Raw genomic sequence first — 55,164 nt, 5'->3', positions numbered from 1 at the left:
TGGCTGCGCATTCGCCCGGGCGCCGATGGCGCGCTCGCGATGGGGGCGATCCGTCACCTCATCGTAACCGGCAGCTTCGATGCGGATTTCGTCAGCGCGTGGACCAATGGATCGCTGCTGGTCGATCGTGCCACGGGACGCTTCCTGCGCGCCGACGCGTTGTGGCCGGATGGCGCGCCGGAGGCTTTCGTTCGTCTCGATGCGTCGGGCGCGCCCGTGCCTTGCGACACGCGTTACGCGCCGGAGAGCTGTGGCCAGCTGCGTGGCGCGCTGCAGGTCCGCACACGCGACGGCGGGCTGATAGTGGCGGCTACCGCGTTCGAACTGCTCGTCGAGCGAGCCGCGCCTTACACGCCGTCGCGCGTCGCGGAGCTGACTTGGCTTCCTGTCGAGGACGTCGACGCGTTCAACACGCTGCTCGCTCGCCGGCCGCGGCTCGCCTATCATTCCTGGACCGGCGTCGGCCAGCACACCAACGCGACCGCGATCGAGCGCACGATCGCAACCTTGTATGCGCTGACCGGCGCTTGCGATCGGCTCGGTGGCAATCGCTGGCCGGTGCCGCCGCCGACCCGTGCCCTCAACGACTACAACATCCTGTCGCCGGAGCAGCAGGCAAAGGCGCTGGGCATTGCTGAGCTGCCGCTCGGCCCGCCGGCCAAGGGCTGGATCACGGCGCGCGATTTCAGCCGCGCCGTGCTCGACGGCGAGCCCTACCGGGTGCGCGCGCTGGTCGCCTTCGGCACCAACTTCGTCGTCTCGCAGGGCCACTCCGAGCGCAACCGCGCCGCGCTGAACGCGCTGGAATTCCAGGTTCATATCGACATGTTCATGAACCCGACCGCGGAGAGCGCCGATTTCGTGCTGCCGGCCAGCACGCCGTGGGAGCGCGATGCGCTCAAGATCGGATTCGAGATCACGCAGGAAGCTGTCGAGACGGTGCAGTTTCGCCCGCGCATGGTCGAGCCGGTCGGTGAGGTGAAGGCCGATTACGAGATCGCCGCCGCGCTCGCGCTCAAGCTCGGGATGGACGACTTGTTCTTCGGCGGCGACATCACGGCCGGCTGGAACTACCAGCTGGCGCCGCTCGGCATCGGTGTCGAGGATCTGCGCGACTATCCGGAAGGCCGCCGCTTCCCGCAGATCTTCCGCGACGAAAAATACGCCGCGGCGCGCGAGGACCGAACGGTTGCCGGATTCGCGACGCCGACGCGCCGCGTCGAGCTTTATTCCGAGCTGATGCTGGGACACGGGTATGATCCCTTGCCCGACCACGTCGAGCCGGTCGGCAGCCCGCTCACGGTAGCGCCGGACGCACGCTTTCCGCTCGCGCTTTCCACCGCCAAGAGCGGCTGGTTCGTTCACTCCTCTTATCGGCACGTCGCCTCGTTGCGGCGCAAGTCGCCCGATCCGGCCGTCGAGATCAGTCTGCAGCTCGCCGCGCGGCGCGGCCTTGCGGAAGGCGACTGGGCCGTGGTGGAGACGCATGGCGGTGCCGTACGCCTGAAGGTGCGCCTCAATGCGGCGCTCGACGATCGGGTCGTCGTCGCCGAATTCGGCTGGTGGGAAGACTGTCCGCCGCTCGGCCGCGAGCGTTCCGCGACGGCAGGCATCCACACTCGCAACATCAATGCCGTGCTGCATGACGATGCGCGCGATCCGGTCAGCGGCTCCGTCCCGCTGCGCGCGATCGTCTGCGACATCAGGCGCGACGGCGTTGCCAGTCGCGGCCTGTGGAGCGGTCAGCGGCGGTTCACGGTCGGCGCGCGTCGCACCGAGGCAGCTAACGTCATCGCGCTCAACCTGCTGCCGCTTGACGGCGGTCCGCTGCCCGACTTCCTGCCGGGCCAGCACGTGATGGTCTCGCTGCCCGGCGCAACGGAGGCGCGGGCCTATTCGCTGACCGGATCGGGTGATCTGCCGCATGCACTGTCGATTGCGGTGAAGGGACGCTTCTTCAATGAGGCACCGAGCGGCGACGCGCCGTTCTTCATGCCGGATCGTCTGCATCGCCTGGCCCTCGGCGACGAGGTCATGCTGGAGCCGCCGGGCGGCATCTTCACGCCGCCATTGAAGGGGCCGCGGCCGCTGATCTTCCTCGCCGCCGGCATCGGCATCACGCCGTTCATCAGCCATCTTGAAACACTGCAACGGATCGCCCCACAAGATCGCGTTGGCGAAATCCTGCTGCTCCACGGCTGCCGCAGCAGCGCGGAGCATCCGTTTGCCGAGCGGCTTGGGGAGTTGGAAGCCGGCATTCCGGGGCTGAAGCGTGTGACGTTCTATTCCGCGCCGTTCGCGCAGGACCCGATTGACTCGCATTCGTTGCGCAAGGGAAGGGTTGATCTCGGACAGGTCAAACCGCTGTTGGCGCGCCGGCCGCTGGTCTACATCTGCGGCTCGCCGGACTTCGTCGCGGCGCAGATCGAGGCTGCGGTGGCGCTCGGTATGCCGCGCTTCGACATTTTTGCCGAGAGCTTCGTGTCGCCGCCGTCGGTGCCGAGCGATCTTGCGCCGCGGACCGTCCGGCTTGCGGGCAGCAGGCAGAGTTTTTCCTGGCGGCCGGAGCAGGGGACGCTGCTTGATGCGGCCGGTGCGGCGGGCGTCGCGCTGCCGAGCGGCTGCCGTGTCGGGCAATGCGAAAGCTGCGCGGTTCAGGTCGTCGACGGCGAGTTCACCCATCTCGGCCCTGTCGATGGCAGCGAGGGACAGTGCCTCGCTTGCCAGGCCGTGCCGCTGACCGATCTCACGCTCGCGCTTTGATGACCAAACACAATTGAAGGCAGTAACCGCGTTACCGGAAGGGGATCAGATTGATGACGAATGCAACGCACGATCAAGCCGTGAGCTTACGAAAACCTGTCGCGGACAACATCATCGCGCGGTTTTCGCAAGCCCTGGTGGCGTTTGCGGAGCGCTGGTTTCCGGATGCCTACGTCTTCGTCCTGATCGCGGTGATTGCGGTCGCAATCGGCGCGATCCTGCATGGCGGTTCGCCGCTTGCAGTCAGCCGCGCCTTTGGTGACGGGTTCTGGAACCTGATTCCCTTCACGATGCAGATGGCGCTGGTCGCGATCGGCGGCTATGTCGTGGCGATGTCGCCGCCGGTGGCGGCCGTGCTGGCGCGGCTCGCCAGCGTGCCGAAGACCGGGCGCGGCGCCGTGGTTTTTGTCGGCGTGCTCAGCATCTTCCTGTCGCTGCTGAACTGGGGCCTGAGCCTGATCTTCTCGGGTCTTCTGGTGCGGGAGATCGCACGGCGAACCGACATCAGGCTCGACTACCGGGCGGCCGGCGCCGCAGGCTATCTCGGGCTCGGCTGCGGCTTCACGCTCGGTATCACCTCCTCGGCCGCGCAGCTGCAGGCCAATGCCGGCAGCATTCCGGCATCCCTCCTGCCGATCACCGGCGTGATCGGTTTCTCGGAAACCATCCTGACCTGGCAGAATATGGTCACCGTCGTGATGGTGACCGTGGTCTCTGCTGCGATCTGCTATTTCACGACGCCTGCGCCCGAGAAGGCCAGGACGGCGGAAGACCTCGGCGTTGCGCTCGGCGATGATCGCATCGAGGCCAGGAAGCCGGCGCGTCCGGGCGACTGGCTGGAGTTCAGCCCGCTGTTGACGATCCTGATCGCGCTCCTTGCCGCCGGCTGGTTGTGGCAGACGTTCCAGTCGGGCAATCCGTTGATCACGCTGTCGGGCCTCAACACCTATAATTTCGTCTTCCTCATCCTCGGCATCGTGCTGCACTGGCGTCCGCGCAGCCTCGTCGAGTCGTTCTCAAAGGCGATGCCGAGTGTCTCCGGCGTGCTGTTGCAGTTTCCGTTCTACGCCGGCATTGCGCAGATTCTGACCAAGGTCCCAAACGGCAGCGGCACCACGCTGTCGGACACGATCGCACACTGGTTCGTCGGTGCCTCCAGCAATTCCACCGTGTTCTCGTTCTTGGTCGGAATCTATTCGGCGCTACTCGGCTTCTTCGTGCCGTCGGCCGGCGGAAAGTGGATCATCGAGGCGCCCTACATCATGAAGGCGGCCAACGACATCGGCGCGCATCTCGGTTGGACGGTGATGGTCTACAACATCGCCGAGACGCTGCCGAACTTCATCAACCCGTTCTGGATGTTGCCGCTGCTCGGCATCCTCGGCCTGAAGTCGAAGGATCTGATCGGCTACACCTCGGTGCAGTTCTTCATCCATTTCCCGATCGTGATGCTGCTGGCCGCGATCCTGATGGCGACCTTCGCCTATCACCCGCCGATCCTGCCCTGAGCGACCATGGCCGGGCATCGGGATGCACGGTGCCCGGCCAATTCAGCGCTCCACGACCGTCACCACCAAAACTGTGCTGTTTTCTCGCTGGCCGCGAATGAGGCGTCGCGCCGGGCTCTTATCTTTGGTCAGCCATTTCATTGACCGCCGCGCGGTTCGGCCGGATATTGATGCGCGATATCCGTGTTGTCCAAGGTCACCGCAATGAGACACGACCACTGCAGCTTGATGTGCGACATGCGAAGCCGCATGCAGCATCGCTGCGTCTCGGCGGCGACCGGCGTCTGTTGTTGATCGCTTCAGTAAATCAAAGCACCCGACAATCAGATAGGAGCGCCGTAGTCCGGCGATCGAACACGCATGTCCCAAGCCCAAACCTCTCAAGCCTATGTCATCGAAGTATCGGATCGCACTGCCGGTATCGTCGTCAGCGACAACCGCGGCTTCTGCTTCTTCTCCTCTGACCGCGCCTTTGACGGCCTCGACGGTGGCTATTTCGGCTCCGCGCGCGCCGCGGAGCGCGCGGTGAGGGCGCACTTGCAGCGGCACCGCGAGGTCCGGGGCCGTGCGACGCGCGGTTGAGGCCGTTGCTCAGGAGGCCGCGGCGAGCGGCGGCGAGACCACCTGTGGCGCCTCGGGCGGCTGCGTGGCAGTCGTCGAGAGCTGGAAGCGGATGCCGTGCAACGAGCAGGTCAGCGGGATGCCGCGGAAATCGTCATGGAAGGCGCGGATCCGGCGCGCCAGTTCGCCGGCGCTGATGCCGGCGGGAAGCTCGCACATCTCGCGGTACATCTGTCGGGTGCTCTTGATTCCGCACCAGGCGATCTCCAATTCCGCCAGCGGCGTGGGATCGCAGGCGAGATCGCGCGACATCCGCCAGAACAGATGGGCAAGCCGCACATAGGCGATCTGTTCGAGCCCGCGCACGCTGATCTTGTCGGGAATGATGAAGGACTCGACCCCGACGATCGGGCCGGAATCGACGCGCGCGGCCATCACATGGGCCGTCGCGCCGAAGGTGCGGGCACCGTCATAGAGCGCGAAATGCGCCGGGGCCCAGCCGGGATATTGCGGCGGGCCGGGGTGGAAATTGTAGGCGCCATGGCCGAGCGTCGCCAGAATGTGCTCCGGCACGATGACGCTGGTGGTGAAGGCCAGCAGCCGGGCCTCGCGCAAGACCTCCGGCTCGATCGCCGCGAGCTCCTCGGCGGTCACCGCGCAGCGGAAGGACAGCGCCGGATTGTGCGCCTTCAACAGTTCGGTGAGCGCGAACTGCTGATTGGCGACGCCGGTAAGAAGGATGATTGTCTTCATGATGTCGATGTCCTTCCCTGGCTCTGTCTTCCCGGCGTCATCAGCCGTGCTGCCCGGCCATCACGACGACGCTGCCGGCATCGCGGGATTGGCCCACGGTGCGGAACAGGTCGGCCGGCAGCGTCTGCCACGGCGCGATCTCGATGATGCGGTTGTTCGCGCTTTTCGCGGCCGATTTCGCCGCGCGGATATCGTCCTGCCAGGGGCAGAGTGCGAGCTCGAGCCGGCCGAACCCGCCGCAATCGGCTGCGAACGCGCCGGTGACCGCCTCGATGCTGGCAGCCATTTCGCGTGCGTCGCTGGTCGCGATATCGCGCATGATCACGGTGATCGCATCATGCGAGGCCGCCTGCGACCGGATCACGATCATGGCGTCACGGCCGCTGCTGCGGCTGGCGCGCCGCGCGGCCCGCATCGCGACGCCGAATTCGGCGTCCGGTCCAAGATCGCTGCTGTCGGTGGGCAGGTTGTGAACGACTGTGGTGTGGCGGGGCGTGCCGGCGTCTTCGGCCGGAGCGTGGTATGAGCGCGGCAGCCAGACGGTGTCGAGCGCCATCTGCGACGATGTCAGGCTCCAGGCCTGGTCGAGCAAATAGCCTTCCCAGACCGCGGGATAGGCGCTCGCGATGTGATGCCAGTTGCGCAGCACCGCTTCGGCGGCGGGCGAACGGCCGAGATAGAGGGTGCGCGCCGACATTTCCCACCGGTTCCATTTGTGGAGCGCGATGTCGCAATCAAGGTATGACGGCAGCACTGGCGGCTCGCTGAGGACTGCGTCGGCCTCGATGAAGAGCAGCGGCTCGCGATGCTGTTGCCACATCCGCAGCATGAAGCCGGATTTCTCGGCTGCGCGCATCTGCGCGCCGTCTGCGGTGTCGATCGGTGCGATATCGCAGGCGATCCGGAATTCGGCCAACTTGTCGCGGAGGGCGCGGGCATGATCGTCGCCGCAAGCGTGAGGGTAGCAGGAGACCACGCGCAGCGATGCCCCGGACCTCGAGCCTTGCTCGGGCGCGATCGGGCGCCAATTGAGGCCGCCCCACCACATCTCATGCGGGCCATCGAAGCTCGGCCCGATCGTTCCGAAGTCGGTCAGCTTGGATTTCAGGAAGTCGAAGGCGGGATTCTCGCCGAAGGGGACGACGACCGCGCAGTCGGCGCGAAGCGACCGGTAAAGCATCTCGGCGGCGGGGCCGCTCGGCGGCTCGACGAGAATGATGACGCCATGGCCCCTCGCGGGCACCGAGCCGGCCTGATGGACGACCGCGGGTCCGAGCCGCTCCGACAGCCATGCGAGCCGCCGGCGCTGCGCCGCGCTCATCCGGATGCCGTTCGCCGCCAGCAATTGGTCGAAGTTCGTCTGCAAGCCGTTCGCTTGCGCCGTGTCAGCCGAAATCATGCCCGCACTTCCCCTCGTTAACCTTCTACGTGCGGGGCGGCCAGATCAGGCGGACAAATCAGCTGTCGTTGCTCGTTGCCGACATCCCTTTGGCGTTGCGCCAGGTCAGCGTGGCCGAGGGGGCGCCGTTGCCGTCGCGGTCCGCGACCGCAAGGATGCGGTCATGGTCGAAGGCTGTCAGCGCGACCGTGTAGATGGCGACGTCGTCTTCGAAGCCGTCGACAGGGATGAGCAGCATGCCGTCGTCACTGCTAGCGCGGAAGTGACGGCCGCGCCGTTCGAGGCCGGCGTCGATGAGCCGTCCCTCGGCGATCGCTGTCACGTTCGAACCCTCGGCGGCTTTCGCGGCGCTCTCGCCGTATTGGACCGTGATGCCGTGGAGCATCCCGTCGCGGGTGAGCTTGGCCAGCGGCAGTGCGATGGTCGCGATTGCCATCCGGCGCGACAGCGGGATCCGCAGGCGAAGGTCGCCGAGCCCGGTATGATAGACGCTGATCGCCTCCAGCGACGCCCGGCCGTTTCGATCGAACAGACCGACCTGCAGCGTCCCGCACAGCGCTTCGCCGAACACATTCGCGGGCAGGCGATTGGCGCCGAACAGCGTGTAGAGATAGGCGTGCGACGGCGACAGGGCGGCAAAGCTGCCCGCCAGCCACATCGGGGGCGCCGGAGCCGTGCAGGCGGTCATGAGGCCGCGGGCGATGATGCTATGATTGACGAAGTCGGCATCGAGCAATGGCGCCAGCGCCTGGGTGCCGAGATTGACGTCATGCTTGATGCCGCCGAGCAGCGCGAGCTCATCATCGTCCGGCAACAGCAGGAGGCGTCCGAGCACGGCGGCCGTCCAGCGCGCCGCGACCGCGAGGTCGGCATCGGGCTGCAATCCGTAGCGTGGTGCCAGCTCGCGGGCGCGCGAAACATAGGCCAGCGTCCCGGATTGCACCTCGGTCGCCAGCGCCAGCTGGGCGGCCGGGCGCTGATCGCCCTCGCGCAACACGTCGCCGTCGCGATAATCCCGCGCCGATCCTTCCGTAGAACAGCACAGCTGCTCCAGCAAAGCGACGTTGCGGATCAGCATGCGCTTGACGTGCGGCGTGACGACGCGATCCGAGATCAGGCCCTCCGCGGTGTCGTCATCGGCGATGTCGTCGAAGGCATCGTCAAGCGTCAGCAGATAGGCGCCGTGCAGGCGGATGCGGATGCCCTCGCGATCGAAAATTCGCCGCAGCGATTTCTGCACGCTTGCGGAATAGCCGAGGTCGGCCAGGATCAGATCGGTGCAGCCGTCGAAATCCCGGATATGCGCGCGAAGATAGGTCAGCAAACGGCCACGGACGCCGGCAGCGATATCGGTGATTTCGCGCGGCTCCATCAAATCGGGCAGGGCGTCGGCGAGTTCGCGGCCGCTCGCAATGCCGTCGGGAGACTGCGCGAAGAACTTCATCACGGCGGGCGGCCGCACCTTGACGATGTCGACAAAGGTCGCCGCGTCGATCCTGACGACCCGGCGTAGCAGTTCACACAGTGGTTCGAGCGTATCGGCGGACCCGACCAGGCTGACGCGACGATTGATCTCGATATAGGCGCCGGTCTCGCCGTGGTTTGCCTGCCAGACCCGATACGGCAGCAGGCCGTCGCGGCCGAGGAATCCGACCGCAACGCGCGCGCCCTCGCGAGCAAGCGCGGTGCGCCGCGCGGCAATGAATGCATCGAACGCCGCCATCACGGGGCCGAGCACGGTCACGCCGAGATCGAAAACGGGAGAATGCTCCTCGCTCTTCGCCGTCACCGCACGCCGCAGCGTGCGGGCGCCGCAATCGAGCCGCGACAGCTGATTGGGGCACAGCAATTCGAAGATCGATGTCTCGCGTTGAAACTTGGAGGCCAATGCCGCGCCGGCCTGCGGGTAGTAGCGCGGACGGATGCCGTGACGGCGCGCGCCCTTGATATCGGCGGCGTGGTTGTCGCCGACATGGAACGAGCTTGCCGCATCGATGCCTTGCTCGGCGAGATAGGCCTTAAACAACGCCTCGCTCTTGCTGCTGCCGTGATCGCAGGACGCATAGAGGAAATCCCAGCTCAGCCCGGGACTGCAGCAACGCAGCAGCTGCGCGAGCTGGTCGGTGCTCCAGTAGGTGTCGGAAATGAAGCCGACGCGAAAGCCGCCGCGCTTCATGTCCAGATATTGCTCGAGCATTTCGGGATTGGCGCGGCACAGTTCGAGTTCGGTCTCGAACTCGAGCTGTGCAAGATCCTGCAACGTATCGCGGCTCAGGCCGAACAGCCTGAACGGAAAGTAGTTGTAGATGTCGGCGATGCGCACTTCAGTTGAGCCGCACCGCTCCTGCGATACTTTGCGCGCCCGCGCTTCCGCCTGGATTCGATGCTGAACGAAACTGGCGGACATGTTCGGAAATTTTCCAGCAATGCAGGAACGCTGAAAAACCCTTTCAAATACGCCATCCGGCGTCGTGCAGGCGCGCAGCAGAAATGTATCGAAAACATCGAATGAACATGCAGAAACATTCTGCGCTCGACGCGTCGCGTCGACCGTCATGATCGTCATGCGCAAAATTCCCGCCAGTCCTCAAGCGTTGAACGCGCGCGTGAGACAAATCAGGCGCGACAGTTCAAAAAAGTTGACGCGGGATTCGAAAACGCGCGCTTCGCGACTGACAGATTCAAAAAATCCGATAACGTCGAAACAGTGATTCGGAAAAAATTGCCTAGTCGCAATCGTCGAATGCAAGATGGCGACCAACGGCGATGAATCACTCGCATGCTCCGCGCATGCAGGTGTTCGCGTGGCGTTAGTTGGTGTGACAACAGCGTTTTCCGACGCGACGATCTCTTCCGCGGAAATGCGAGGCGATGCTGAACGACTGCTCCAAACTCCGTCGAACTTTTCCCTGCGCCTCCGCGCAGCGGCAGCTTTTGCCGGGCGGTCGGCAAAAAACATCCAGCTAAGCATTTGAAAAATAACGAAAAAAGTTCGCCTGGTTTGCGGGCCCCCTCCGTTCAACGCTCAGAAGCCGCATGGAATGTGTGCCAGCGGCGTTGGTTGGAGAGCGGCGGATGAGTTACGCGCTTGATATGAGGGCACCGGCCGAAGTGGAGGCCACGCCAGCCGCGGTTGCGCCGGCCGAAGCGGCTGCTCCCTGGAGCAACGTCCCCACCGTTGCCGATGCGGGCCCGCTCGACACCGTGGAGATCCACGACGAAGACAAGGAGTTGCTCGACCGCCTCGCCGCCGGCGACGAGACGGCGTTTCGTGCTCTGGTCGAACGTCACGTCGATCGCGCCTACGCGATCGCGCTGCGCATCGTCGGCAACGCCGCCGATGCCGAAGACGTCGTGCAGGACACGATGCTGAAGGTGTGGACGCATCGCGGCCGCTGGCAGCATGGCCGCGCCAAGTTCTCGACCTGGCTCTATCGCGTCGTCAGCAACCGCTGCATCGATCTGCGCCGCAAGCCGCGCACCGAGAATGTCGATGTCGTGCCCGAGGTCGCCGACACCCAGCTCGATGCCTCCGCCGTGATCGAGCGCAACGAGATCGGCAATCTGCTGGAGGTCGCGATGCAGCGGCTGCCCGAGCAGCAGCGCGTCGCGGTGATCCTCTCCTATCATGAGAACATGAGCAACGGCGAGATCGCCGAGGTCATGGACACGACCGTGGCCGCGGTGGAGTCGCTGTTGAAGCGAGGACGGCAGCAGCTGCGCGAGATGCTGAAGCGGCACGAGCGCGACCTGCGCGGCGCGTTTACTGACTGCTAACCATAAATTCCGGCTTCTGAAGATTTTGCGCCTGACCACCGGCGGCCGACCCGTTTGATCGGGCGGACGGGGGCTGGATCCGCGTCACCTCTCTTCTTCACGATGCGGCATGCCATGCCCCATCAGCACAGGAGCTACTCATGCCGGCAATCTCCACCAACACCGCCGCGAACTCCGCGGTCCGCTACCTCAACATCAACTCGCAGCAGGAAACCAGCGCGCTGTCGAAGCTGTCGAGCGGCTCGCGCATCACTTCGGCCTCCGACGACGCGGCGGGCCTTGCGATCTCGACCCGTATCTCCTCCGACATCACGACGCTGCAGCAGGCCGCCACCAACGCGGCGCAGGCGACCTCCATCCTGCAGACCGCCGACGGCGGCGCCTCCAACATCTCGGACATCCTGGCCCGCATGAAGTCGCTGGCTTCCGAGTCCGCTTCGGGCACCGTGGCCGATTCCAGCCGCGCCTACATCAACTCGGAATTCACGCAGCTCAAGGGCGAAATCGACTCGATCGCCAGTGGCACCCGCTACAGCAGCCAGAGCTTGCTCGATGGCTCGAGCGTGTTCTCCTCTGGCGTCTCGGTGCTGGTCGGTTCGACCTCGGCCGACACCATCACGATCACGCTGACGAGCCTCACGGCCTCTTCGCTGTCCGTGACGTCGCTCGACGTGTCCAGCCTGTCGAGCGCCACCAGCGCGATGACGGCTCTCGACACCGCGATCGACAAGGTTTCGTCCGCACGCGCCGAGATCGGTGCTCAGGAATCCCGCTTCAACTTCAGCGCTGACTCGATCTCGACCCAGACCCAAAATCTGCAATCGGCCAACTCGGCGATCAAAGACGTTGATATCGCCTCCGAGCAGGCGACGCTGTCCTCGGCCGAAGTGAAGACCCAGGCCGCGGTCTCGGCTGAAACCGCGGCGAACCAGATGCCGCAGTACCTGCTGAAGCTGCTCGGCTAATTCGAAAGACCGATCGGGCCGGCATGATGCCGGCCCGATTCCTATTGCGGCGGAAGTGTCGACATGACGGTTAGTAGCGCCACCTCGAGCACATCAAGCACGACGTCGACCAGTTCTGCCAGCACGGTGACAACGACCGGCACGACCAATTCGACCAGCATCGATTGGGATGCCCTGATCGAGGCCGAGGTCAACGCCAAACTCGCAGCGGCGACCTCGATCACCACGACGATCACCGCGAACCAGGCCAAGATCACGGCCTATCAATCGCTGCAGACCGAGCTGTCGACGCTGGCGACCGGGTTGTCGTCGCTCAGCACCTCGATCATCAATTCGATCGCCACCAACGCGTTCGCCACCCGCGCAGCGACGATCTCGTCCACAGGTGACGTCAGCGCCTCGTCGGCGCTCAACATGAGCGTCAACAGCGGCTCGGCGACCGGCGATCACACGCTCCAGATCACCCAGCTCGCGACCGCGCAGAAGGTGATCGGCTCCTCGCAGTCGAGCAGCTCGACGGCGCTGGGCCTCTCCGGCACTTTCTCGCTCGGCCTGTCCGGCGGCACCAGCACGGCGATCTCGATCACCAGCGGCATGTCCATGCAGGATATCGTCGACACCATCAACGCCCAGACCTCGACCACTAACGTCCAGGCCTCCATCGTCCAGGTGTCGAGCGGGTCCTATGAGATGGTGCTGACGGGGACGCAGGACGCCGCTGACATCACCTATTCGTCGACGTCGGGCGACGACATCCTGAACAAGCTCGGCGTCACCGACACGTCCGGAGCGTTCACCGACGTGCTGCAGAAGTCGCAGTCCGCGGAATTCACCCTCGACGGCATCGCGCTCACGCGCAACACCAACGACATTTCCGACGTCCTGTCCGGCGTCACGTTCGACCTGCTGCAACCGACGCCGAGCGGCACTAGCCTCAACATCAGCATCGAGACCGACACCAGCCAGATCACGTCAGCGCTGCAGACCTTCGTCACCAACTACAATGCATTTCGCGACCAGGTGATCGCGCAGTCGGCGCAGAATTCCGACGGCACAGCCGCATCGAGCGCGGTGCTGTTCGGCGACAGCACGATGCGCGATATCATGACCCAGCTGCAGCAGGTGCTCAGCGGCGCGGTCGGCGGCATGACGATGGCCGATCTCGGTCTGTCCTTCAACGAGAACAACCAGCTCCAGCTCGATACCGGCACGCTGTCGACGGTGCTGACGCAAAATCTCGCCGGCGTCACCCAGCTGCTGTCGGCGCAGACTACCACTTCGTCCAGCCAGCTCAGCGTGGTCAACACCGGCACATCGCCGCAATCCTTCACGCTCGACCTCACGGTGGACTCCACCGGTATGCTGACCGGAGCCTCGGTCGGCGGCGACAGCTCCGGCTTTTCGGTGGTCGGCAACACCATCATCGGCAATTCAGGCACGATCTACGCCGGCATGGCATTCACCTATACGGGCTCGACCTCGCAGTCGATCACGGTGACATCGTCGTCGGGTTTGGCGACGCAGCTCTACCAGCTCGCGCACACCAGTTCCGGCACCAGCGGTCAACTCCAGACCATGATCACCAACTTGCAGTCGCGCGACACCGACCTACAGTCCCAGGTCAGCGACATTCAGAGCAATGCGGCGACGTTCAAGGCTCAGCTGCAGGTTCAATACGCCAATTACCAGGCGGCCATCGAAAGCGCGAACAACACGCTGGGCTACCTGAAAGCACTCCTAGACGCATCATCGAGTAACTAATGACCCAGAACGCGACCGCCTACCAGGCCAACAACGCCTATCGATCCGCCGCGGTGGCGGTGCCGCCGCTGAAGGCGGTGGTGATGCTGTGCGACGGCGCGATCACGCTGTTGCAGAAGGCGCTGGACGCGCACGAGGCGAAGCGCTTCGAGGAAGGGCACAACTATCTGACGCGGGCGACCGCGATCCTGCGCGGGCTGAGCCACAATCTCGACTTCACCCGCGGCGGCGCGATGGCCGATCGTCTCTACCGCACCTATAACGCCCTGATCATGGCGTGCCTGCGATCCTACGGCCGGCCGCAGGCCAGGGAGAATTTTCGGCGCATCATCGCGAGCCTGGCGGAACTGCGCGACGCCTGGAAGTTCGTCGAGGCGACCGCCGGCAAGGCCGCCAAGGCCAGGGCACTCGACAAGACGCTCGAATCAGCCGCCGGCCGCTGAGCCCGGAGAGGCCAGCGAATCACCCGGCGAGGGCGGTTGGCCGGCGCAACAAGGGGCCTGGGCGGGCGCCCTGGTTGGGGAAAATAGCCGCCCGGCGAGCACCATGCTGGACCTGATGCGACAGCGGCGGAAATTGATTTCCGCCGTCCCGCGAATGCTTTATGACTGCCTTGGCGACGAGGCTGGATCTGCGCGCGCGATGGACGTTGCGACATTCGAAGACCTGATCGACCGGCTGGGGGAGGATCTGTCCCGCTGGCCCGACGATCAACGTCTTGGCGCCGCCCAGCTCCTGGCATCCTCGGCCGAGGCGCGGACGCTCTTTGAGGAGGCGAGCGCGGTACGCCGCGCGCTCGCGGCGCCGCCGGTTCGCGCACCCAAGGGTCTTGCCGACCGCATCGTGACCGCGGCGGCGAACTTGCGCCAGAAGCCCGCTTCGGGGCCTGCCTCGGCTGACGATCAGCCGGACGATGCCCAAGCACCGGACCAATCCGCACAGCAAGGCAAGGTGCTGCCTGCGCTGCTGCTGGCCCTCTGCCTGTTGCCCGCATTGACGCCGCCGGCATTGATGCTCGGTGAGGCGTATCTGCCGATCAGCCTTTCGCTCTAAAACGCTCCGCATTGCCGTTGCAGCTCCCCGCGGGCTTTCGCGGCGAGATGCTTGCGCACGCCTGCGAGCCATGAACCCGCCACGGACACGGCAATTTCTGCCGATTCATCAAGTGATTCCGGGTGGATGAATCCGCGCCTGAAATCGGCGCGTCATCCGTTTTATCTGCGAACGACATCACGACCCCAATGTTCCACCGCGTTCCGTCGCGCATTCCGCGGCGAAGAGAGCCTTGTCATGACCGTTTCCTCGGCAACCTCTGCTGCAACCTCTACCACGTCGAGCGCGTCGTCGAGTGCGTCGATGGGGATGAGCTCGACCGATTTCCTCAACCTGCTCGTCAGCGAGCTGCAAAACCAGGATCCGCTGAACGCCACCAGCACGACCGACTTCATCAACCAGCTCACCTCCTACGCCAACTTCACCGAGCAGCAGTCGACCAACGCCAGCATGACGTCGCTGGCGAGCTCGTTCTCGAGCCTCGTGACGCTCAACTCGGTCAACTATATCGGCCACACCGTCGAGGCGAAGACGAACACGGCGGAGCTGACCAACGGCTCGGCGACGTTCGGCTACTCGCTAACCTCGGCCGCGTCCAACGTCGCGATCACGATCCAGGACTCCTCGGGCAACACGGTGTGGAGCGGCAAGGGGACCGGAACCGCCGGCTCCAACACCTTCACCTGGAACGGTCAGACCTCCGACGGCACCCAGCTCAAGGACGGCGGCCAGTACACGATTCAGGTGACTGCGACCGACTCCGCCGGAAACTCGCTGCTTAGCTACACCACGATGACGGGAACGGTGACCGGCATCGATGCCTCCGGCTCGACGCCCTCGCTGCTCGTGAACGGCGTCCCCGTCAGCGCCGCCAACATTATCGGCGTCACGTCCTGATTGCTTCCGGAGTAATATCATGAGTCTCACTGGTGCTCTTTCCTCGGCGATCTCGGCGCTCAATGCGCAGAGCCAGTCGCTGGCGATGATTTCTGACAACATTTCCAACGCCGACACCACGGGCTACAAGACCACGTCGGCGATGTTCCAGGATCTGGTGACCGCGTCGAACAGCGCCACCTCATACACGTCCGGCGGCGTCACGGTGTCCGGCCGCGCCAACATCACCCAGCAGGGCTTGCTGTCCGCGACCACCAACGCCACCGACGTCGCGATCCAGGGCAGCGGCTTCTTCGTCACCACCAACGCGACGTCCGGCGGCACCACCTCCTATACGCGTAACGGCGCGTTCACCACTGACAATCTGGGCTACCTCGTCAACAACGGAAATTACCTTGAGGGTTGGCGCACCGACGCCGACGGCAACATCATCGGCAATGCCTCCGCCGCGAGCCTTGGTCCGATCAACACGCAGGTGGCTTCCACCAGCGGCAGCGCCACCACCAAGACCACCGTCGCGGCGAACCTGCCGGCCGATGCCGCGGTCAACGCGACGTTCAACAGTTCGATGACGGTCTACGATTCGCTGGGTACGGCGAGCACGATCCAGATCGATTGGGAAAAGACCGGTGACAACACATGGAAGGCCAGCTTCGAGCAGCCCAAGCTCGCATCGGACTCCACGACGGCCAGCGCCGGCGCGATCACCGATACGGTGGCGATCACCTTCAATAGCGATGGTTCACTCAAATCGACGGTGCCGAGCCCGCCGACGATCTCGGTGACCGGTTGGACAGATGGCGCGGCCGACAGCTCCATTACGCTCAATCTCGGTACGGCCGGCAAGACCGATGGCCTCACGCAGTATTCGTCAGGCGAGACCACGCCGGCCGTCGACCTTACGAGCATCACGTCGGACGGTCTGCCCTATGGCAAGCTGAGCAGCATTTCGATCGGCAAGGGCGGCGTGGTCGACGCGACCTACTCCAACGGGCAGACGATCGCAATCTACAAGATCGCGGTCGCGACCTTCAGCGACCCCAACGGATTGAGCGCGGCCAGCGACGGCATGTACTCCGCGACGGCAGCGTCCGGCAACGCCACGCTGCAGACGTCGGGCAGCAACGGCGCTGGTACGATCTACGGCAGCGAACTGGAATCGAGCACCACCGACACCAGCGGTCAGTTCTCCAACATGATCTCGGCGCAGCAGGCCTATTCGGCGGCATCGCAGGTGATCACCACCGTCGATAAGATGTTCGATACGCTGATCTCGGCGGTGTCGCGATGATGACCGAGAAGTGGAATGACCGCTTGCTGGTCAAGCTTCAGCGGCTGCAGGCGAAGGCCGCCTCGGTCCGGCCGGACGACCGGGCGCAGCTCCGTGCGTTGCTCGACGATGTCGGAACGTTGCGGGACCAGCTGATGCGCGAATGCGCGCGGCTCGACCAGGAACTCAACCGGGCCGCGGTCCGGGTTACGGCAATCACCGCGTATGGACGCAGCGCACAATCGGTTCGCGCCCTGCGTCGCGGACACTAGCTTGAACGGGAGCGATGACATGACACCGGAACGCAACATCAAGATCAATCCCGCGGGCAATGACGAGCGCGCAAGGTCGTTGATCGCGCTGATCGACAATCTGATCGCGATCGTGAACGAGGAGAATGTCGAGCTCGCCAAGGGCTTGCCGGCCTCGCGGCTGAAGCAGGTCGACGAGAAGCACCGACTTGCCACCCTGTTCGAGCAATGTGTGGCGGAGGCGGTCGGCAAGACGGCAAATCTCAACGTCCAGGATCGCGTGCTGCGCGAGCAGCTGATGGATCGGATCCTGAAGCTGCGCATGGCGATGGATGAGAACGTGATGCGGCTGCGTGCGGCGATCGATGCCAGCAATCGCAGGATCGAGGCGATCATGCAGGCGATCCGCGAGCAGATCGCCAACGTGTCGCCTTATGGCGCCGGCGGCCGTCGCGTCACGCCGGCGATGTCCTATGGCACCAATGTGCGGGCCTGATCGGGCCGGCGCCGGAGGGAGTAGGCCGTGTCCTCGCTCGATATTGCACGAAGCATCGCATTCAGCGGGCTGTCGGCCACGCAGGTGCAGATCAGCGTAGCCTCGGCCAATATTTCCAATGCCGACACCAAGGGCTATACCGCGAAGACCGCCAATCAGAGCAGCAGCGTCACTTCCGGTGTCGGTACTGGCGTCACGATCACGGGGATCAGCAGCGCGGTCGACAAGCTGCTCCTGAAGTCGCTGGTCGGGGCCGATTCCGATCTCGGCGCCGCCGACACCACCAACAGCTTTCTGACCGAGCTCCAGCAGCTCTATGGCAGCACATCGAGCTCGGACAGCTCCACGACGGGAACCTCGCTGGCCAACACGATCGCGGCGTTCGAGTCGGCGTTGTCGTCGCTGGCGAGCACGCCGAGCAGCGCGTCGCTGCAATCGAACGCCGTCAGCGCGCTTGCGGCGGTGACGACGCAGCTGCAACAGACCTCGAGCGGCATCCAGACGCTGCGCTCCAATGCCGACCAGGACATCGCGTCGTCGGTTACCGACATCAACTCCGACCTGCAGCAAATCTCCGACCTCAACAAGCAGATCAAGCAGCAGGCGGCGGCCGGACAATCGACGGCTGATCTGGAGGACCAGCGCAACAGCGCGCTGCAGGATCTCGCGTCGATGATGAATGTGAGCTATTTCACCACGTCGACCGGCGATCTGCAGGTCTATACCGGATCGGGACAGGCGCTGGTCGATAGCACGGCGCATCCGCTGAACTATACGGCGCTGCCCAGCGTCACGGCGTCGACGACTTACAGCGCGGGATCGTTAAGCGGTTTCAGCGGCATCACCGTCAACGGCGTCGACATCACCTCGCAGATCTCCTCGGGCAAGGTCAGCGCGCTGATCACGCTGCGTGACCAGACGCTGCCGGCGGCGCAGTCGCAACTCGACGAGTTGGCTCAGCAGTTGACCGCGGCCGTCAACGCTGTGTCCAACCAGGGCACATCGGTGCCGCCGCCATCGAGCCTGACCGGAACCGGCACCGTGAGCAGCACGACGCCGCTGTCGGCGACCGGCACGGTGCGCATCGCGGTTGCGGACAAGAGCGGCAATCTGGTGTCCTACCAGGACCTCGATCTGTCGTCCTACGCCACGGTCGGTGATCTCGCCACCGCGATCAACGGTATCTCGGGTCTGTCAGCTACGGTCGATGCCAACGGACACTTGTCGATCTCGACGAGCACATCCGGCAACGGCGTCGCCATCAACGAGCTGACGAGTTCGGTCGGCAGTTCCGGCGAAGGCTTTTCGGATTACTTCGGGTTCAACGACCTGATCACCGGGACCGGCGCGTCCGACATCGCCGTGCGCAGCGACATTCTGAACGGCACGGCGGGGCTGCCAACGGCGACGCTCGATGCGTCATCCACTCTGACCGTCGGAACTTCGGTGCTGTCGCCGGGCTCGGCGACGGTGGTGAACGCGCTCTCGAGCGCCCTGACGGGGGCGACCAATTTCGGTATGGCGGGCAGTCTTGGCGCGACCACCGGCTCTTTCACGGACTACGCGGCCGCCATCGTCGCCAACGTCGCCGGCAAGGCGACCCAGGCGTCGGCGGCCTACACCGCCAAGCAAACCGCTCAGTCGACTTATGCGAATTCGCTGTCGTCGCAGTCCGGCGTCAACATTGACGAGGAATCCGCAAATCTGAGTGCGTTGCAGAACAAATACGCCGCCGCGTCCCAGATCATTACCGCGATCAACGCCATGTTCTCGGCGCTGATGACCGCGATGAGTGCCAGCTGAGCCCGAGGCCGTCGTCATGATGATGCGTGTTGCCACCTTTGCTCAGTCGGACCAGATGATATCAAGCGCGCTGCGGGTGCAAGCGGTGATGGCCAACGAGCAGGTGCAGGAGTCCTCCGGGCTGCAATCCGAGGATTTCGGCGGCTATGGTTCCGGCGCCGGGCGCGTCATCAATTTGCAGGTCTCGGTGACGCGTGCGCAGTCCTATATCGATGCCAGCCAACTCGCGGATAACAAGGTGCAGGTGATGTATTCGGCGGTCGGCTCGGTGACCGACATCATCACGCAGCTGCGGACCCAGCTCAGCGCGGCCACCACCGGCAGCAGCACGGCGACGGCATCGGTGATCAACTATGCCCGGCAGGCCATGGCGCAGATGCAGGGGCTGCTCAACACTCAGTATGACGGCGAATATGTCTTCAGCGGCGCCCGCACCGACACCGCGCCTGCGGATTTGTCGAGCTTTGACACCGGCACCGGATCGCTGACGACATCAGACACCAGCTATTACAAGGGCGACAGCGAGATCGCGTCCGTGCGCGTGTCGGACAGCCAGTCGATCTCCTACGGCGTCACCGCCGACAATCCGGCGTTCGAGCAGGTGATGCGGCTGCTGAAATACGTCGGCAACAGCACGACGCTGTCGTCGAGCGACGTCTCGCAGGCGCTCGACCTTGCGAGCAGTGCGCTGGATGCCACATCCACCGTGCAGGCAAAGCTGTCGACCGCGGCGTCGCAGATCGAGACCGCCAGCACCAACCAGAGCGATTATCAGAATTTTGCGAAGACGCTGTCGACGGACCTCACCAGCGTCGACGTTGCGGCCGTGACGGCGCAGCTTTCGACCTATCAGGCGCAGCTGACGGCGTCCTATTCGGCGATCTCCAAGATCCAGAGCATGAATCTGGCAAGCTATTTGCGATAGCTATCGCCGGCATCACCGGTTCAGGATCTTCAGCCAGACATCGCCGAGGATGATCGGCTCGCGCGGCGGAAGCCAGGTGAGGCCGGCGGCCTTGCCGAGCTCCGCGATGGTGCCCTTGGCCTGCAGATCGGTGAGGACCTTGTTGACCGATTCCAGCAGTCCTTTGTCGGTTTCGAGCGCAACGTAGCCGCGGTTGGCGCCGATCGGATAATAGTAGCCCGAGGCCGTGATCCTGGTGTCGGGATGTTCAGCGCGGTAGGCATCGAAGCGGCGCAGGTCGAGCAGCGTGGCGTCGAATTCGCCGCGTTCCAGTTCTCCGAACAGGTCGCTGCGCCCCGGAACGAGGTGCGTGATGTCGTCGATCAGCTTTCCCTTGTCGAAGGTCATCAGGATGGCGTCGCCCAGCGTGCCGCTTTCGATCGTCAGGCGAAGGCCGGCGAGATCGCCGATATCGGTGATCTTGCGCTCCTTGATCTTGTCCTTGGCCTTGGGACCGAGGACAACGGTCATCGGCGAATAGATGTAGGGTTGGCTTGGCGCCAGCACGCCGATCGGAATCCGCCGGCGGCGATCCTCGCGGGTAGCGCCGTCGAAGTCCGGCAGCTTGGCCGTCGTGACGCCGGGTGCCTTCAGCGAGTCCGTGGTAAGCGCGTAGCCGCCGACCAGCGAGCAGCGCCCGTCCGACAGCAGAGCATTGGCTTCGAGCGCGGGGCTCGAATCTTCATCGAGCTTGCTCTCGAACCACTGAATCTTGAGCGGCCGTCCGAGCCGCTCGGCAATGGCCTGCGCGAGCGCGACGTCGAAGCCGGCATCGGGCTTGCCGCGATGATGCGCCGACAGCGGCGGCAAATCCTCGTCGAGGCATACCTTGAGCGGTTCGTCGGCGGCATGCGCTGCCGCCGACATGGCAAGAAGCAGGGCTGACGCCGCGGCCGCGAGCAGGGCCCTCATGGGGTCCTCCGGCTGGACACGAAGGCCCAGACGTCGGCGATCTCCTGCTCGTTCAGGATGTCGATCCAGGGCGGCATCTTGCCGTTCTTGCCTTGCTTCACGGTGGTCACGAAGCGCGTCTTGTCGTCGGGAAACGCGCGCAAGTCCGGCGTGATGGTGCCGGAATTGACCATGTTGGGCCCGTGGCAATGCGAGCAGTTCTTGGCGTAGGTGACCTTGCCCTGGTCGGCCTGACCCTGAAGGTCGATTGCGGTTGATTGTTGTGCGGCGGCGGGGATCAGCATAATCACCGCCGCAGCGACGGCGGCGAAGATCGCCGCCGTCAACAGGGTTACTCGTTCAGTCACGTGTGCTCCGCGCTCAGTTCTTGACCGCGAAAACCCACAGCGATCCGCCGGGTGGGACCTTGGCAAGCCGCTCGTCGCCCGAGAACAGCGAATAGACGCCGCCATAGCCGGAGGTGACGGCGACGTACTGCACGCCGTCCTGTTGCCAGGTGACGGGTTGTCCCTCGATGCCCGAGCCGGTCTGGAACTGCCAGAGCTTCTTGCCGGTATCGGCGTCGAAAGCCTCGAATTCGCCGGTCAGCTGACCGGAGAACACCACGCCGCCACCGGTGGAGAGCACGCCGGAGAAGCGCGGGATATCGCTCGGCGCTTCCCACTTCGCCTTGCCGGTCATCGGATCGATCGCCTTCAGATGGCCGCGCGGTCCGGTGCCCCATTCCCAGGGATCGGTGAGATCCATGCCGAGATACCATTCGCCCTGCTTGAACGTCACCGGTTCGGCCTTGTACTTGCCGCCGAACGCGAGTGTGTTGGCGTAGGCGAGGCCGGTCTGCGGATTGAACGACATCGGCTCCCAGTTCTTGCCGCCGAGGATCGACGGGTAGACCGTGACCTTCTTGCCTTCACGCGCATCCTTGGTGATGTCGGTCTCGATCGGCCGTCCGGTCTTCATGTCGATGCCGGTGGCCCAGTTGACGTTCACATAGGGATTGGCCGCGAGCAGCTTCCCGTTGGTGCGATCGAGCACGTAGAAGAAGCCGTTGCGGTTGGCGTCCATCAGCACCTTGGTCGGCTTGCCCTCGACGTTCATGTCGGCGAGCACCATCTCGGCCACCGAGTCATAGTCGAACGGATTGTTCGGCGAGAACTGGTAGTGCCACTTGATCTTGCCGGTCTTCGGATCGAGCGCCAGCACCGAGCAGGTGTAGAGGTTGTCGCCGGGACGCACCGCCGAGTTGAACGGTCCGGGATTGCCGATGCCCCAATACACCGTGTTCAGTTCGGGATCGTAGGAGCCGGTGATCCAGGTCGAGCCGCCACCCAGCTTCCAGGTGTCGCCCTTCCAGGTGTCGCCACCGGGTTCGTCCGGGGTCGGGATCGAGTAGGTACGCCAGAGCTTCTTGCCGGTGGCGGGATCCCAGCCGTCGATGAAGCCGCGGGTGCCGAACTCGGCGCCCGAGATGCCGGTGATCACGACGCCGTCGGCGACCAGCGGGGCCACCGTCATCGAGTAGCCTTCCTTGATATCCGCGGCCTTCTGGCGCCACAGCTCCTTGCCGGTCTTGGCATCGAGCGCGATCACATTGGCGTCGAGCGTGGTGCGAAACACCTTGCCGTCATACAGCGCGGCACCGCGATTGATGATGCCGCAGCAGACGATACGCGGCGTCTCGGCGGGATACTCGACCTTGGTCTTCCAGATCTGCTTGCCGGATTTGGCGTCGATCGCGATCGTGGCGTTGTGCGTGGTGACGTAAATGACGCCCTGGTAGACGAGCGGCTGCGATTCCTCGCTGCGGTCGTCGTTCAAACTGTAATTCCAGACCGGCACCAGATTTTTGACGGTGTCCTTGTTGATCTGGTTCAGCGTCGAGAAGCGCTGAAGATTGTAACCCATTCCGTAATTGAGAACGTTCGAAGTATCAGTCGCCCCCTTGACCAACTGCTCGTTGGTCTGGGCGCTTGCACCATACGATGCAAGAATCACGAGGCTTGCGGCCAGCGCAATGCGTCTCATCCTATCCTCCCAATGAACTTTTTTCCGCACGCCTATTCCTGACGTTGCGGACGGAACCATCCGCCTGAAACCAAAACGGGTCAATACGAAAACGTGAACGAGCGCCCGCTAACCGCAAAAGACCGATCGGAAGCGTCAGGTCTTTCGCAGATGCGTTCGTGGCTTGCCGTCGCGTGGAATACGCTACACCAGCGCTCCGTCGGTATGCCGCGGCGCGAACGGTCAGCTGGACGGCGTAGGGGGACAGACACTCGGCCGCGGTTTCGCGCCCCGCTTGTCCGGCGGCACATTGCAATTATCGATACGCTGCTCGTCGGTCCATTTGCGGCCGAGCCGCTCCTTACCGGTGAGCACGCGCTGCTGCACCGCCTCCGCCGATGGGGCAGGGTGCCGGGTCTGCGCTGACACGGGCGTAAGCAGACCGAGCACAACCAGACAGCCCAATACGCTTCTGCAAATGTCGCTCATGATTCACCTCGATCATCCTGGTGCTATACGTCGGAGCTCCACAGGTGACCGGTCGGGAGGTCTCTTTCCACCCGAAAACCGACGAGGGCTCGCCCGTTGCGCCAGCTGTCGAACGTTCGCCAAGGCTGTTATGATGCGCTTTTCGTGGCGCGCTTCGCCCCGTCGCCGGAGCGGCACGCAAGGGAGATGAATGATGATTTCGCGCCGATCGCTTGCTCTGACTTTGGCCATGGCCGTTCTGTCGGCGCCCGCCCTGGCGGCATCCGGCCGCAAGGGCGCGCTGAAGATGCTCGATCCTGATAATGACGGTACGGTCGATCTCGCCGAAGCCAAGAAGGCTGCTGCCGACCTGTTCGCGAAGCTCGATCCCGACCATGACGGCACGCTCGACGCGCGCGAATTGCGCGGACGGCTGACCGCGAAAGAACTGGCCGCTGCCGATCCGGATCACGACGGCACTCTGACGCTCGACGAATATCTCGCGGTCGTCGAGCAGCGCTTCAAGGCCGCAGATCCCGACAATGACGGAACGCTGGATGCGAAGGAGTTGAACTCGCGCGCCGGCCGGGCCCTGCTGCGCCTGCTCAAATAGCTTGCCTAGCGGGCGCATTCCGGGCGGATTGCCGGATATTGACGCAGGAATCCGCGCATAACAAAAAAAAGTTGCGATTTCGCTCTTGGGCAAGACGCGGCTGGATGAATCGGGTCTCCTTGCCGTTGCGTCGCCGCCCGGCAGCCGGAAAATGCCCGACAGATCAGTGTCGGAGTTCCCGATGCCGGGCAGATGTTAGCGAGCCGTCGTCCGCTTCGGCATGTCCAGCAGCGAAGTCGGGTCCTTACCCGGCCGGCTTGCGCGCTGGAAAAGGCAGTCCTAGCTTGCCGCGCGGCGCGAGGCTTGCGCCAACTTATGACTTGGGAGAAGGAAATGGCCTGGAAAACACCGAAGATCGTCGAAGTGCCGGTGGGCATGGAAATCAACATGTACGCCTGCGCAGCGCGCAAGTAATCTTAAGACAAGTAACGCGAGACAGCCTGCCCGGCTCGTGCAGCCCGCTGCATCGAGCCGGGCAGGCGTCTTTTGTGGAAAGTGTCTTTTGCGGGCGCTGATGCGGCCGCTCGGCCAGCTTCCCTCATACCCTTCCCACAAGACCTTGAGACCGACACCACCTGCGCGATTGGCGGGCCTTGCTGCTTTGTCCTACAGTGTGGCCTGAGGCGGTGGTGCGGGGACGATGAATCCAAAACTCAGGACCGGGCGTTGGGCGGGGACGTTGTGCGCGGCGATTGCCGGCATCACGGCGGTGTTGCCGCCTGGCGCCTATGCCGAGGACTTTGATACCGAGCACATCTTCGGCTTCATGATCGGCTCCGACGTGGGCAATGTCGGCGAGCGTGAATTCCAGAGCCAGACCACCGGGCGCTTCGCCAAGGACGGCGGCCGGTATCGCACGCTCAATCAGGAAATGGAGCTCGAGCTCGTGCCCGCGCCGAATTTTCGTGTCGAGCTCGGAACGTCATTCAGCGCATACGACATCAACCGCGTTCCGGGTCTCGACGATCGGCGCCAGCTGTCGTGGCAGAGCGTCTCGGTCGATTTCCGCTATCGCTTTCTGAATCGCGAGGCGGCGCCCTTTGGCATGACGGTCGCGCTGGAGACGCGTGCCGATCGCGTCGACGAGACGACGGCCGCAGCCGTCCGTAGTTATGGCACCGAACTCACGGTCGCGTTCGACCGCGAGGTGATCCCGAATTTTGTCATCGCGGCCCTCAACCTAAGCTATGAGCCGGAATGGACGCGCACGCCGCGCACCGGCGCTGCGGATCAGGATGCCACCATCGGTGCCGCATTCGGCCTGATGGCCAGGGTGAAGCCGGATATCCTGATCGGCGGCGAAGCGCGCTATTTCAGGAAGTACGAGGGAATCGGCCTGGATGAATTGTCCGGGCAGGCGCTGTTCATCGGGCCGACCGCCTATTTCCAGCTCTCCGAACGTTCACGCCTGACCGCGACCTGGAGCGTCCAGGCGTGGGGGCAGCGGGCGGGGAGCAATGCCGCTCTCGACCTCGTCAATTTCGAGCGCCATCAGGCGCGGCTGGTGTACGGTTTGAACTTCTAGAGCGTGAAGCCTCTGGGACCGGGTTCCCCAACCTGTCACGGGGCTGTGAAACCAGGACGTGGCCGATTACGTATTTCGCCGTGTTATCTATTGCATGAGCACGCTTAGGGATCGCGCATGAACCCGATTGATCTGATCGTCACGGTATGTGCCGTGCTGTCGCCCGCCACCTGCGAGGAGCAGCATCTGGTGTTCAACTGGAACGGCTCTCTGCAGCAATGCGCCATGGCCGCGCCGCCTTACATCGCGCGGTGGGTCGGCGAACATCCGAAATGGACAGCGGTGCGCTGGCGTTGCGAATATCCGCACAGCAACGATCGGGCCGGCGCGGGCGGCGAGCTGCCGGCGGGTTAGCGTTTCTATTTGTTGCAGTCCTTCAGATCCTTGTCGGATACCGAGAACACGGCGTCGGCCTTGATCTCGATGTCGCGAACGAAGCACTGCCTGGCGCCGCTGTAGCCGACCTTCGCGTCGTAGCGGCCGGGCTCGACGCCGGTGACCCGCAGGCGCTCGTCATGGTCGACTTCCTTGTCCTTGTCGTTGAGCGTCTGGTTGGGACCCCACTCGTTCTTGCCTGCCGGCGACAACTCAAAGCTCGAAATCGTGGCGCTGGTCAGATTCCACAGCCGAATGCCTTTGCCCTTGCTTTGAGCGAACACTGTCACCGGCAGCACAAGCAACGCAACACCAACAGCGATCAACGCGCGCGACATCCAGCCTCTCCTTTATGCTTCGTCCAAGGATGACGGCGTCTCACATATTTGCAAGGTCCAACTGTGAGAGTTGCCGCTTGATTTCGTCGATCTCGGGCTCGCCGCGCGTCGCGCGTGGTGCGGCGATGGTCTCGACGTGAAGGATTCGGGCCGGCCGCGACGACAGGAAGAACAGGCGATCGCCGAGGCGAACCGCGTCGTCGAGATCGTGGGTGACGAGCAAGGTCATCATTTTCCGGCTGGCCACCAGCGTTGCGACCTGGTCGCGCAGCCGCCCCGCGAGCGCATTGTCGAGCGAGGCCAGCGGCTCATCGAGGATCAGGAAATCGGGCTCGATGGCGAAGGCGCGGGCCAGCGCGACGCGGCGGGCGAGGCCGAGCGACAGCTCCGCGGGAAAATGGTTGCGGTGCGCGCCCAGTTCGAGCACCTCGAACAGCGCAGAGAGCGTGCTGTCGCCGACATGCGGCGCGGCCAGCCGCACATTCTCCTCGACCGTGCGCCAGGGCAGCAGCCGCGGCTCCTGGAAGACCATGCCAAGGCGCATGCCCGGCGATCGCGTGACATGGCCCTGGTAGTTGGCGTCGAGCCCGGCGAGGATCCGGAGCAGGGTGCTCTTGCCGCAGCCTGACGGGCCGAACAGCACGCCGACCTCGCCGGCGTTCAGCGTGAAGGTGACGTTGTCGAGCACGTCGTGCCGCTTCCCGGCCGCGCTCGCAAAGCTCTTGCCGGTGATATTGACCTCAAGCTGCACGGAGCCGCCACCGCGTTAGCCTGGTTTCAAACGGCTGCACCAGCAGGGTCTCGATGACGAGCACGACTGCGGCAAAGCTCAGCGAATAGGCGAGCAGCAAGGGGATGTCGAACAGCTGGAAGGCGACGCCGATCTCGAAGCCGACGCCGTTCGGCCGGCCGAGATATTCGGCGACCAGGACGATCTTCCAGACCAGCGAGAGCCCGGAGCGTGCAGCGGCCGCAATGTAGGGCGCAAGCTGCGGCAGGATCACATGGCGGAAGGCGCGGCCGCGCGGAAAGGCGAACGCCGTCGCCATTTCGTCGAGCGCAGGGTCGAGCGCGCGGGCGCCTTCGCGCAGGGTGACGACGGCGGTCGGCAGTTTGTTGATGGCGATGGCTGCGATTGCCGCGACCTCGGTCAGCCCGGCCCAGATGTAGGCGAGCACGATGACGACGAGCGCCGGCAAATTGAGCAGCAGGATCAGCCAGGGATCGCCAAGGCGATTGGCAAGCGAGACGCGGCCCATCAGATAGCCGATCGCCGAGCCGAGCGCCATGGCAAGGGTGAAGGCCAGCGCGACCCGGGCCAGGGTTGCGCCGAGATTGATGAACAACGCGCCCGATCGGGCTTCGGCGACGAGCACCGACAGCACCGCCGGCGGCGCCGGCAGTTTCGCATCGCCGATCAGCAGCGAGGCGATCCACCAGGTCGCGATGAACAGCGTGAATGACAGGAGACGCAGCACCGCTAGTCTCCCGGAATCGCTTGATAGAAGGTGCCGGGATCGAGCTCGGTTGCGGAGCCGACCAGATCGCGGCCGCCGAGCTGCGCCAGCACGCGGTAGAGCACGCGCGCATCCGCCTCTTCGTCCGCGATAGGACGGCGCGGGATGCCTTCGCGGTAGCGCTCACGATAGGCATGCAGGGTTGCGGCATCCTGCGCACCGGTCAGCGGCGCGATCGCGTCCCATTCGGCATCCGAGGTCGCCAGAATCTCTTTCGCGGCGCGCGTCACGGCGATGAAGCGGGCCACCAGATCCTTGTTGGCGTTCGCCCAGGCTTCGTCGAACACGTAGCCAATCATGGCGATGCGGCCCTTGCTGCCGAGCTTTTGCAGGATCTCTTCCATGCCGGCGAGCCGGCGAAAGCCCTTGGCTTCGAGCGCGGCGCAGAAATTCCAGTAATTGAGCGTCGCGTCCATCTCGCCGCCGAGCGTCTTGGCGGCGAGCAGCGGCGGTGCGCCATAGACGATGGTCGCTTGCGACTTCAGGTCGACGCCGTCCTGCTTCGAAGCGGCCTGAAGCAGCAGCCAGTTCTTGTCGATCGCGCCGCCGGCCACGGCAAGCTTGCGCCCCTTGAGGTCCGCCAGCGCCTTGACCGGCGAGGAGGCCGGGACCATCACGGCGCCCAGCGCGCTCGAATAGGGATAGAATTGCAGCTTCGCGCCGAGCGACCGCTCGCGCGACACCCAAGGCCAGTCCGAGACCATCACGTCGGCCGTGCCAGCGCGCAGCGCGATCTTGCCGGCCTCGGGGCTGGCCAGCTCGACGACGTCGATCGACAGATTGGCCTTCTTGTCGAGACCATGGGAGCGAATGACGGCCAGTTCCCAGGCCAGCGTTCCGGTCTTCTGCGCTGCAACGCGGATGGTCTGCGCGTAGCACGAGGTGCCGAACTGCATGACCGCCAGAACTGCCGCAGCCAACACCGTGCGTACAGAGATGATCATCGTTTCTTGAGCCACTTCCCCGAATGTTTTCTTTTCTGATCAACATCCATAGCATAGCTTGCGGAAAGAGAAGAGGAAGCAGGACCATGGCAGGAGCTGGCATGCTACGACCGATTGTCGCCATCCTGGTGCTCGCCGGGACGGCCGTCAGCGTGCAGGCCCAGGAGATCAACGACTATCCGACCTCGGCGCGGGCTGAATATGTGTTCGGCTGCATGAAGGCAAATGGCGAATCCCGGCAGTCAATCGAGCAATGTTCCTGCTCGATCGACGTCGTCGCCTCGATCATCCCCTATGATCGGTACGTCACCGCCGAGACAGTGCTGAGCATGGCGCAGGTGCGCGGCAATCTGGGCGGCCAGTTCCGCTCGTCCGAGCAGGCCGCGAACGCGCTCAACGACCTCAGGCGCGCCCAGGCCGAAGCCGAAGTCAGGTGCTTCTAGAGCATGATCCGGAAAAGTGCGAAGCGGTTTTCCGGAAAGATCATGCTTAAATGCCGGCTAAGGCGCGATAGCGATCCAACCTGATCTCATCGCATTTTTTGCGTCCGTCGTGAGATCGCGAGGCGTCAAGTGCCGGGATTCTCGACCTTCCATTCGTGCTCGAAAATATGCCCTTCGGTATCCTTGGCTTCGGCGCGGAAGCGCTTGGCTCCGTTCGAGACGTAGGTGAAGCGGACATTAGGATCCTCGGAAATCGAGATTCCGCCCTCCATCGCCAGCACCGGACTGTCGTCCTGCCAGATGTACAGCTCATTGACGAAGAAGGCCGGGATATAGAGCTGCGTGACCTGGTCCATCTGCAGGCCTGAATTATTCGGATGCCCGATCATGATCTGGGCTTCCCGCGTGCTGGTCGCAGGTCCCTGTTCGGACTTGGTGAATTGCCGGTAGCGCATCTGACCGAGGCGGTTCTTGGCTTCCTCGACGTTCTTGCCGGCCGGCGCCGAGCAGCCACCGGATGCTTTGACATAGACCTTGCTCACATAGAGCTTGCCGTCGCTGAGCTCCGCGACGGCGTGCACATTGGTGTAATTATTGACGCGGACGCGCGTCGAAATCTCGGTGACGTTGGCGTCCGGCCCCAGCGTGAACTTCGTAGCCATCGGCGCCGGGTTCTCGTCGATCACAAGCGTGATCGCGACGACGCGGCGGCTGTCGCTCGGTTGCAGCTTGGTGCGCAGCGTCACCGGCACGATCGCGGCGTCTTCCGCGCGTATCGGCATTTCGATGCCGATGACATCATTGCCGTCATTCATCGGACGGTTGCTGAAGATGTCCTGGACGAGACCTGGCCAGGGATCATAGGCCTCTGCCGCGAGTGCAGCCGGTGTGCCCAGCGCGATCGTGAGCAGGCTTGCGATGCAAAGCAGGCGGGCGCGATGTCCGGTCATGTTCGCGAAATCCTATGCAGCCGCGTCATTATAGGACGATCAGCTATTCCCATTCAATTTCCGAGAATGCTGCAGTTGCGTTGCGGGCGTTGTAATCATCGAACAATTGCCAGCGCGGCCGCTCGGCGGCTGCGGCGTGCTCGGCCGCGGCGGTGATCGGCTTGCCGCTTGCGACCAGCGCGCGCACGTCCGCGGCCAACACCCCAAGGTAACGCCGCTCATCGGCAAGCGCTGCCGGCCATGCGCTCACGGGTCCGTGACCGGGAACCACGCGCTCGGCGGAGATCGCCGCGAGTGCGTTAAGCGCACGCAACCAGCCCTTGAGGCTGCCGTCGACCACGGGAATATGGATGAGAAACACCATATCGCCGGCGAACAGGGTCCTGGTTTGCTCGTCGAGGACCGTGAGGTCGTTGTCGCTATGGGCGGGCGGCCACGCCTTCAGGGTGAGGGCCCGTCCGCCGAGGTCGAGCTTCTGCGTGTCCGCGACCAGCACGGTCGGGGGGATGATCTTCACCTCGTCGATCAACGCGTCGCCTATGCTCCGGCGAAACCCGTCGAGGTAGAATTGTCCGCGCGCGGCCAGCGCGCGTGGCAGAGACTTATGGCCGACGAAGCTGGTCCCATCGCCGACGAAAGCCGCATTGCCGAAGCTGTGGTCGGGATGCGCGTGGGTGTTGATCACGTAGCGGATCGGCTTGTCGGTACGGCTGCGGACCGCGGCGAGCAGCTGTCGTCCTTCGCGGACGCTGCCGCCGGTGTCGATGACGGCGACGGCGCTGTCGCCGATCACGAATCCCACATTGGCGATGGCGCCTTCGTTCTCGCGCGTCATCAATGCGGTGACCCCGGTGTGAACGAATATTCCGGGAGCGACTTCGCTTACAGGCAATTCTGCCTCTTGCGCCCGCGCTATGGTCGGCGCCCAAAGCATCAGGAGCAGCGCAAGCACCGAACCGCCATGAGCCATGTTTCCGCCTCAGTTACTCCGGGACGCGCGATCGATGTCGTCGCGTTCCAGTTTGCGCTGCAGCAAGCAACGCGGCGTGGTCGCGATCATTATTCCTGTTGCACGTCATGGTGCGCCGGGCAATTGCTGGATGGCGGCGATCGATCCGATCAAGAGGAGACCGCGTAATGAGAATTGTCGGATGTCGTCCTGTTCTGCTCGCGCTTGTCGGCTTCATCGCCTGTCTGGCCGGCCGCGACATTGCGCGCGCGCAGGTCAATGATCAGGGCGAACTTTCCATCGAGCTCATCGATGCCCGCGTGCTGCGCATCTGTGCCGATCCCCGCAACCTGCCGTTCTCGAACGACAAGGGCGAGGGGTTTGAGAACAAGATCGGCGAACTGCTGGCCGGGAAGCTGCAAAAGAAGCTCGACTACATGTTCTTTCCGCAGGCCACCGGCTTCGTGCGGATGACGCTCGGCGCGCATCGCTGCGACGTCATCATGGGGTTTCCGCAAGGCGATGACCTCGCGCAGGGCACCAATCCGTATTACCGCACAGCCTATGCGATCGTTGCCAAGCCGGGCAGCGGGCTCGACGAGGTCACGACGCTCGAGGACCAGCGGCTGAAGGGCAAGCATATCGGCATCGTGGCGGGAACGCCGCCCGCGACCAACATGGCCATCAACGGCCTGATGACCAATGCGAAGCCTTATCCGCTGATGATCGATACGCGCTACGATTCGTCGGCCGAGGCGATGATGAACGATCTCGCCAAGGGTGAGATCGACGCCGGCATCCTGTGGGGACCGATGGCGGGCTTTTACGCCAAGAAGGCCAACCCGCCGCTGCACATCACGCCGCTGGTCAAGGAGACCACGGGGCCGAAGCTGGTCTATCGGATCGGCATGGGCGTGCGGGCGTCCGACCAGAACTGGAAGCGCCAACTCAATCGCCTGATCCAGGAGAACCAGCCCGAGATCAACAAGATCCTGCTCGACTACGGCGTCCCGCTGCTCGACGAAAACGACCGTCCAATCGGGCCGGAGACCGCGACCAAATCACCATGATCAGGCTCGCGGCCATGCTTGCGGTGATGTTCGTCGCCGCTTCGCCTGTCCGCGCGCAGGACCCACCCGCAGAGCCGGAGAGCTATCGCACCGAGGACTACCGCGCGCCGGTGCCGGTGACGCTTGCCGGCGCACGGGTGCTCACGACCGCGGAAGCGGAAGCGATATGGCGCGACAAGTCCGCCGCGTTCGTCGACGTGCTGCCGCGCGCGCCGAAGCCAAATCTGCCGGCCGGCACGGTGTGGCGCGAACGGCCGCACCTCAACATTCCCGGCAGCATCTGGCTGCCTGACACCGGCTACGGCAAGCTCGCCGCGCCCACGGAGGATTATCTGCGACGCGGGCTCGTCCGCGCCTCAGGCGGCGACGCGACCAGATTGCTCGTGATCTACTGCCAGGAGAATTGCTGGATGTCGTGGAACGCCGCCAAGCGCGTGCTGTCCTACGGCTACCGCAACGTGGCGTGGTATCCGGAGGGAACCGACGGATGGGAACGTGCCAAATTGCCGCTGGCGGACGCCGAGCCCGAGCCGCGCGAGGGAGAGCAGTAAGCCCGTCCTCGCGCGCCACGCGGGCCGTTACTTCTGCTTGTCGAGCTTGTTGATGGTCTTGCCGCCGTCGCTGTCCGTTGTGGTGAACGAGACCTTGTCACCGGCGTGGAATGCCTCCAGCGACTGTCCCTTCGGCACCTTGTATTCCTGGATCGCGCCGCCGGACGCGCCCACCGTGCCGCTTTGCATCTGCTGGATCGAGATGGTTCCACTCAGTCGGTCAATCTTGGTGACCATTCCCGACATGGATTGCTGGGCCAAAGCCGCTGTGGTGACCAGGCTCGCGGCGGCAAGGCTGGTCATGACGATCTTGGCTGCTTTCATGGAGGTCTCCCAACTTCAGATATAGTTGGGGACAACGAGCGGGCAGCGCAGTTTGTTCCGTGTCGGTGTGGCCCAAGAGATTGTTACCCAAAAGACCGTCAAAGCGGCGCGTTAACGATCCCGGGGCGATCGGTCGCAGGCCTCAATCGAGCTCCTGCTGGATGGTACGGCCGAGCGCGAACAGGCGCTGATCGATGGCGGTCGGCACCTCGCAGACGAATTTCACCACGCGCCCGCGGTCCTCGAAGATGCGGGTCTCCCAGACCAGTTGGTTGCCGAGCTCGTCGACCTTGGCCTGGTCCGGCGGTGTCGCGTCCTGCAGCGCCTGCAGCTTGAGCGTGTCGTCGCGGATCTTCTCCGCGGCCTCGCGCTGCTTGCGCATCACGCGCTCGAGCCCGTTCATCACCGAGGCGCGCTGTCCGTTCAGCGTATCGAACAGACCGGCAAACAGCAGTTTTCCCGCATTGGCCTTGTCGGCCGCGGCAGCTGACAGGAATTCGGTGATCTCCTTCTGCGCCTCCTCGAGCGGAACGCGGCGCGCCGCGAGCTTGATCGCGAGCGCGCTGACCTTCGGGTCGTCCTTCCACTTGGTCTCGGCATCGCCGAGTGGCGGCCCGGCCCAGACAGCGGCGAGCGAGATCTCGGGCACCTTGGCCTGTTGGCAGGGCCAGTCCGGATAGCGCGGGTCGGCAGCCGATGCGACCTGGGTCGACAGAGCCATCGCGAGCAGCGCGCCCAGTCCTGTTCGCCAGCCCGTCATGCCTCGCCTCCGCCGGGTCCGCGGCGCACCAGGCCGCGCGATGGATCGTAAGCCAGGATCGCGCCGATCATGAACACGACGGTGCAGCCGCCGACCACCGCGAGCGAAACCCAGTTCATCCTGCCGTACAGCGCAAACCGGATCAGCTCCACCGCATGCGTGAACGGATTGCACTGGCAGATATAGTACAGCATCGGACTGCCTTCCTGCACGCGCCACAGCGGGTAGAGGGCCGACGATGCGAAGAACATCGGGAAGATCACAAAGTTCATCACACCGGCGAAATTTTCCAGCTGCTTGATGCTGGCCGAGATCAGCATGCCCAGTGCGCCGAGCATCAGGCCCGACAGCACCAGCGCCGGAAGCACGGTGAGGTAGCCGATCGTCGGCGGCGCGATGTCCCAGAACCACGCGATGACCAGGAAAGCATAGACCTGGAGCAGCGACACCGCCGTGCCGGCGAGCAGCTTGCAGAACAAGAGATAGCCGCGCGGCAGCGGGCTGACCAGCAGCGTGCGCATGTTGCCCATCTCGCGGTCGTAGACCATCGACAGCGAGGACTGCATGCCGTTGAACAGCTGGATCATCGCCATCAGGCCGGGCGCGATATAGACCTCGTAGAGGATGTAAGTCTCGTAGGGCGGGATGATCGAGATGCCGAGCACCTGCCGGAAGCCGGCCGCGAAGATGAACAGCCAGACCAGCGGCCTGACCAGCGCCGACACGAAGCGCTCGCGCTGATGCAGGAAGCGCAGCGCCTCGCGCCATACGATGCCGTTCAGGCAGACGATGTATTCCGACAGCGAGAAGCCGCTTCGCTCAGGCGTAACCGTCGTGCTGGTCATGACGGCGGTCTCCCCGCGAGTGTTGCCGTTCCGGTCAGGCGCATGAACGCGGTGTTGACGTCCTGAGCGCCTGCGTCCGCGATCACGCGTGACATCGGGCCGTGCGCCAGCATTCGGCCCTGATGCAGCACGACGAGGTCGTCGTTTGGCATGATTTCGTCGAACAGATGCGTCGCCCAGAGCACGCCGATGCCCTGCTCGGTGACGAGCTGCCGGACATGGTCGAGAATGTCGGCGCGGGCCTTGACGTCGAGCCCGACGGTGGCCTCGTCGAGCAGCAGCAGCCGGGGCCGGTGCAACAGCGCGCGGGCGATCTCCAGCCTTCGCATCTGGCCGCCCGAGAGATCGCGTACCTTGCTGGCGGCGCGGTCGGCAAGCCCGATGCGGCCGAGCACCTCGGCGCTGCGCAGCCGCGCCTCGCGCCGCGAGATGCCGTGCAGCGCGGCGTGATACAGCAAGTTCTGCGTCAGCGAGAGGTCGAGATCGAGCGTGCGCGGTTGGAACACCACGCCCATCAGCCGCAACGCTTCACCCGGCGTCCGGCTGACGTCGTGGCCGAAGATCTTGATCTGGCCGTTCTGGATGCCGAACAACCGCGTCACCAGCGAGAACAGCGTGCTCTTGCCGGCGCCATTGAGGCCCAGCAGCGCGGTGAAGCTCGCAGACTGAACCGTGAAACTGACATCGATCAAGGCGCGGCGCGGACCGTAGCTGTGGCTGACATTGCCGATCGACAGCGCCGGCTGCACGGCCGCGGCTGTTCCAGGGCCTGCATCCGGCGAGAGCTGGCTCGCGATATGGGCGTCGGTTGCGGTCATGGCTGCGCGATCGTGATCCCCCAGGGCAGTTCGCCGACCTGAATGGTCTTGATCACCTTCTGGGATGCAACGTCGATCACCGAGACGTCGTTGGAGACACCGTTGGTAACCAGCAGATATTTTTCGTCCGGAGTGAAATCCATGTGCCAGACCCGCTGGCCGACCAGGAGATATTTGAGGACCTTGTGGCTCGTGCCGTCGACCACGGCAACGCGGTTGGCGGGGCCGAGCGCAACGAATGCGGTCTTGCCGTCCTTGGTCATGCCGATGCCGACCGGCTGGATCGCCTCGTTGCGCAGGCCCGGAATCTCGAAGGTAATCTTGCCGGTCACCTCGCGCTTGACCGGATCGACGATCGACACCGTGCCACCGATCTCGGAGGATACCCACAATTCGGAGCCGTCGCGCTTGAACTGGGCGAAGCGCGGCCGCGAATCGACCAGCACATTGGCGACGATCTGGCGCGTCGACGTGTCGATGAAATGCGCCATGTTGGTGGTCTCGGAGGTGTTGATCAGGATCTTGCCGTCCGGGCTGATCGTCATGCCCTCGGGCTCGACGCCGACCTGGATGTCGCCGATCCGGGCGCGCTTTTCGAGATCGATCACGGTGACCGTGTTGTCGTTCTCGTTGGCGACATACATGGTCTTGCCGGCGGCATCCTGGGTGAACAATTCAGGGTCGGGACCGGAGGGCAAGGTGTCGACGATCTCCTGGGTCTTGGTATCGATCACCTGGATCGTGTCGTCGTCGCCGACCGCGACCATCACGAACTTGCCGTCGCGCGAGAACTCGATGCCGCGCGGCCGCTGGCCGACCTTGATGGTTTTGGTTACGGTCCAGCTGTTGGTGTCGATCACCGTGACGGTGTTGCCCTTCTCGTTGGAGACGTAGGCAACGAAGGCGGACGCCGGTGTCGCGGCAAGCCAAACGAGCATCCCGGTCAACAGACAGCGGCGCCACATGCGTTTCATCTCCCTCACTGCAGCTTGCACTTCGTTTCAGGCCGGTCAACTCCGAGCGTGTCGAGTTCGGAGACTTGATGCAGGAAACCTTCCTGCGGCGAGACCGAAACGACCATACGACCATCGGCCAGCAGGATCGGCTGGCGGAGCTGCAGATTCCAGTCTCGCAGGGTCAATCGCGTGCCCTTGAAGGCGGCAATCGAGAAATCCTTGCCCTTGAGGAAGGCGATGACCTTCTTGGGGTCCCCCGAATTGGTGCGGGATGTGGCTTCCCCGATCATGCGCGCGGCGGTCCACGCCTGCATGTCGAGCGCGGTCATGCGGCGCATGTTCAGCTTGACGAAACGGTTCTGAATCTGGACCGCGCCCCACTGGTCATGCGCCGCATCCCAGCTGGTCGGCACCAGGCCCGCCGAGCCCGCCACCGGACGCGGGTCCCAGGTGCGGTACGGCAGATAGTTCGCGAACACCTCGCTTTCGTCGGCGGCGACCAGCACGTCGTAAGCCGGCGCCTGCTGGGTGAACACCGGCATCTGGCGCTGGATCAAGGTCACGCCGCTGTCGGTGCGGCGCGCGCCGCCGGTGTCCTCGAAGGTCCGCTCCTGAACGATCTTGGCGCCGAAACGGGTGGCGGCGCGGCGCAGCGCGTCGGCGTAAAGCTTGTCCTGATCATGCGAGCCGACCACCAGCAGCCAGCGCTTCCACTGCTTCCACACCAGATATTGGCCAAGCGCGTCCGCCAGCATCGAGCGGGTCGGTGCGATGTGGATGACATTGGCGCGGCAGTCCTGCTCGCGCAGCCGATCGTCGATCGCGCCGGCGTTGAGCAGCACGGTGCCGCGGTCGCGCAGCACGTCGGCGACCTTGAGCAGGGCATCGGCGGGCAGGTCGGTGATGATATAGTCGTTGCGGCCGGCGAGGTCGGTCGCGACCTTGGCGACATCATCGCTGTCCTTGACCTTGACCTCGTCGAGCACGAAGCGCTGGTTGAGGAATTTTCCGGTGGTATTGTTGTCCTCGATCGCAAGGCGCGCGCCGGCGATGCCGTCATTGTCGGCGGGCTGCTCGACCAGCGAGAGCGTCGACTTGACGCCGGCGTGGCCGAGATAGCCGATATGAACCTCGACGGGATCAGCCGCCAGCGCGCCGGTCGCTACCATGCTGAGCGCGATCGTGCCGATCAGCCATCGCAACATAACTCCTCCCGCAGTCTTTTTTCACTCGACATGGCGCGCGGAAATCCGGCCTCCGTGCCGTTGGCTTGCAAGATGCCGGAATTGGCCTAGCTTGCAACCCCGCTTTTTGTCGTTGCGACGTTACAAATTACGATTGGTTCACAATCATGAGATCAGCGTTTGCCTTCGCCGTTTCTTTGCTGGTGGTGTCTGCGGCGGTGGCGCGCGCCGAGCCGCCCAAGCTCGCGGTGTTCGACCTCGAGATGATCGACACCAGCCTGCAGGGGGAAGTGAGCGGGCCACGCAGTGATGAGCAGGCGCGGCTGCTCCGGGTCGGCGACCAGGTGCGCAAGGAGCTCGCGGACTCCGGCAAGTTCCGCGTGCTCGACATCGCGCCGGTCAATGCCGCGGCGCATGGCAGCAATCTTCAGGCCTGCGGCGGCTGCGATGTGAAGCTGGCCGGCGAACTGGGCGCTGATCTCGTGATGACGGGCGTGGTGCAGAAGGTCTCCAACCTCATCCTCAACATCAATCTCTATCTGCGCGACGTGCATAGCGGGCAATTGCTGGCAGCGGCGAGCGCCGACATGCGCGGCAACACCGACGAATCCTGGTCGCGTGCCACCGACTACCTCGTGCGCAACCGCCTGCTCGCGCCGAACTACGGCGCGCCGCAGACGCGATAGCCTGCGCGCACGAATGGACCTCCGTCATCCTGAGGTGCGAGCCTTGCGGCGCATTTGCGCCGCTGGGCGAGCCTCGAAGGATGAATCGGCCCGGTTACAGCCACACGTTGAAATTCGGGCCGTGCATCCTTCGAGACGGCCGCTTCGCGGCCTCCTCGGGATGACGGGATGAACAGACTGCGTGACGCTCAAGCCTTTAGCCGTGCCGCGTGCCAGCGCAGATGATCGGCCATGAAGGTCGAGATGAAGTAGTAGCTGTGGTCGTAGCCCGGCTGACGGCGCAGGGTGAGGGGGATGTTGGCCTTCTCGCAGGCGGCCTTCAGCAATTCGGGCCGCAACTGCTCGGTGAGAAAGCCGTCGGCATCGCCGTAGTCGACCAGCAGATCTGAGAAGCGGGCACCGTCCTCGATCAGGGCAACGGCGTCGTGCTTGCGCCACGCCTGCTTGTTGCTGCCGAGATACCCGCCGAGCGCCTTGTTGCCCCATGGCACCTGCGACGGCGCCACGATCGGCGCGAACGCGCTCGCCGCGCGAAAACGATCGGGATGGCGCAGCGCGATCGTCAGCGCACCATGGCCGCCCATGGAATGACCGAGGATCGACTGCCGCGTCGTGTCGACCGGGAACTGCGCGGCGATCAGCTTGGGCAATTCCTCGGTGACGTAGCTCCACATCCGGTAATTGGTCGCGAACGGCTGCTCCGTCGCATCGACGTAGAAGCCGGCGCCGAGTCCGAAATCGTATGAGTTGGCGGGATCGCCGGGGACGCCTTCGCCGCGCGGGCTGGTGTCGGGCGCGACGAAGATCAGGCCGAGCTCGGCGCATGCCCGGCGGAATTCGCCCTTCTCGGTGACGTTGGCGTGGGTGCAGGTCAGGCCCGACAGATAGGTGACGACGGGCAGCTTGGTGCCGGCCGCATGCTCAGGGACGAACACCGAGAAGGTCATGTCGGTCTTGGTCTCGCGGCTTGGATGCCGATAGACGCCTTGCGTGCCGCCATGCGACTTGTTCTGGGAAACCGTCTGCATTGTCGTATTCCTTTTGGTTGGAGCGCTGCGTCAGGCGACGCCGCTCTCGATCGCCAGCCGCACCAGCTCTGCCGAAGTGCGTACGCCAAGCTTCTGGCGCATGATCGATGACGTGTTTGCGACCGTCTTGTATGACGAATGCACCAGCCAGGCGATCTCCGACAGGCTCTTGCCTGAGCTGAGCAGGCGCAGGATCTCCATCTCACGCGAGGTGAGCTTGGAGAGCGGATTTTGCGCAAAGCCCGGCCGCGCAAACGCCACGTTGCGCGCGATCGCCGGCGGCAGATAGACGCCGCCATTGCCGACCTCGCGCACCGCTTCCACCAGATCGTTGGGATCGCCGGTCTTCGAAACGTAACCCTTGGCGCCGATGTCGATGGCGCGGGCGGCGAACACCGGGTCGTCGTTCATGCTGAACATGATGAGGCGCGCAGATGCATCATGCGTCAGGATGCGGCGCGCCAACTCGAAGCCGGAAACCGTCGGCAGGTTGATGTCGATCACGCAGAGATCGGGCTTCTCCGCAACGAACGTCCGTTCGCCGCTTTCGGCATCCGCCGCTTCCAGCAGCGTGATCTCGGGGTCGTCGGCGAACACGGTGCGGCAACCGGAGGCAACGATGGGATGATCATCAACGATCAGAATGCGCATGGCGTTGTTCCGGCGACCTGCTTCGATTCACTCATCATCACGTCGGTTTGCGCGAAGGACGGGTCGGTTCCGACCGGTTGTGCACCTCGTGCGGGATTGCGATAGGGTGCGATTAGATAGCCAGGCAAATTTGGCTGTCAACGATCCTCTCGGAGGAGGGATCGCGGTCGGGGGCAACGTCATGTGGCAAAAGCTATCTTTGCGCGCGCGGATCAACCTGCTGCTGGCGCTGATCCTGGCGCTTGGCCTCGGCATCAATATTGCGCGGCTCGTGCTGGAAGCGGGGCCGCGTGTCCAGGCCGAGGACCAGAGCGTGATCCGCCTGGCGCGTGAATTCGTTGCGACGATCGTGGCCGGTCTCGACGAGGCGCCGGATCCCGATGCGCGGCTCGATCAGATCGTCCACGACCTGAGCCGGTTGCGTCACGTCAGCATCACGCGGCAGGATGGCGCGACCGCAAAATCTCCTGACCGCCCCGAGGGCGCCGGCGATCCGCGCGCTCCGCCGCAGTGGTTCGTCGCGCTGGTTCATCCCGAGCAGACCTCGGTGCGGGTGCCGATCTCGGTGCACGGCAAGCCGCAATCGCTGGTCATTACCTCGCATCCCGACGACGAAATCGCCGAGATCTGGGACGGCATCGTCACCCAGCTCGAGGTCGGCTCCGCGATCGCGGTGGCGCTGCTTCTGGTCACCATGCTGGTGGTCGGCCGCGCGCTGGCGCCGCTGGAGGCACTGTCGCAAGCCATGACCGGCATCGAGGCCGGGGACTACGACGCACGCGTCGAGCCCGGCGGATCGCCGGAATTGGCCGCGATCTGTGCCAAACTGAACCATTTGGCGGTGACCCTTGGCGATGCCGTGGAGGGCAAGCGGCAGCTCGCGGAGCGCGCGGTCTCGCTGCAGGATTCCGAGCGCAAGGAGATCGCGCGCGAGTTGCACGATGAGTTCGGGCCCTATCTGTTTGCCCTGCGCGCGCATGCCGGTGCGCTGACCCGGCTGTCGGAAGTCGAAAAGCCGGACCCTGCGGCCTTGCGCAAGCACGGCAATGCCATCCTCGAGCAGGTCAACGCGCTCCAGCAGTTCACGCGCCGGATCCTGGAGCGATTGCGGCCGGCCGGACTGGCCGAGCTCGGGCTGGCGGAAGCGCTCGGCGCGCTGGTGCGGCTATGGAGCGAAACGCACCCGGAGGTGGAGATCGAGAGCCGCATCTCGCCGGCGCTCGGCGGCACCGGCGAGATGGCCGACCTCACGATCTATCGCATCGTCCAGGAGGCGCTCACCAACGTGTTCCGCCATGCCGGCGCGACAGCGGTCGATATCACGATCGAACCGGCGGACCGGCAGGCCGGCCTACGCGGCAGCCGCGACTGCGCGCTCGTGCGGGTTCGCGACAATGGCCGCGGCCTGCTGAGGGATCACAGGCTTGGCCGCGGTTTGACCGGGATGCAGGAGCGGATCCTCGCGCTTGGCGGCACGCTTAACATCAATTCCAGCGATGATGGCGTGACGGTCGAGGCGCTCGTGCCAAAGGCCGCACAGTCCTAGACGATTGGCTGTTGCCAATATCTGAAAGCCGCCCAAGCCAGCGCCACTGCGCCGGCAATCCAGAGTACGACGATCGCGATCATTCCCGCCCGGCTGGTCGGACGCTGCAAGACGGCGCCGGCCTTGGCACGGCATTCCGCCATCACCTCGTCCGGCACGAGCGAGATCGCAAGCCAGATGCCGAGCGGCAGCAGGATCAGATCATCGAGATAGCCGATCACCGGAATGAAATCCGGGATCAGATCGATGGGAGACAGCGCATAGGCCGCGACGGCGACGGCAAGGGCCTTGGCATACCAGGGCACGCGCGGATCATGCGATGCGAGATACAGCGCAACGCTGTCCCGTTTGAGGTTGCGTGCCCAAACCTTGATCGAGGACAGCCTGGTTGAGGACAACTTGATTGGAGAAAGTCTGTTGGCGGACGGCATGGCGCAACGCCTGCACGTCGGACGGAACCGCTATTCCAGCACCACATCGGCCGGCATGCCGCCGTGCAGGCCCTTGTGGACGGAGGAGGGCGCGATGCCGAAATACTTCCGGAAGACGCGGCTGAAATGCGACGAGCTCGAGAAGCCCCAGGAGAACGCGACGTCGGTGATGGTCTTGCCGTTCTGGGACTCCAGTTCCTGCCGGCAGTTCTGCAGCCGGGCCTTCCAGATGTAGTCGCTGACCGTCATGCCGCGATCGCTGAACAGCATGTGCAGATAGCGCTTCGAGCAACCGAGCGCCGCGGAAATGCGGTCGATGCAGAGATCCGGATCGCGCAGATGCTCGCGGATGAAGCCCTGGGCCCGTACATAGGTAGCCTCGGCGCTGCCGCGATCGAACATCGCGCCGGTCTCGCGCAGCGGCAACAGCAGCAAGTCGATCAGCGCATCAGCCACGCCGACGGCGTTGACCGGCGTCAGCGTCGGTGCCTCGCCGAAGGCGGCATGGACGAAATCATAGGCGATGCGGCCGGTGCCGTTGCGCGCCGACAGCTTGCACGGTGCCATCTTGGAGAGCTGGAAGCCGCGCTCCTTGAGCAGGTCCTTCGGCACGATGACAACCTCGTGCCGCGTCAGCGACGGGCTGATGATGGTGTGCGGACACGACACGTCATAGGCGAAGCAGTCGCCCGGCATGATGTCGAAGTGCAGGCCGTCCTGCTCGAAATGCGAGACGCCGTGGGTCTGGAACACGATCTTGATGTAGGGGTGCTCGCTCAGCTTGATCCGCGAGATGGTATGCGCGATCCGGTGCTGGCTTGCCTCGATCTGACACAGCTTCAGGCGCGATACCGTCGTGAAATTGACCCGGGCTTCGAGCGAGGATCCTTCCAGCGCATCGACGTCGAACTGGCCGCAAAGGTCAGTGAGCGCATCCGACCAGCGCTGAATCTGCCGCTTGGGCGTCAATCCGTTCGTGCTGAGAGAATGGACTGTATCGGACATCTTTCCAGCCACCGATTCGATCCCCACGTGACTGCTCACCGAGCTTAAGTCTGGCCCGGGATGATGCGCCTTCTCCCTGATTCTGAATAGCTTAGGGAGGCGGCGGGATTTCTTCCCGGTTAATGTCGGGTGATCCTCCGACTTAGTTCTGGGCTCGTCAAGCGCAACCTTAGCACGCGTCAATCTGGCATCCGGATCGCGCCGGCCGCGATTGATGCCCTGCAACATGAAGCAAGCTTTCCAGCCAATTCAGGGCCGGGCGACAAAAATCTGACGAAGCTTCGCTTTTGAGCAAACGGCTCTTCTCTTTTGGGCAAGTCAGCGCGCTTCAAGAGGACTACGACTGGGGCACCAAAATGGAAGAAGTGGGGCCGTTTCGGCGGAAACCCTTGAGCTCTTGAACCTGGGAGGAAATCCACGATGCGCAAGATGCTTTACGCGACCGGTCTTGGGGCAATGGCGGTATTTGCCGCCGGAGCGGCCAACGCCAATGACGAACTCCACAAGATGTCGCAGAACCCGAAAGACTGGGTGATGCCGGCCGGAGACTACGCCAATCAGCGTTACTCCAAGCTGAATCAGATCAACGCCTCGAACGTCGGAAAGTTGCAGGTCGCATGGACGTTTTCGACCGGCGTACTGCGCGGCCACGAGGGTGGCCCGCTGATCATCGGCAACATCATGTACGTCCACACCCCGTTCCCAAACAAGGTCTATGCTCTTGACCTTTCGCAGGACAACAAGATCGTCTGGAAGTACGAACCGAAGCAGGATCCGAACGTCATTCCGGTGATGTGCTGCGACACGGTCAACCGCGGCGTTGCCTATGGCGACGGCAAGATCTTCCTGCACCAGGCCGACACCACGCTGGTGGCGCTCGATGCCAAGACCGGCAAGGTCGAATGGACGGTGAAGAACGGCGATCCCAGCAAGGGCTCGACCGGCACCTCCGCGCCGCTGGTGGTCAAGGACAAGGTGCTGCTCGGCATCTCCGGCGGCGAGTTCGGCGTCCAGGCTCATGTGACCGCTTACGACATCAAGACCGGCAAGCAGGTTTGGCGCGGCTTCTCGGAAGGCCCGGATGACCAGCTCCTGGTCGACGACAAGACCACCGAGCTTGGCAAGCCGATCGGCAAGGATTCGAGCTTGAAGACCTGGCAGGGCGATCAGTGGAAGATCGGCGGCGGCGCGACCTGGGGCTGGATCTCCTATGATCCCGAGCTGAACCTGGTCTATTACGGGTCGGGCAATCCCTCGACCTGGAATCCGAAGCAGCGTCCCGGCGACAACAAGTGGTCGATGACGATCTGGGCACGCAACCCGGATACCGGCGTCGCCAAGTGGGTCTACCAGATGACGCCCCATGACGAATGGGACTATGACGGCGTCAACGAGATGATCCTCTCGGATCAGACGATCGACGGCAAGGCGCGCAAGCTGCTGACCCATTTCGACCGTAACGGCCTCGGCTACACGCTCGATCGCGCCACCGGCGAACTGCTGGTCGCCGAGAAGTACGATCCGAAGGTGAACTGGACCTCCGGCGTCGATATGAAGAAGGACTCGCCGACCTATGGTCGTCCGAAGGTTCTCGATGCCGCGTCGACCGACAAGGCCGGCGAGGACGTCAACGTGAAGGGCATCTGCCCGGCCGCGCTCGGCTCGAAGGACGAGCAGCCGGCAGCCTACTCGCCGGACACGCAGCTGTTCTACGTGCCGACCAACCACGTCTGCATGGACTACGAGCCGTTCAAGGTGAGCTACACCGCAGGTCAGCCCTATGTCGGCGCGACGCTGTCGATGTATCCGCCTCCCGGTGAGACCAACATGGGCAACTTCATCGCCTGGGACGGCAAGACCGGCAAGATCGTGTGGTCGAACAAGGAGCAGTTCTCGGTCTGGTCGGGTGCGCTCGCGACTGCCGGCGGCGTGGTGTTCTACGGCACGCTGGAAGGCTACCTGAAGGCTGTCGACGCCAAGACGGGCAAGGAGCTCTACAAGTTCAAGACCCCGTCCGGCATCATCGGCAACGTCACTACCTATGAGCATGGCGGCAAGCAGTACGTCGCCATTCTGTCGGGTGTTGGCGGTTGGGCAGGCATCGGCCTCGCGGCCGGCCTGACTGATCCGACGGCCGGTCTCGGCGCAGTCGGCGGCTATGCCGCGCTGAGCAACTACACTGCGCTCGGCGGAACGCTCACCGTGTTCTCGCTGCCGCAGCAGTGAGCTGAGCAACCTCGTTCCGGCGCATGGAGCGATCTCCATGCGCCGGTCCGTCTTCAATCTGCACGCGAGGATATGCTTTTGCGTAAGATCTGGTTTGTGAGTGCTGCGATCTTTGTCGTGGCAATGGGTGGAGTTGCCTCCGCCGAGGACGCTGGCGACCCGACCGCCGTCAAGTCCGAGGACGGCAAGTATCTCGACAAGGATGGAAACCCGACGTTCAAGGTTACGGCCGACGGCACGACGGACTGGTACACCTACTCCGGCTATCGCCGCTATCATTCGGAGTGCCATGTCTGCCACGGCCCCGACGGCATGGGATCGACCTATGCTCCGGCGCTGGCGAATTCGCTGAAGACCATGAGCTACGCGGATTTCATGGGCGTGGTCGCGAGCGGACGCAAGAACGTTTCCACGGCGCAGGAGAACGTGATGCCGGCGTTCGGCGATAACCCCAACGTTGCCTGCTACATGGACGACCTCTATGTCTACCTGCGGGCCCGCGCCAACGACGCGGTTGGGCGTGTTCGGCCGGCCAAGCACGAAGACAAATCGGAAGCCTATGGAAAGGCGGAAGACGCCTGCATGGGCCACAACGACAAGAAGTGAGCCCGTCCGGTGCGAACGAGAAACCTGTTTGACGTTTTGTGGAGACCAAGATGAAGACCCGCGCCGCAGTCGCATTTGAAGCAAAGAAGCCGCTTGAGATCGTCGAGCTCGATCTGGAGGGCCCCAAGGCCGGCGAGGTCCTGGTCGAGATCAAGGCGACGGGCATCTGTCACACCGATGCCTACACGCTCGACGGCTTCGACAGCGAGGGCATCTTTCCCTCGATCCTCGGGCACGAAGGTGCGGGCATCGTTCGCGAGGTCGGCGCCGGCGTCACGTCGGTGAAGCCGGGCGATCACGTGATCCCGCTCTACACGCCGGAATGCCGGCAGTGCAAAAGCTGCCTGAGCCAGAAGACCAATCTCTGCACCGCGATCCGCGCCACCCAGGGCAAGGGCGTGATGCCCGACGGCACCTCGCGCTTCAGCTACAAGGGCAAGACGGTCTTCCACTATATGGGCTGCTCGACCTTCTCGAACTTCACCGTGCTGCCCGAGATCGCGGTGGCCAAGATTCGCGAGGACGCGCCGTTCGACAAGAGCTGCTACATCGGCTGCGGCGTCACCACCGGTGTCGGCGCGGTCGTCAACACCGCCAAGGTGACGCCGGGCTCCAACGTGGTGGTGTTCGGCCTCGGCGGCATCGGCCTCAACGTGATCCAGGGCGCCAAGATGGTCGGCGCCGACAAGATCATCGGCGTCGATATCAATGACTCCAAGGAAGCCTGGGGCAAGCAGTTCGGCATGACGCATTTCGTCAATCCGACCAAGGTGGGCGGCGACATCGTGCAGCACCTGGTGGGCCTGACCGACGGCGGTGCCGACTACACCTTCGACTGCACCGGCAACACCAACGTGATGCGGCAGGCGCTGGAAGCCTGCCATCGCGGCTGGGGCGTCTCGGTGGTGATCGGTGTCGCGGAGTCCGGCAAGGAGATCGCGACCCGGCCGTTCCAGCTCGTCACCGGACGCGTCTGGAAGGGCACGGCCTTCGGCGGCGCGCGCGGCCGCACCGACGTGCCGAAGATCGTCGACTGGTACATGGGCGGAAAGATCCAGATCGATCCGATGATCACCCACGTGCTGAAACTCGACGAGATCAACAAGGGCTTCGACCTGATGCACGAGGGAAAATCGATCCGTTCGGTCGTCGTATTCTGAAATCAAAACACCAAGCACTAGGAGGATAGGTCAATGACTGTTCATATCCACCCGTCGGTCGACAATGGCGTCAAGCAAGGCTCCGGCAGTTTTGCCGGCGGCACGCTCGTCTGCAAATGCGCGGACAAGCCGGTCAAGGTCGGCATTAAGGGCGACGTCGCCCACAACCATGCCTGCGGCTGCACCAAATGCTGGAAGCCTTCGGGCGCCACCTTCTCGGTGGTCGCGGTGGTGCCGCGCGAGAACGTCACCGTGCTGGAGAACGGCGACAAGCTGAAGATCGTCGATGCGGCGGCGGTGATCCAGCGCCATGCCTGCACCGGATGCGGCACCCACATGTACGGCCGGATCGAGAACAAGGGCCATCCGTTCTATGGCCTCGATTTCATCCATCCCGAGTTGTTCCAGGAGTCCGGCTCGGCAGCGCCCGGATTTGCCGCCTTCGTGTCGTCGGTGATCGAGTCCGGCGTCAAGCCGGCCGATATGGCCGGGATCAGGTCGCGGCTCAAGGAGCTTGGACTCGAGCCCTATGATTGCCTGTCGCCGCCGTTGATGGACGCGATCGCCACCCACGTGGCGAAGTCCAAGGCGGCCTGACGACGGCACCGTGCCAAAGGCGGCCTGACCGACTCGCCTTGACGAGATCCTGCGCCGGCAGAGGGTCTGCCGGCGAGGGATATGCTGGTAGTACCCGTGACCTTGAACCTTGCATGCCCTGCGGACGACCACAGGGCATGCATTTTATTTTCCGCTTTGCCCTCGTCCTTTCCCCGATCCTGCTGCTTTCGCCGGCTCGCGCCGCATCGCCGGAAGACCGCTATATCGCCGCGCGTGACGCCGCGATCGCCAAATTCGCCAAGCTGTCGAACGACAACAAGATCAATGAGGCCGTCGACAAGGCCGAGGCGGCCGCGCGCGACGAGCTGAAGGGGCAGCTGACGGCCATCCTGTCCCAGCCCGCCCGGCCGGGCTTTGCTCCCGCCCAGCTCAACCTCGACACTCTATATAAAGGCGATATGGGGTTCGGCATGCTGGACGGCCTGCGCTTCGATGCCGACACCGGCAGGGACGGGGCAAAGATCGGAGAAAAGCGTGCCGACGGCAGCTTCGTCGAGCCGAAAGCCCATATCATCGTCACCACCGAGTCTCTGTTCACGCGCTGGCTGCACGAACACAAGACCTGGTGGGACAAGGGCAGCAAGAACCTGCCGCAGCAGGTCGATGCCGCCCTGAAGTTCGAGGGTCTCTACACCCAGGCGATCTCGACCGATGCTGCGGTGGTCAATTTCGACGACTTGCCGATCGCCAAGCCGGCGTCGGCCACCCTGGCTTACGGCTTCCTGGCCGGCCGCACCCAGGATTCGTTCCCCGACAGGGCCGACGAGGTGTTCGTGTCGGCGCTCGCCGGCGGCAAGATGTATGTCGCCTATGCCGAGATCGAGCCGGCGGTGCAAGTGCCGGCCTGCACCGCGATCCGCACCGACTACAACAAGAAGGCCGATGCGGCGGCCGAGAAGCTCGAGCGCAAGCAGATCAGCAGGCAGGCCTATGACAAGCTCGGCGACCTGCACCAACAGGGCGAGGATGCGTTCAAGCGCTGCTTCACCGAGCGCGCGCCGCAACAGCCGGCCTTCGCCGCGGCCACCAGGCAGGCCCAGGCACTGCTCGAGGCGGCGATCGGCAAATAGCCCGGCAAGCTATTCCCACTCGCCGAACAGCAGACACATCCACGCCACCTGCAGGATCGGCCAGGCAGCAAATGCGATACACAGCAGCCCATTGCCGAGCGGCTTGCCTTGCCGGCGCATCCGGATCAGGGAAGCGACCCCGAACGGAACGAGCAGAAGAAATGTCGGTGCGAAAATCGCGCCGTATAAAATGACGAGCTCCGCATGCGCGGCAATGCCGTCCTGCATGCTGGATTGCAGCAAGCAGAAGTAGATGACGAGGAGAACGGGGGCGAACAGGGCCGCCGATGCGGCCGGCGAAAATCCTGACGCAGCGATGCCGGGCATCAGCATCCATCGCCGGATGATGATCCACCCCGCTGAGAACATGATGATCAGCGGCAATCCCAGCTTCAACAGAACGTCTTGCGCGTTCAGGATGCTCGTCAGATAGAGTGCCAGAGGAATCTCCGTGAGATGCGATATGCGTGCCTCGATCGTGCGCGATTCACGCCGAGCCATCGCCGCCTCTCTTAACAAGATGGCGGCGGCCGTGATGGACTTTGTCGTGCAGGGTTTGTGCAGACGACGGAGAGAGGCGCCGCAAATTACGGCTGCGGATTTGATCGGCAGGCTTCGCGAGCCTATCTTCCCCGAAAGTTCAGCATCCCCGGGGAGACGCCATGACCGCCATCAGCCCGTTCCGCATCGCCGTCAGCGACGATGTCCTCGAGGATCTGCGTAGTCGGCTGCGCCGGACCCGCTGGCCGGAAGCCGAACTGGTCGACGACTGGAGCCAGGGCGCGCCGCTGCAATGGATCAAGGACGTCTGCCATTATTGGGCCGAGACCTATGACTGGCAGCAGCGCGAGGCGCGGCTCAACCGCTTCAGCCAGTTCACCACCGAAATCGACGGGCTCGACATCCACTTCATCCATGTCCGCTCGAAGCATCCGGAGGCGCGGCCGTTGATCATCACCCATGGCTGGCCGGGATCGGTGGTCGAATTCCACAAGGTGATCGAACCGCTGACCGATCCCGTGGCGCATGGCGGCCGCGCGGCCGATGCCTTCCACGTGGTGTGTCCGTCACTGCCGGGCTTCGGCTTCTCGGCCAAGCCCATAGCGACGGGCTGGGGCGTCGACCGGATCGCCAAATCCTGGGCCGTCCTGATGCAGCGGCTCGGCTACGCCAGCTATTTCGCGCAAGGCGGCGACTGGGCTCCGCGGTCACGACTGCGATCGGCGGACAGGATGCGGCGCACTGCGCCGGCATCCACATCACGCTTGCGATGTCGACCCGGCCCAATGTCGAGGGGCAGCCGACGCCGGAGGAGACGAGGGCACTCAACGGCATCAAATATTATGCCGACTGGGATTCCGGCTATTCCAAGCAGCAGTCCACCCGGCCGCAGACGCTAGGCTATGGCCTGACGGATTCCCCGAGCGGGCAGGCGGCCTGGATCCTGGAAAAATTCTGGGCCTGGACCGATTGCGACGGCCATCCGGAAAACATCCTCGGCCGCGACGAACTGCTCGACAACGTCATGCTGTACTGGGTCACCGCGACCGCTGCGTCGTCGGCGCGGCTCTATTGGGAAAGTTTTGGGCCGGGCAAGCGAACCCCGCACAAGGTGAGCGTGCCGACCGGCGTTGCCGTGTTCCCCAAGGAGATCGTCACGCCGGTCCGCAAATGGATGGAGACAAACTTCACCAACATCCAGCACTGGAGCGAGATGCCGAAAGGCGGACATTTCTCGGCGTTCGAGCAACCCGAGCTGTTCATCGGCGAGGTGCGCGAGTTCTTCGGGAAGCTGCGCTAAGGCTGACGCGTATGTTGGTCTGAAGCGGTTTGTGACAGAATGCGCCGTGTAACGGAGGACGTCGGCGTGCTGCTTGATCCCCGCCACGGCGACTTTGAGGACAATGCCGCCAGCCCGGAACAGCGTTCGTTGTTCGCGATCTTGGGTAGCCTTCTGGTTGAGATAAGCCCGGCGAAACTGTTGTTCGCCTGGACGGTTTCGCTTCTGCTTCCGGGCGTGCTGCTCGGCCTTGCGCCACTGGTCGCATCCGCCTGGATTTCGAGCGTTTCGCAACACGCTCTTGCCCTGTCCGAAGTGGGCGCCGTGCTGGCGCTGATTGCGATCGCGGCGTTGGGATGGCTCGGCGGGCGACCGCTGCTTCAAATCGCGGAAACAAGCTTCTGGTCGCTGAACGCGCTCGCGGTTCAACCGAGTTATGCCTTCACGCGCGAGGCACTGGGCCATCTGGCGGAGCTGCTTTGGCGCACCGGCGCAACTCCTGCCTCTCGCACGAGGCTGCGCCGCGGTTGCTCGATCGGCGCCGGCATACTGCTCTCCGCGGGGGCGGCATTGATCGCGGCCCTGGTCTGGCCTGCCTCGCAATGGGCTGCGACCGTCAATGACCTTGTTCTGATCCATCGTCTGGTGTTGCCGACGTTCGCGAACGCCGTGGTGCTGGTGTCCTGCTATCTTGCGGTCGCGTCACTGGCCTGGAGCGTGGCCGATGCCAGTATGGAACAACCGGCCGACCTGGCCGGATTCGACGCGACGCCGTCCGGAGGCCGCTGCTGGCGCCTTGCACATCTATCCGATCTTCACGTGGTCGGCGAGCGGTACGGCTTCCGCATCGAAAGCGGGACCGCCGGTCCGCGGGGAAACGAACACTTCAATCGCGTGTTGGCTCGCCTTGCCGAAATTCACACCGTTGATCCGCTCGACCATGTGCTGATCAGCGGCGATATGACGGACGCCGGCCGGCCCGGCGAATGGGCGGAATTTCTCGATGCATTGGCAGGTCATCCCGAGCTCGCAGCACGCATCATCATGCTTCCGGGCAATCATGACGTTAACGTCGTGGATCGTGCCAATCCCGCGCGCCTCGACCTGCCGTTCAGCCCTGGCAAGCGGTTACGGCAGATGCGTGCCCTGTCGGCGATCGCGGCCGTCCAGGGCGATCGCGTGCGCGTCATTGACGGTTCCGGCAAACCGTCGGCCACGCTGAACCAGGCGCTGGCCCCTTATCGTGATCGGATAACACAGTTTGCGCAGCACGGGGGCGTGCGCCGCGCAGCGGCACTCCGCGGCCTGTTCGATGATCAATTCCCAATGATCCTGCTGCCGGACCAGGACGGTGGCCTCGGGATCGCCATTCTCAACTCCAACGCCGAAACCCACTTCTCCTTCACCAACGCGCTCGGTTTGGTTTCGGAAGCGCAAACGCGGCGGTTGGAGGCTGCGATCCGTCATTTTCCGACGGCATGCTGGACCATCGCGTTACATCATCACGTGATGGAATATCCCATGCCGGTGAAGACATTTGCCGAGCGCATTGGGACAGCCTTGATCAACGGCAGCTGGTTTGTACGCAGGTTGCAAAGGTTTTCCGATCGCTCGGTGGTGATGCACGGTCACAGGCATATCGATTGGATCGGTACATGTGGTGCGTCGAGGATCGTCTCGGCCCCGTCGCCGGTGATGGGGGCCGACGATGCAGCCAGCTATTTCTATATCCACAAAATGATGGTCGGCCCGGACCGGAAGCTCTGCCTCGCCGAGCCCGAGCGGGTTGAGATTGCCGCAGGCTAGGACGCTTCCGGCTTGTCTTGGTGCGATCCGCCACACAGATCGGCTATCCATGCGGCCGACGGACTCTCGGCACAGAAGGTCAGAATAGCGAGCGTGATCGGCACACCGATGAAGGTCCCGAACAGGCCCCAAAGCGAGCTCCAGAAGAAGATTGCAAACAGCACCAGAAACGGCGAGATCGACAATGTCGAGCCGGCCACCCGCGGTTCGACATAGCTGCCTACCACGAACTGGATGACGTTGAGACAGGCGAACACGCCAAACACCGCGGGCCAGCTCTCGAACTGCGTCATGGCCAGCAGCGTGGGGAACAGCGTCGCGATGAAAGGGCCGATGAAAGGAACGTAGTTGAGGACAAAGGCGATCACGCCCCATTCGAATGCGAATGGCAACCCGGTTACAGCGGCGAACAGGCCGACCAGGAGACCCGTGACCGCGCTCATCTGCGTCCGCACCAGCATATATTTGCGAAACTTGGCGGCCGTCGCTTTGCTGCCCTTGAGCAGGACGCGCGCAGCTGTGGGATTCTCCAACCGCTGGATTCGTCGACCAGCGTCCTCGACCTCGAGAAGTCCCAGCACGACATAGACCAGCGCGATGAGCCAGAAACTCAATGTGGTGTTGACGCGGCCCGTGACGTATTGCGTGGTGCGCAACAGCCAGCCGACATTGAAATGCTCCGCCCAGACGCCGGCGAACGAGACGCCATGGCCGTCGAGCCAGATCACCGCGGCATCGTAGAAGGCCTGATACCGCGCCGCATCCGCGATCAAGGAGCGCCCGACGCGGCCGAACCCCCATCCTGCCAGCGAGGCAAACGCGATGCAGGTGGCAACCGTAACAACGATGGTAATGGCGAGCGCGAGCAGTTTCGGCAGCCACGACTGCAGCCGTTGCTGAACGGGCCAGACGATCGCGATGATGAACAGAGCGGCCGCAAGCGGGGCGAGCACGCTGCGCACCTGAGCCACCGCTGCAATGACCAGCACCGCGGCGATGATGCCGGTCGTGATTTTCAACCCGCCAGCCATCCTTGGGTTACCCGATCTCCGTGAACGCAGACATTGTCAGTCTGTCTCGTAGCGCGACAAGACCGGGAAAATGGACCTGCGGCACAGCTACAGCAATCCTCGATAGATTCCCGGCGCGGAGCCTTCGATGGCCACCGCGCCGACAGCTTTCGTATAGAATTCCGCCGGCCCGACGCCGCCGATGATCGCGTAGCCGAAGCCCTGGTGCTTCATGTCCTCGAGGCAGGCGAACAGCAGCGCCTTGCCGATTCCGCCCTGCTGCGCCTTCGGCGCGACGCCGGTCGGACCGAAGAAGTTGCGACAGGCCGCGTCGTGGCAGGCGAATCCGAGGATCTTCTTTTGCTGGATCGCGATGAAGCAGGAGACCGGTTGGCGGCTGAACGCGACCTCGGTTTCGCTGGCCCACGCCTCGCTGAATGTCTCCCGCACCCAGGCCACAACCCTGTGCTTTTCCGGGGCGAGCGCGCGGCGCATGACAATTCCGGCCTTGAGCAATCGATCGTAGGCGGGCCGCGAATCGGGCAGGGCGTAGAGCTTGACGAGCATGTCCATCCGGCGAGCTTAGTTGAAAACGCGCCCCGCGGGCAAATCACGGGAGCAAGGTGGAGGCGCCGGACTACCATTTGCGTTGTTGCTTGTTCGCGGCCTTGTTCGAGGACATGGCTTCACGTGCAATCGCCCAGAAATACCCGCCGCAGAACGCAACAAATCGCGACAATCACGCCGGCGGCGATCAACTCTTGCATATCAGCGGTTCTCCAAGTAGCTGTATCTCGGATACGTGGGAAATATACCCACGAATATGCCGACGAAAAGGCAGACCGGTTTCGGGACGTAACGAGGCGGAGCGAATGCAATGGTGATGGTCAGCGCAGCAGACAGGCGTCTTCGGGCGATCGTCGCTCTCGTCGTCATGGCCGGCGTCGGTTCGGCGCAAGCCGCCCGAACTCCCGATGCTTCGGATGCCAGTGGGAGCACCGTCTCCATGCAGATCGATACGCGGAGCCAGACGTCCGCGATGGATGGCGTTGTCCGCGCCGTCCAGATTCCCAAGGGTGCTTCCGCGATCAGCGAAACCTACGGAGACTGGATCGTCAAATGCCAGCTCGACGGCGGGGCCAAGCTGTGTACCCTCGGACAGACACAACTCGCCAAGGAGACCAATCAGCAAATCTTCGCCATCGAACTGATTCCCAGGGACGGAAAGGCCGAAGGCAACATATTGATGCCGTTCGGGCTGAAGTTCGACGCCGGCGCCGTCCTCAGGCTGGACGGCAGGGATCTGGAGCAGACACGCTTTTCCACCTGCACGGCGCAAGGTTGCTTGCTGCCGGTATCCTTTCCCACGGTCGTGACCGACACTATCAGCAAGGCCAAAACGCTCACCGTTGCCGCGCAGAACATCAGCAACGGGCAGGCCGTCGTCTTTAACGTCCCCCTTAACGGCTTCGCCGCGGCGCTGGAGCGCACCATTCAGCTCGGAAGCTGAGCGGCGCGACGCTCCGTGCCCACCGCACGATGGCTGCGACAAATCACCCCGACGGGCAAAATCCCGCTTCCGTCGTCGGGCAAATCAGTGATCCAATTCCGCCCGTCTCACCCGATTGAGGGGCGCTTCGCGGTCGTCACGAACGTGGGTCGAGATGCGGTGGACGCCGATTGCGCAACTGACGAGTGCGCATGAAGCGGACGGTGAAGTCGTGTGGTTCTGACGCCCTAGCGGCAGGTGTCTCGTCGCGAAATGCGAATGCGT

At 63.9% G+C, this 55,164-nt stretch carries 56 protein-coding genes and 1 pseudogene (1 of these 57 only partly in view); 32 read left to right on the top strand and 25 right to left on the bottom strand.

Annotated features, from left to right (window positions below; genetic code table 11):
* The 3 genes from AKL29_RS09440 to AKL29_RS09430 form a co-directional block, all read left to right on the top strand.
* Positions 1–2,763 carry the 3' portion of a molybdopterin-dependent oxidoreductase gene (locus AKL29_RS09440; RefSeq protein ID WP_082190522.1) on the top strand. The gene continues 639 nt to the left of window position 1, outside the view, so only the last 2,763 of its 3,402 coding nucleotides appear in the window; its start codon lies off the left edge, out of view; the stop codon is at positions 2,761–2,763.
* 53 nt (positions 2,764–2,816) lie between these two features.
* Positions 2,817–4,271, top strand: a complete 1,455-nt coding sequence (locus AKL29_RS09435; RefSeq protein ID WP_050383974.1) for a short-chain fatty acid transporter — start codon at positions 2,817–2,819, stop codon at positions 4,269–4,271.
* 360 nt (positions 4,272–4,631) lie between these two features.
* Positions 4,632–4,853 carry a hypothetical protein gene (locus tag AKL29_RS09430; RefSeq protein ID WP_028336959.1) on the top strand — a complete coding sequence of 74 codons (222 nt, stop codon included), beginning with the start codon at positions 4,632–4,634 and terminating at the stop codon, positions 4,851–4,853.
* A gap of 9 nt (positions 4,854–4,862) precedes the next feature.
* On the opposite strand, the gene AKL29_RS09425 is transcribed toward AKL29_RS09430, so the two are convergent.
* Genes AKL29_RS09425 through AKL29_RS09415 form a run of 3 tightly spaced genes read right to left on the bottom strand, consistent with a single transcriptional unit; the run spans position 4,863 to position 9,391 of the window.
* On the bottom strand, positions 4,863–5,588 hold the full coding sequence (locus AKL29_RS09425; protein ID WP_050383939.1) for a formyltransferase family protein: 726 nt from the start codon (positions 5,586–5,588) through the stop codon (positions 4,863–4,865).
* A 37-nt stretch (positions 5,589–5,625) separates the two neighbouring features.
* Positions 5,626–6,984 carry a hypothetical protein gene (locus tag AKL29_RS09420; RefSeq protein ID WP_050383938.1) on the bottom strand — a complete coding sequence of 453 codons (1,359 nt, stop codon included), beginning with the start codon at positions 6,982–6,984 and terminating at the stop codon, positions 5,626–5,628.
* 58 nt (positions 6,985–7,042) lie between these two features.
* Entirely contained in the window at positions 7,043–9,391 is a 2,349-nt protein-coding gene (locus tag AKL29_RS09415) for a hypothetical protein (RefSeq protein ID WP_347336976.1), read from the bottom strand.
* Positions 9,392–9,734: 343 nt separating this feature from the next.
* Between AKL29_RS09415 and AKL29_RS42735 the strand changes: the two genes are divergently transcribed.
* From AKL29_RS42735 to AKL29_RS09360, 12 genes are all read left to right on the top strand, one after another.
* Complete coding sequence (locus tag AKL29_RS42735) at positions 9,735–9,959, top strand: hypothetical protein (protein ID WP_160321721.1); 225 nt, start codon at positions 9,735–9,737, stop codon at positions 9,957–9,959.
* A gap of 100 nt (positions 9,960–10,059) precedes the next feature.
* Complete coding sequence (locus AKL29_RS09410; protein ID WP_028336955.1) at positions 10,060–10,761, top strand: RNA polymerase sigma factor; 702 nt, start codon at positions 10,060–10,062, stop codon at positions 10,759–10,761.
* A 140-nt stretch (positions 10,762–10,901) separates the two neighbouring features.
* Positions 10,902–11,726: a flagellin gene (locus AKL29_RS09405; protein ID WP_028336954.1), complete on the top strand. Its 825-nt coding sequence runs from the start codon at positions 10,902–10,904 to the stop codon at positions 11,724–11,726.
* A gap of 63 nt (positions 11,727–11,789) precedes the next feature.
* Entirely contained in the window at positions 11,790–13,487 is a 1,698-nt protein-coding gene (gene fliD / locus AKL29_RS09400; RefSeq protein WP_050383936.1) for a flagellar filament capping protein FliD, read from the top strand.
* Entirely contained in the window at positions 13,487–13,930 is a 444-nt protein-coding gene (locus tag AKL29_RS09395) for a flagellar export chaperone FliS (RefSeq protein WP_050383935.1), read from the top strand. Before fliD ends, AKL29_RS09395 begins: the two co-directional genes overlap by 1 nt.
* 103 nt (positions 13,931–14,033) lie before the next feature.
* Positions 14,034–14,540 (top strand): hypothetical protein, encoded by a 507-nt coding sequence (locus tag AKL29_RS46605; protein WP_410712089.1) that lies wholly within the window; start codon positions 14,034–14,036, stop codon positions 14,538–14,540.
* 237 nt (positions 14,541–14,777) lie between these two features.
* On the top strand, positions 14,778–15,437 hold the full coding sequence (locus tag AKL29_RS09385; protein WP_050383973.1) for a flagellar hook assembly protein FlgD: 660 nt from the start codon (positions 14,778–14,780) through the stop codon (positions 15,435–15,437).
* A 19-nt stretch (positions 15,438–15,456) separates the two neighbouring features.
* The gene (gene flgE, locus AKL29_RS09380) at positions 15,457–16,728 is read left to right on the top strand and encodes a flagellar hook protein FlgE (protein WP_050383934.1); all 1,272 of its coding nucleotides are present in this window, start codon (positions 15,457–15,459) and stop codon (positions 16,726–16,728) included.
* The gene (locus tag AKL29_RS09375) at positions 16,725–16,979 is read left to right on the top strand and encodes a hypothetical protein (RefSeq protein WP_028336949.1); all 255 of its coding nucleotides are present in this window, start codon (positions 16,725–16,727) and stop codon (positions 16,977–16,979) included. Before flgE ends, AKL29_RS09375 begins: the two co-directional genes overlap by 4 nt.
* 19 nt (positions 16,980–16,998) lie before the next feature.
* Positions 16,999–17,454 (top strand): hypothetical protein, encoded by a 456-nt coding sequence (locus AKL29_RS09370; RefSeq protein WP_038379117.1) that lies wholly within the window; start codon positions 16,999–17,001, stop codon positions 17,452–17,454.
* Positions 17,455–17,481: 27 nt separating this feature from the next.
* Entirely contained in the window at positions 17,482–19,257 is a 1,776-nt protein-coding gene (gene flgK / locus AKL29_RS09365) for a flagellar hook-associated protein FlgK (protein ID WP_050383933.1), read from the top strand.
* Between the two features lie 16 nt (positions 19,258–19,273).
* Positions 19,274–20,182 (top strand): flagellin, encoded by a 909-nt coding sequence (locus tag AKL29_RS09360; RefSeq protein ID WP_050383972.1) that lies wholly within the window; start codon positions 19,274–19,276, stop codon positions 20,180–20,182.
* Positions 20,183–20,194: 12 nt separating this feature from the next.
* On the opposite strand, the gene AKL29_RS09355 is transcribed toward AKL29_RS09360, so the two are convergent.
* From AKL29_RS09355 to AKL29_RS09345, 3 genes are all read right to left on the bottom strand, one after another.
* Positions 20,195–21,133, bottom strand: coding sequence for a substrate-binding periplasmic protein (locus AKL29_RS09355; RefSeq protein WP_050383932.1), 939 nt, complete (start codon positions 21,131–21,133; stop codon positions 20,195–20,197).
* Positions 21,130–21,417 (bottom strand): c-type cytochrome, encoded by a 288-nt coding sequence (locus tag AKL29_RS09350; protein ID WP_167350389.1) that lies wholly within the window; start codon positions 21,415–21,417, stop codon positions 21,130–21,132. Before AKL29_RS09350 ends, AKL29_RS09355 begins: the two co-directional genes overlap by 4 nt.
* Before the next feature lie 76 nt (positions 21,418–21,493).
* Entirely contained in the window at positions 21,494–23,158 is a 1,665-nt protein-coding gene (locus AKL29_RS09345) for a methanol/ethanol family PQQ-dependent dehydrogenase (RefSeq protein ID WP_018272901.1), read from the bottom strand.
* A gap of 661 nt (positions 23,159–23,819) precedes the next feature.
* Between AKL29_RS09345 and lanM the strand changes: the two genes are divergently transcribed.
* The 4 genes from lanM (at position 23,820) to AKL29_RS09325 (ending at position 26,097) form a co-directional block, all read left to right on the top strand.
* The gene (gene lanM, locus AKL29_RS09340) at positions 23,820–24,218 is read left to right on the top strand and encodes a lanmodulin LanM (RefSeq protein ID WP_028336943.1); all 399 of its coding nucleotides are present in this window, start codon (positions 23,820–23,822) and stop codon (positions 24,216–24,218) included.
* Positions 24,219–24,551: 333 nt separating this feature from the next.
* Positions 24,552–24,632 (top strand): pyrroloquinoline quinone precursor peptide PqqA, encoded by an 81-nt coding sequence (gene pqqA / locus AKL29_RS09335; RefSeq protein WP_009031067.1) that lies wholly within the window; start codon positions 24,552–24,554, stop codon positions 24,630–24,632.
* 226 nt (positions 24,633–24,858) lie between these two features.
* On the top strand, positions 24,859–25,743 hold the full coding sequence (locus AKL29_RS09330) for a DUF6662 family protein (RefSeq protein ID WP_050383931.1): 885 nt from the start codon (positions 24,859–24,861) through the stop codon (positions 25,741–25,743).
* 117 nt (positions 25,744–25,860) lie between these two features.
* A complete protein-coding gene (locus tag AKL29_RS09325; protein WP_028336941.1) occupies positions 25,861–26,097 on the top strand; it encodes a hypothetical protein in 237 nt (78 codons plus the stop codon).
* Positions 26,098–26,102: 5 nt separating this feature from the next.
* On the opposite strand, the gene AKL29_RS09320 is transcribed toward AKL29_RS09325, so the two are convergent.
* Genes AKL29_RS09320 through AKL29_RS09305 form a run of 4 tightly spaced genes read right to left on the bottom strand, consistent with a single transcriptional unit; the run spans position 26,103 to position 28,869 of the window.
* Positions 26,103–26,456 carry a hypothetical protein gene (locus AKL29_RS09320; RefSeq protein ID WP_028336940.1) on the bottom strand — a complete coding sequence of 118 codons (354 nt, stop codon included), beginning with the start codon at positions 26,454–26,456 and terminating at the stop codon, positions 26,103–26,105.
* Between the two features lie 40 nt (positions 26,457–26,496).
* Entirely contained in the window at positions 26,497–27,207 is a 711-nt protein-coding gene (locus AKL29_RS09315) for an ABC transporter ATP-binding protein (RefSeq protein WP_028336939.1), read from the bottom strand.
* A complete protein-coding gene (locus tag AKL29_RS09310) occupies positions 27,197–27,934 on the bottom strand; it encodes an ABC transporter permease (RefSeq protein ID WP_050383930.1) in 738 nt (245 codons plus the stop codon). Before AKL29_RS09310 ends, AKL29_RS09315 begins: the two co-directional genes overlap by 11 nt.
* 2 nt (positions 27,935–27,936) lie before the next feature.
* The gene (locus tag AKL29_RS09305; protein ID WP_167350388.1) at positions 27,937–28,869 is read right to left on the bottom strand and encodes an ABC transporter substrate-binding protein; all 933 of its coding nucleotides are present in this window, start codon (positions 28,867–28,869) and stop codon (positions 27,937–27,939) included.
* A 149-nt stretch (positions 28,870–29,018) separates the two neighbouring features.
* Here AKL29_RS09305 and AKL29_RS09300 point away from each other — a divergent pair, with 149 nt between their 5' ends.
* Positions 29,019–29,360, top strand: coding sequence for a hypothetical protein (locus AKL29_RS09300; RefSeq protein WP_430648859.1), 342 nt, complete (start codon positions 29,019–29,021; stop codon positions 29,358–29,360).
* Positions 29,361–29,485: 125 nt separating this feature from the next.
* On the opposite strand, the gene AKL29_RS09295 is transcribed toward AKL29_RS09300, so the two are convergent.
* Positions 29,486–30,310, bottom strand: a complete 825-nt coding sequence (locus tag AKL29_RS09295; protein ID WP_050383928.1) for a quinoprotein dehydrogenase-associated SoxYZ-like carrier — start codon at positions 30,308–30,310, stop codon at positions 29,486–29,488.
* A 43-nt stretch (positions 30,311–30,353) separates the two neighbouring features.
* Positions 30,354–31,244, bottom strand: a complete 891-nt coding sequence (locus tag AKL29_RS09290; protein WP_430648861.1) for a quinoprotein relay system zinc metallohydrolase 2 — start codon at positions 31,242–31,244, stop codon at positions 30,354–30,356.
* A 203-nt stretch (positions 31,245–31,447) separates the two neighbouring features.
* On the opposite strand from AKL29_RS09290, the gene AKL29_RS09285 reads away from it, so the two are divergent.
* Together AKL29_RS09285 and AKL29_RS09280 are read left to right on the top strand one after the other, a co-directional pair.
* Entirely contained in the window at positions 31,448–32,329 is an 882-nt protein-coding gene (locus AKL29_RS09285; protein ID WP_028336933.1) for a substrate-binding domain-containing protein, read from the top strand.
* On the top strand, positions 32,326–32,880 hold the full coding sequence (locus AKL29_RS09280; RefSeq protein WP_050383926.1) for a PQQ-dependent catabolism-associated CXXCW motif protein: 555 nt from the start codon (positions 32,326–32,328) through the stop codon (positions 32,878–32,880). The genes AKL29_RS09285 and AKL29_RS09280 overlap by 4 nt, the downstream gene beginning before the upstream one ends.
* Positions 32,881–32,907: 27 nt before the next feature.
* Here AKL29_RS09280 and AKL29_RS09275 read toward each other — a convergent pair whose 3' ends face one another.
* The 6 genes from AKL29_RS09275 to AKL29_RS09250 form a co-directional block, all read right to left on the bottom strand.
* Entirely contained in the window at positions 32,908–33,204 is a 297-nt protein-coding gene (locus tag AKL29_RS09275) for a copper-binding protein (protein WP_050383925.1), read from the bottom strand.
* A gap of 142 nt (positions 33,205–33,346) precedes the next feature.
* A complete protein-coding gene (locus AKL29_RS09270; protein ID WP_244481867.1) occupies positions 33,347–33,964 on the bottom strand; it encodes a hypothetical protein in 618 nt (205 codons plus the stop codon).
* Positions 33,961–34,809 carry an ABC transporter permease gene (locus tag AKL29_RS09265; protein WP_050383923.1) on the bottom strand — a complete coding sequence of 283 codons (849 nt, stop codon included), beginning with the start codon at positions 34,807–34,809 and terminating at the stop codon, positions 33,961–33,963. The genes AKL29_RS09270 and AKL29_RS09265 overlap by 4 nt, the downstream gene beginning before the upstream one ends.
* Positions 34,806–35,627 (bottom strand): ABC transporter ATP-binding protein, encoded by an 822-nt coding sequence (locus tag AKL29_RS09260; RefSeq protein WP_244481865.1) that lies wholly within the window; start codon positions 35,625–35,627, stop codon positions 34,806–34,808. Before AKL29_RS09260 ends, AKL29_RS09265 begins: the two co-directional genes overlap by 4 nt.
* Positions 35,624–36,601, bottom strand: coding sequence for a YVTN family beta-propeller repeat protein (locus tag AKL29_RS09255; protein ID WP_050383922.1), 978 nt, complete (start codon positions 36,599–36,601; stop codon positions 35,624–35,626). Before AKL29_RS09255 ends, AKL29_RS09260 begins: the two co-directional genes overlap by 4 nt.
* A 5-nt stretch (positions 36,602–36,606) precedes the next feature.
* On the bottom strand, positions 36,607–37,788 hold the full coding sequence (locus tag AKL29_RS09250) for an ABC transporter substrate-binding protein (RefSeq protein ID WP_050383921.1): 1,182 nt from the start codon (positions 37,786–37,788) through the stop codon (positions 36,607–36,609).
* Between the two features lie 146 nt (positions 37,789–37,934).
* Here AKL29_RS09250 and AKL29_RS09245 point away from each other — a divergent pair, with 146 nt between their 5' ends.
* Positions 37,935–38,453: a DUF3280 domain-containing protein gene (locus AKL29_RS09245; RefSeq protein ID WP_152977484.1), complete on the top strand. Its 519-nt coding sequence runs from the start codon at positions 37,935–37,937 to the stop codon at positions 38,451–38,453.
* A 188-nt stretch (positions 38,454–38,641) separates the two neighbouring features.
* On the opposite strand, the gene fghA is transcribed toward AKL29_RS09245, so the two are convergent.
* A complete protein-coding gene (fghA, locus tag AKL29_RS09240) occupies positions 38,642–39,481 on the bottom strand; it encodes an S-formylglutathione hydrolase (RefSeq protein WP_050383920.1) in 840 nt (279 codons plus the stop codon).
* 30 nt (positions 39,482–39,511) lie between these two features.
* Positions 39,512–40,132, bottom strand: a complete 621-nt coding sequence (locus AKL29_RS09235; RefSeq protein ID WP_050383919.1) for a response regulator transcription factor — start codon at positions 40,130–40,132, stop codon at positions 39,512–39,514.
* Positions 40,133–40,313: 181 nt separating this feature from the next.
* Between AKL29_RS09235 and AKL29_RS09230 the strand changes: the two genes are divergently transcribed.
* Complete coding sequence (locus tag AKL29_RS09230) at positions 40,314–41,678, top strand: histidine kinase (RefSeq protein ID WP_050383918.1); 1,365 nt, start codon at positions 40,314–40,316, stop codon at positions 41,676–41,678.
* Here AKL29_RS09230 and AKL29_RS09225 read toward each other — a convergent pair.
* Together AKL29_RS09225 and AKL29_RS09220 are read right to left on the bottom strand one after the other, a co-directional pair.
* On the bottom strand, positions 41,675–42,109 hold the full coding sequence (locus AKL29_RS09225; RefSeq protein WP_050383917.1) for a YkvA family protein: 435 nt from the start codon (positions 42,107–42,109) through the stop codon (positions 41,675–41,677). The two genes, AKL29_RS09230 and AKL29_RS09225, sit on opposite strands and share 4 nt — an antisense overlap.
* A 30-nt stretch (positions 42,110–42,139) precedes the next feature.
* A complete protein-coding gene (locus AKL29_RS09220; RefSeq protein WP_016847804.1) occupies positions 42,140–43,114 on the bottom strand; it encodes a helix-turn-helix domain-containing protein in 975 nt (324 codons plus the stop codon).
* A gap of 420 nt (positions 43,115–43,534) precedes the next feature.
* Here AKL29_RS09220 and xoxF5 point away from each other — a divergent pair, with 420 nt between their 5' ends.
* From xoxF5 to AKL29_RS09195, 5 genes are all read left to right on the top strand, one after another.
* Positions 43,535–45,340, top strand: a complete 1,806-nt coding sequence (gene xoxF5 / locus AKL29_RS09215; protein ID WP_028336921.1) for a lanthanide-dependent methanol dehydrogenase XoxF5 — start codon at positions 43,535–43,537, stop codon at positions 45,338–45,340.
* Between the two features lie 123 nt (positions 45,341–45,463).
* A complete protein-coding gene (locus AKL29_RS09210) occupies positions 45,464–45,946 on the top strand; it encodes a c-type cytochrome, methanol metabolism-related (protein ID WP_038376554.1) in 483 nt (160 codons plus the stop codon).
* 50 nt (positions 45,947–45,996) lie between these two features.
* The gene (locus tag AKL29_RS09205; RefSeq protein WP_024580243.1) at positions 45,997–47,106 is read left to right on the top strand and encodes an S-(hydroxymethyl)glutathione dehydrogenase/class III alcohol dehydrogenase; all 1,110 of its coding nucleotides are present in this window, start codon (positions 45,997–45,999) and stop codon (positions 47,104–47,106) included.
* 33 nt (positions 47,107–47,139) lie between these two features.
* Entirely contained in the window at positions 47,140–47,703 is a 564-nt protein-coding gene (gene gfa, locus AKL29_RS09200) for an S-(hydroxymethyl)glutathione synthase (RefSeq protein WP_016847312.1), read from the top strand.
* Positions 47,704–47,840: 137 nt separating this feature from the next.
* Positions 47,841–48,794, top strand: a complete 954-nt coding sequence (locus AKL29_RS09195; RefSeq protein ID WP_050383916.1) for a hypothetical protein — start codon at positions 47,841–47,843, stop codon at positions 48,792–48,794.
* Between the two features lie 9 nt (positions 48,795–48,803).
* Here the strand turns inward: AKL29_RS09195 and AKL29_RS09190 are convergent, their stop codons facing one another.
* Complete coding sequence (locus tag AKL29_RS09190; RefSeq protein WP_050383915.1) at positions 48,804–49,295, bottom strand: hypothetical protein; 492 nt, start codon at positions 49,293–49,295, stop codon at positions 48,804–48,806.
* Between the two features lie 161 nt (positions 49,296–49,456).
* Here AKL29_RS09190 and AKL29_RS09185 point away from each other — a divergent pair.
* A pseudogene (locus AKL29_RS09185) lies at positions 49,457–50,595 on the top strand (epoxide hydrolase family protein).
* A 66-nt stretch (positions 50,596–50,661) separates the two neighbouring features.
* Positions 50,662–52,380: a metallophosphoesterase gene (locus AKL29_RS09180; RefSeq protein ID WP_347336975.1), complete on the top strand. Its 1,719-nt coding sequence runs from the start codon at positions 50,662–50,664 to the stop codon at positions 52,378–52,380.
* On the opposite strand, the gene AKL29_RS09175 is transcribed toward AKL29_RS09180, so the two are convergent.
* Both AKL29_RS09175 and AKL29_RS09170 read right to left on the bottom strand, forming a co-directional pair.
* Entirely contained in the window at positions 52,377–53,411 is a 1,035-nt protein-coding gene (locus AKL29_RS09175) for an AI-2E family transporter (protein WP_050383913.1), read from the bottom strand. The genes AKL29_RS09180 and AKL29_RS09175 overlap by 4 nt on opposite strands.
* 87 nt (positions 53,412–53,498) lie before the next feature.
* Positions 53,499–53,963: a GNAT family N-acetyltransferase gene (locus AKL29_RS09170; RefSeq protein ID WP_050383912.1), complete on the bottom strand. Its 465-nt coding sequence runs from the start codon at positions 53,961–53,963 to the stop codon at positions 53,499–53,501.
* A 304-nt stretch (positions 53,964–54,267) separates the two neighbouring features.
* Between AKL29_RS09170 and AKL29_RS09165 the strand changes: the two genes are divergently transcribed.
* Positions 54,268–54,900 carry an invasion associated locus B family protein gene (locus AKL29_RS09165; RefSeq protein WP_050383911.1) on the top strand — a complete coding sequence of 211 codons (633 nt, stop codon included), beginning with the start codon at positions 54,268–54,270 and terminating at the stop codon, positions 54,898–54,900.
* The last annotated feature ends 264 nt before the right edge of the window (positions 54,901–55,164 follow it).

Source organism: Bradyrhizobium pachyrhizi (genome assembly GCF_001189245.1).
Taxonomy (GTDB): domain Bacteria; phylum Pseudomonadota; class Alphaproteobacteria; order Rhizobiales; family Xanthobacteraceae; genus Bradyrhizobium; species Bradyrhizobium pachyrhizi.
This window is presented reverse-complemented; position numbering and strand designations above follow the sequence as displayed.

What these genes read in the sequence shown, in the direction of transcription:
- AKL29_RS09435 (WP_050383974.1), top strand. Translation starts at nt 2,817, where the DNA reads ATGACGAATGCAACGCACGATCAAGCCGTGAGCTTACGAAAACCTGTC.
- AKL29_RS09430 (WP_028336959.1), top strand. Translation starts at nt 4,632, where the DNA reads ATGTCCCAAGCCCAAACCTCTCAAGCCTATGTCATCGAAGTATCGGAT.
- AKL29_RS09420 (WP_050383938.1), bottom strand. Translation starts at nt 6,984, where the DNA reads ATGATTTCGGCTGACACGGCGCAAGCGAACGGCTTGCAGACGAACTTC.
- AKL29_RS09415 (WP_347336976.1), bottom strand. Translation starts at nt 9,391, where the DNA reads ATGTCCGCCAGTTTCGTTCAGCATCGAATCCAGGCGGAAGCGCGGGCG.
- AKL29_RS42735 (WP_160321721.1), top strand. Translation starts at nt 9,735, where the DNA reads ATGGCGACCAACGGCGATGAATCACTCGCATGCTCCGCGCATGCAGGT.
- AKL29_RS09410 (WP_028336955.1), top strand. Translation starts at nt 10,060, where the DNA reads ATGAGTTACGCGCTTGATATGAGGGCACCGGCCGAAGTGGAGGCCACG.
- AKL29_RS09405 (WP_028336954.1), top strand. Translation starts at nt 10,902, where the DNA reads ATGCCGGCAATCTCCACCAACACCGCCGCGAACTCCGCGGTCCGCTAC.
- fliD (WP_050383936.1), top strand. Translation starts at nt 11,790, where the DNA reads ATGACGGTTAGTAGCGCCACCTCGAGCACATCAAGCACGACGTCGACC.
- AKL29_RS09395 (WP_050383935.1), top strand. Translation starts at nt 13,487, where the DNA reads ATGACCCAGAACGCGACCGCCTACCAGGCCAACAACGCCTATCGATCC.
- AKL29_RS46605 (WP_410712089.1), top strand. Translation starts at nt 14,034, where the DNA reads ATGCTGGACCTGATGCGACAGCGGCGGAAATTGATTTCCGCCGTCCCG.
- AKL29_RS09385 (WP_050383973.1), top strand. Translation starts at nt 14,778, where the DNA reads ATGACCGTTTCCTCGGCAACCTCTGCTGCAACCTCTACCACGTCGAGC.
- flgE (WP_050383934.1), top strand. Translation starts at nt 15,457, where the DNA reads ATGAGTCTCACTGGTGCTCTTTCCTCGGCGATCTCGGCGCTCAATGCG.
- AKL29_RS09375 (WP_028336949.1), top strand. Translation starts at nt 16,725, where the DNA reads ATGATGACCGAGAAGTGGAATGACCGCTTGCTGGTCAAGCTTCAGCGG.
- AKL29_RS09370 (WP_038379117.1), top strand. Translation starts at nt 16,999, where the DNA reads ATGACACCGGAACGCAACATCAAGATCAATCCCGCGGGCAATGACGAG.
- AKL29_RS09360 (WP_050383972.1), top strand. Translation starts at nt 19,274, where the DNA reads ATGATGATGCGTGTTGCCACCTTTGCTCAGTCGGACCAGATGATATCA.
- AKL29_RS09355 (WP_050383932.1), bottom strand. Translation starts at nt 21,133, where the DNA reads ATGAGGGCCCTGCTCGCGGCCGCGGCGTCAGCCCTGCTTCTTGCCATG.
- AKL29_RS09350 (WP_167350389.1), bottom strand. Translation starts at nt 21,417, where the DNA reads ATGCTGATCCCCGCCGCCGCACAACAATCAACCGCAATCGACCTTCAG.
- AKL29_RS09345 (WP_018272901.1), bottom strand. Translation starts at nt 23,158, where the DNA reads ATGAGACGCATTGCGCTGGCCGCAAGCCTCGTGATTCTTGCATCGTAT.
- lanM (WP_028336943.1), top strand. Translation starts at nt 23,820, where the DNA reads ATGATTTCGCGCCGATCGCTTGCTCTGACTTTGGCCATGGCCGTTCTG.
- pqqA (WP_009031067.1), top strand. Translation starts at nt 24,552, where the DNA reads ATGGCCTGGAAAACACCGAAGATCGTCGAAGTGCCGGTGGGCATGGAA.
- AKL29_RS09330 (WP_050383931.1), top strand. Translation starts at nt 24,859, where the DNA reads ATGAATCCAAAACTCAGGACCGGGCGTTGGGCGGGGACGTTGTGCGCG.
- AKL29_RS09325 (WP_028336941.1), top strand. Translation starts at nt 25,861, where the DNA reads ATGAACCCGATTGATCTGATCGTCACGGTATGTGCCGTGCTGTCGCCC.
- AKL29_RS09320 (WP_028336940.1), bottom strand. Translation starts at nt 26,456, where the DNA reads ATGTCGCGCGCGTTGATCGCTGTTGGTGTTGCGTTGCTTGTGCTGCCG.
- AKL29_RS09305 (WP_167350388.1), bottom strand. Translation starts at nt 28,869, where the DNA reads ATGCAGTTCGGCACCTCGTGCTACGCGCAGACCATCCGCGTTGCAGCG.
- AKL29_RS09300 (WP_430648859.1), top strand. Translation starts at nt 29,019, where the DNA reads ATGCTACGACCGATTGTCGCCATCCTGGTGCTCGCCGGGACGGCCGTC.
- AKL29_RS09295 (WP_050383928.1), bottom strand. Translation starts at nt 30,310, where the DNA reads ATGACCGGACATCGCGCCCGCCTGCTTTGCATCGCAAGCCTGCTCACG.
- AKL29_RS09290 (WP_430648861.1), bottom strand. Translation starts at nt 31,244, where the DNA reads ATGCTTTGGGCGCCGACCATAGCGCGGGCGCAAGAGGCAGAATTGCCT.
- AKL29_RS09285 (WP_028336933.1), top strand. Translation starts at nt 31,448, where the DNA reads ATGAGAATTGTCGGATGTCGTCCTGTTCTGCTCGCGCTTGTCGGCTTC.
- AKL29_RS09280 (WP_050383926.1), top strand. Translation starts at nt 32,326, where the DNA reads ATGATCAGGCTCGCGGCCATGCTTGCGGTGATGTTCGTCGCCGCTTCG.
- AKL29_RS09275 (WP_050383925.1), bottom strand. Translation starts at nt 33,204, where the DNA reads ATGAAAGCAGCCAAGATCGTCATGACCAGCCTTGCCGCCGCGAGCCTG.
- AKL29_RS09270 (WP_244481867.1), bottom strand. Translation starts at nt 33,964, where the DNA reads ATGACGGGCTGGCGAACAGGACTGGGCGCGCTGCTCGCGATGGCTCTG.
- AKL29_RS09265 (WP_050383923.1), bottom strand. Translation starts at nt 34,809, where the DNA reads ATGACCAGCACGACGGTTACGCCTGAGCGAAGCGGCTTCTCGCTGTCG.
- AKL29_RS09260 (WP_244481865.1), bottom strand. Translation starts at nt 35,627, where the DNA reads ATGACCGCAACCGACGCCCATATCGCGAGCCAGCTCTCGCCGGATGCA.
- AKL29_RS09255 (WP_050383922.1), bottom strand. Translation starts at nt 36,601, where the DNA reads ATGAAACGCATGTGGCGCCGCTGTCTGTTGACCGGGATGCTCGTTTGG.
- AKL29_RS09250 (WP_050383921.1), bottom strand. Translation starts at nt 37,788, where the DNA reads ATGTTGCGATGGCTGATCGGCACGATCGCGCTCAGCATGGTAGCGACC.
- AKL29_RS09245 (WP_152977484.1), top strand. Translation starts at nt 37,935, where the DNA reads ATGAGATCAGCGTTTGCCTTCGCCGTTTCTTTGCTGGTGGTGTCTGCG.
- fghA (WP_050383920.1), bottom strand. Translation starts at nt 39,481, where the DNA reads ATGCAGACGGTTTCCCAGAACAAGTCGCATGGCGGCACGCAAGGCGTC.
- AKL29_RS09235 (WP_050383919.1), bottom strand. Translation starts at nt 40,132, where the DNA reads ATGCGCATTCTGATCGTTGATGATCATCCCATCGTTGCCTCCGGTTGC.
- AKL29_RS09230 (WP_050383918.1), top strand. Translation starts at nt 40,314, where the DNA reads ATGTGGCAAAAGCTATCTTTGCGCGCGCGGATCAACCTGCTGCTGGCG.
- AKL29_RS09225 (WP_050383917.1), bottom strand. Translation starts at nt 42,109, where the DNA reads ATGCCGTCCGCCAACAGACTTTCTCCAATCAAGTTGTCCTCAACCAGG.
- AKL29_RS09220 (WP_016847804.1), bottom strand. Translation starts at nt 43,114, where the DNA reads ATGTCCGATACAGTCCATTCTCTCAGCACGAACGGATTGACGCCCAAG.
- xoxF5 (WP_028336921.1), top strand. Translation starts at nt 43,535, where the DNA reads ATGCGCAAGATGCTTTACGCGACCGGTCTTGGGGCAATGGCGGTATTT.
- AKL29_RS09210 (WP_038376554.1), top strand. Translation starts at nt 45,464, where the DNA reads ATGGGTGGAGTTGCCTCCGCCGAGGACGCTGGCGACCCGACCGCCGTC.
- AKL29_RS09205 (WP_024580243.1), top strand. Translation starts at nt 45,997, where the DNA reads ATGAAGACCCGCGCCGCAGTCGCATTTGAAGCAAAGAAGCCGCTTGAG.
- gfa (WP_016847312.1), top strand. Translation starts at nt 47,140, where the DNA reads ATGACTGTTCATATCCACCCGTCGGTCGACAATGGCGTCAAGCAAGGC.
- AKL29_RS09195 (WP_050383916.1), top strand. Translation starts at nt 47,841, where the DNA reads ATGCATTTTATTTTCCGCTTTGCCCTCGTCCTTTCCCCGATCCTGCTG.
- AKL29_RS09190 (WP_050383915.1), bottom strand. Translation starts at nt 49,295, where the DNA reads ATGGCTCGGCGTGAATCGCGCACGATCGAGGCACGCATATCGCATCTC.
- AKL29_RS09175 (WP_050383913.1), bottom strand. Translation starts at nt 53,411, where the DNA reads ATGGCTGGCGGGTTGAAAATCACGACCGGCATCATCGCCGCGGTGCTG.
- AKL29_RS09170 (WP_050383912.1), bottom strand. Translation starts at nt 53,963, where the DNA reads ATGGACATGCTCGTCAAGCTCTACGCCCTGCCCGATTCGCGGCCCGCC.
- AKL29_RS09165 (WP_050383911.1), top strand. Translation starts at nt 54,268, where the DNA reads ATGGTGATGGTCAGCGCAGCAGACAGGCGTCTTCGGGCGATCGTCGCT.